Source organism: Paenibacillus taichungensis, assembly GCF_013359905.1.
Lineage (GTDB): Bacteria > Bacillota > Bacilli > Paenibacillales > Paenibacillaceae > Paenibacillus > Paenibacillus taichungensis.
The window spans coordinates 1-50303 of sequence record NZ_JABMCC010000110.1 but is presented as its reverse complement, the minus strand read 5'-3'; the positions used below and the strand labels follow the sequence as shown (position 1 = coordinate 50303).

The window sequence follows — 50303 nt, the reverse complement described above, 5'->3', positions numbered from 1 at the left end:
TCAAGTCCGCTCGACTTGCATGTATTAGGCATGCCGCCAGCGTTCGTCCTGAGCCAGGATCAAACTCTCCAATAAAGTATTGAAAAGAGCGATAAGCTCATTTTGAAACTGACGAGATTAAAAATCTCATTTTATGCTCCAGTCGATCCAAGCCAAGGCTTGTCTCAAACTTTCGCGTTCATTCTGCAAGCAGAATGTTTACTCACTCGTTGTTCAGTTTTCAAAGATCAAACTTGATAATTTTCTTGCTTTTTCGTCACCATTTTCTCTCAGCGGCGACTTTTATAATATACCATACTTCGTTTGTTTCAGTCAAGCTTTTTTTGAAATTCTTTTTTCGAGTTCTTATCGAACTCAATCATTTCGTCAAAAGCATTTAACCAAGCAAGCAAAGCAACGAGATATAATGTACCATATAAACATTGATGGAGTCAACTACCCAAACAAAGAAATTTTCAAACCCAATAATAAACCAACACCCGGCAAACCCAGAATGCTTACAGTACCTATTGTGGCAGGGTTCAGCGGAATGTAAGTTCCGGTGATCCAACCTGAATAATTAACAACATATATCCCCACTGCAGCCAGTACGAGATGAATCCCGAATGATGTAAAAAAAGATAGCCCAATTCTTTTTCTAAATAAGATGATTATCAGTCCTAGTAACGACACAACAAGCACACTGCCTAATATAAGACTCTTCATACTCTCAACACCTCCATAATTGAATGTCACACCCCCACCTACATACTCACTCCCCGATCACCTATAACTGCCTTATTAATCCCCACACGTTTAGCGCGCTTCAAATGAATCTGATATTTACGCTCCGCGGCCTCCAGTACATAGATCGCATAATCGATCTCATCCTGCCCCTGTGCCTCTTCAAACTGTCTAACAGCCCGTTCCCACTCTGCCTTGGCTTTCTGTATATCTGAATAAATCTGGTCCTCTTCCATCTCCTTGAGCATTCTTTCACGTCTCTCCACCGATCTTCCTACATTTCGCCATGTAAACATAAGCCATCCCCTTCCTGATCAGCACAGCATATTCTCATACATATCAGGGAAAGGACAAACTTAGAACTGAGCTAAATAATTTATTGAATCGTTATTTTAATCTCAACGACATTCTATGAATTTATTACCATACATCAGTAGAAACGAGAGACTTCACATTAAGCAACGTTAGAAAGGGAATTAAAACAAAAAAGAGAGCCTAGTAGGCTCTCTAAGTAATCCAAACTCATCTATTCTTTTCTTTTTAGGATAACAATCATTATAAACGCATGTTCTTATTAAGAAACACGCATTGCTATCTCATCTCCCTGCGCCCTTCCAGCGCCTTGGAAAGAGTCACTTCATCCGCATACTCTAGGTCGCCCCCAACAGGCAATCCATGGGCAATCCGAGTCACCGAGATCTCAAACGGACGGACCAGACGGGAAATATACATCGCCGTGGCCTCACCTTCGATATTCGGATTTGTAGCCAGAATCAGTTCTTTAACGCGCTCATCGCTCAAACGGGTCAAAAGTTCCTTCAGACGGATATCATCCGGACCTATCCCCTCCATAGGAGAGATTGCACCCTGCAGCACATGATAGTATCCATCAAATTCCTTGGTACGCTCCATAGCCACCAAATCTTTGGAATCCTGAACTACACAGATTACCGAGACATCCCTGGATTTATCCTGACAGATCCGACACGGGTCAGTATCCGTAATATTACAACACACCGAACAGTAATGAAGATTCCGCTTCACACTGACAAGTGCTTTGGCAAAATCAATAACGTCATCTTCCTTCATGTTAAGCACATGAAAAGCTAGTCGCGCTGCAGTCTTGGGGCCAACACCCGGCAAACGGGTGAAGGCGTCAATCAGCTTCGCTATCGGTTCGGGATAATACAATCGATTGCGTCTCCTTTGATAGGATCAATTTTAATTAAAATAATCCCGGAATTTTCATGCCGCCTGTGAATTTACCCATATCCTGGTTCGCAATTTCATCAGCTTTGGTCATTGCGTCATTGACTGCTGTCATAACCAGATCCTGCAGCATTTCTACATCTTCTGGATCAACCGCTTCTGGCTTGATAGTGATAGCCAGCAATTTCTTATGTCCGTTAACTTCAGCAGTTACAACACCGCCACCAGAAGTACCTTGGACTGTTTTGTCCGCCAGTTCCTCCTGTGCCTTCAGCATTTGCTCCTGCATTTTCTTCACTTGTTTCATCATTTGGTTCATGTTGTTCATGATTATTCATCTCCTTTGGTATAGTTATCGCGCCAAGCGCATGTATATCTATTCTTTGATCACTACAAGGTCCTCACCAAAGAGCTGGATGGCTTCATCAATCCAAGGCTGCTTGTTGCCTGAACCGCCGTCTTCATGCTCAGGTTCAAGCTTAAAGTCCTCCTTTGGCGTTTCAGTAGCTCCTTCCATCGCTCCAGTCCAATCTTTGAGCATCATCGTCACAAGACGTGCTGAACGTCCAAGCTGTTCAGACAGCACCCGTTCAATTACTTCGCGATTAGCCTGCTTCTCCGTAGTTTCACGGTGAATATTGTTCTTAAACGCCACCAGAACATTGTCTTCCAGCAGCGATACGGGTTCACCATCCATAAACCAGGCGTGAACAGTTACTTTCTCTTCTTTGACACGCTGCAGGATCTGCCCCCACTTCTTGCTAACCTCCGCAAACTCAGGAGATCCCTTACGTGCAACGTACTGATCAAGCTGTGGAGGTAGCTTCGCTGGCGAATTGCCTCTCGACACCGGAGCTCGTGTTGCCGGGCGTGAAGGAGCACTTGATGCAGCCTCCCCACCAGACAAACCACCCTTAAGCGCGCGATCCAGCTTTTTCTCCAGTTCAGCAAGCTGTTGCTTCAGTCGATTGATCTCCCCACCATCCGCTGGTGTGGTTACAGCTGGAGCCGCACCGACTGAACCCGCCATCTGACCCGATGACGCCCCTTGAGCAGGAATGCTGCACAGTTTAAGAAGAGCTACTTCAAAAAGCGTCTGAGGCTGAACTGCATATTTCATCTCACTCTGGTACCGGTTAAGGGTATCAATCATCTGGAACAGCTGTTCCTTGGTGAATGATTCTGCCATATCACGGAACGACTCTGGATTAAGCACCCGATCCGTCAGTTTATCTGCATCCGGCACCATCTTAATCATAAGCAAATCACGGAAATAATAAAGCAAATTTTCCATGCACTTGTCCGCACTCTTACCTTCATGCATGAACCCTTCGATCATTTGCAAAATATGACCTACATCCCCTTTGAGCAGAGAAGCAGCCAACTTTGCAAACTGTTCGGAAGGAATGCCTCCGGTCATATCCATAACCTGCTGATAGGTTACCCTTCCATCTGTAAAGGAAGAGATCTGATCCAAGACACTAAGTGCGTCCCTCATCCCTCCGTCAGACAGGCGGGCGATATACTGGAGCGCATCCTGATCAGCTTCCATGCCTTCCTGTTCACAAATCAGCGTAAGTCGTGCTGTCTGTTCTTCCAGGGACACCCGGCGAAAATCAAATCGCTGACAGCGAGAAATAATCGTTGCCGGAAGACGATGGGGTTCTGTTGTCGCCAAAATAAACATCACATGTGGCGGAGGCTCTTCCAATGTTTTGAGCAGCGCATTAAATGCCTCTGTCGTCAGCATGTGCACTTCGTCAATAATATACACTTTCTGCCGGACTTCAGTCGGGGCGTATTTCACCTTTTCCCGAAGATCGCGGATTTCTTCAACGCCACGGTTGGATGCGGCATCAATTTCCTGCACATCCATCACAGCACCAGTTGTAATCCTGCGGCAAGCTTCACATTCGTTACAAGGCTCAGGCGCAGGCCCGCGCTCGCAGTTTACAGCTTTGGCCAAAATCTTGGCGGCACTCGTCTTCCCTGTTCCTCTGGGCCCGCTAAACAAGTAGGCATGGGAAGTCCGCTGTTCACGAATCGCGTTCTGCAAGGTCTGAATAATATGCTGTTGTCCCACCATATCTTGAAACGACTGGGGACGCCAAGCCCGGTATAACGCGATATGCTCCATGATGCGTTACCTTCCTTCCACTTCGCATTCGAGTCCTTTGTCGTTCCCCCATTATACTATATTCCGGGGTGAATCCAAACTTTATCTGACTCATCATACGTGGTTTTTTTAGACATATCAAAAAGACCTCTGCATACATACAACTGCAAAGGTCTCTACATTTAAATGGTAAGCCGTGCACCTGCTATCGATATTTGCGATCCAAGCGGCACCCCTTAACAACAGCTCGGGCTAGGCGACCCTCCGGCACAAGAGTGATCTCACTTATGGCTGCTTCCTTCCGGACCTGACCAGGTTCATGAGTACTCATTGCGGAGGACCCAACCGTCAACACCACGTTAAGGGACCAAACCTCACATCGACAAAACCTCTAGCAGGAATTCAACCTCGCTGTAGCGGATTGCGAGTTACAGGGCACCGCTACCTCCCCATCTAGCACGGTAAGAAATAGTATAACTTAAGGTTGTCTAAATTGCAACCAGAGCGAAATGAGCAGCAATATAATCATATAAAAACATATAAAAACCCCTGCCGGAACGGCAGAGGTGATTTGGATGTAATAGTCAGACAATCCCCAAGGAATTGCTGAATTAGATTCCGTATTTTTTCTTGAAACGATCAACACGGCCGCCAGCATCGATAAACTTCTGTTTACCTGTGAAGAACGGGTGGCACGCGGAGCAAATCTCTACACGAAGTCCGTCTTTAACCGAACCAGTTTCAAAAGTATTCCCGCAAGCGCAAGATACTTGACCAATCGTGTATTTAGGATGAATTGCTGCTTTCATTACCTTTCACCTCTTTCCGCCCTGAGCCTCAAGCGGACCCAGAGTAAATGGCACAACATCGAAGATTATAACACGGCCTAATGCCGGTTGCAATCCATTATTGTCATGAGGTGATCAGACGTTTGGGACGTGCCATTCCAGCTGGGGGAACGTGCGTATAGGAGCCTATAACGACATCTGGCAGCTCTTCCTCAAAGATCTCAATCATTTGTTTCATACCCAAAATATCACCTTGAGCTGGAGGAATCAATTCCAGATAGCTCTCCGGGTCTATATTAAGGTTACGCATTTGAATAAGACGCAAATCGGTTCTGCGAGCAAACTCAATCATCGCTTCAATCTCTTCCTCACGATCCGTTACTCCCGGGAAGATCAAATAGTTAATTGATGTATACACACCCTGGGAAGCAGCGTATTTCATCGATTTTTCTACATTGGCCAGTGTATATCCGCGAGGTTTGTAGTATGCATTATAGTGGTCATCCAGTGCGCTGATTGTACTTACACGCATTAGATCAAGCCCTGCATCAACAATACCTCTCATGTGATCATTCAAACCGGCATTGGTATTAATATTGATATATCCCATGTCGGTAATAGAACGCACTTCACGGATAGCTTCAATAATCAATTTGGCCTGTGTGGAAGGCTCCCCTTCACAACCTTGGCCAAAGCTGATAATCGATTCCGGCGTTTTCAAGTGCTCCAGCATTACTTCAACGATTTCGTCCACACGTGGACGGAAATTCATCCGGGTCTGCGGGGAAACGAAGCCACTATCATCTGGTTGCTCGGAAATACATCCGAAACAGCCTGCGTTGCAGGAATAGGATACTGGAACTCCGCCTTCCCAACGATTCAGGAAGGTGTTGGATGAAGTCAGACATTCATATCCGAGCGCACAATTGGACAAATGGGTATAGAGACGATTTTCGGGATATTGCTTCGTTAAACGTTTAACACCCGCACGTACGTCATCCCGATCACAGTTCAGCGGATTCCATTGATCTGGATGATCCGACATCCGGGCAGTGACGTAAAACTGACCATCTTTCCACACAACAGCCGAGTAACCGAACAAAGGCAGTTTGTACTCTTTATCGGTTTTTACATACCCCGGCAGACACAACCGAGTGAATCCTTGCGGAAGCAAAGCCCCAACGGCCTGTGTATCACTAGGCATTGGCAGCATTTCGCCAGTATCCGGGTCCATACCAATCGGACGTGTACTCGGCAGTCCAACCAGCGTTGCACCTTCCGGTAAAGGAATCAGCTCATCCTCCATAATTTCAACGATCATATCTCCACTGCGGGCAAGCCCGTACAGGGATGGGTGATCAAATACATTACCTTTTTCATCTGCGTATACTAAATACATGATGTTCTCCTCACATCTAATGGGTTAAAGCCAAACGACGAGTATATTGTTAATCCAGCAGCAACGCTGCAAAATTCGAGTTAAATCAAAGACGTAAATCTAGGTGGTTGTACCGGACGCCGCAGTCTGTCTTGGCGAGCGCCGAGTCGTAGTCGATCCGGAGTTGCTGGTCGGACTGCTGCCAGCTGTATCAAACGCCGCTAGGAACTCAGCATTCGTTTTGCTATTACGCAGCTTCTTCAAGAAACCTTCGACAAAGTCGTGGGAATCATTCATGTTTTTACGAATCGCCCAGATTGTATCAAGTTCTTCCTTGCTCAGCAACACTTCTTCGCGACGTGTACCGGAACGACGAATGTCGATAGCTGGGAAAATACGACGCTCTGCCAGCTTACGATCCAGATGAAGCTCCATATTGCCCGTACCTTTAAACTCTTCATAAATGATATCATCCATACGTGATCCCGTATCAATCAATGCTGTAGCCAGGATCGTCAGGCTTCCACCCTCTTCTACATTCCGTGCAGAACCGAAGAAACGTTTCGGACGATGGAATGCTGCCGGGTCAATACCACCACTAAGTGTCCGTCCGGACGGTGGGATGACCAGGTTGTATGCACGAGCAAGACGTGTAATGCTATCCAGCAAAATAACAACATCTTTTTTCGCCTCAACCAGACGGAGCGCACGTTCCAGCACCAATTCCGCAACTTTGATATGGTTTTCTGGCAGCTCATCGAACGTAGAAGCCACAACTTCCCCTTTAACCGAACGCGACATATCCGTAACTTCTTCCGGACGTTCATCAATCAACAGGACAAATAGTTCAATTTCTGGGTTGTTGGTTGAGATGCTGTTGGCGATTTCTTTGAGGAGAAGTGTTTTACCCGCTTTGGGAGGTGCTACGATCAATCCGCGCTGTCCCAGTCCTACCGGGGCGAGCACATCCATAATGCGTGTGGACAAATGGTTGGGGGATGTTTCGAGAACCAGTTTCTTCTGCGGGTACAATGGGGTTAATGCCGGGAAGTGAAGTCTTTCCGCAGCTGCCGATGGATTCTCACCATTTACAGCGTTGACTTGCAGCAAACCGAAGTATCGCTCGTTTTCTTTAGGTGTTCTACACTTACCTGATACGAGGTCACCTGTTCTTAGGTCAAACTTGCGAATCTGTGAGGCTGAGATGTAGATGTCTTCCGTACTTGGCAGGTAATTGATCGGACGAAGGAATCCGTAACCTTCAGGTAGAATTTCGAGCACACCCTGCATGAACATCAATCCACTCTGTTCAGCTTGTGCACGTAATATAGCGAAGATCAATTCTTTCTTTTTTAAAGTGCCGTAGTAGGGAATTTGATATTTTTTGGCCAGTTTGTAAAGGTCCGTTAGTTTCATTTCTTCCAAATCGGAAATTTGTAGATCCATATAATAACCACCTATTCAATTAATAAGTCCGTGAAATGGATAGTTTCGCTTGATGTTCCGGCTATAAGAGCAGCATCGTTCTGCATTTCTCTTCTGTCCATTGTACGGAATGTAACCGTTATAATGCAAATACTTGTCTTTGAGTGTAAGTTTCCGGGCGGGATAGCCAACTTTCGGCAAGATCCGCTAGTGAGTGAACACGAATACGTGAGGCGTTCGATCCGGGCAGACCGGCTATGGAGCGCAGTTCAAACAAAACCGGGGTTTGGGGAAAAGGAAATGATGTTCTTAAAGCCATATGAAGTCTGACTCAAAAAAAGACCCTCCGGTAAAGGAAACAGGAACATTTCGTCTTATCCCGGAGAGACTGAGAACTCTATTAAAACAGGTTTACCCAATTACTGAAAGGATATGCAGTTCTGTAAAAATAATCACTTGAATACCGTAAAACTGGTCATACAATACAGAATTAATCGGTTTCTCGCCACACATCTGCACCTAGCAGACGCAGATTGGTTACTAGATGATCGTACCCACGATCAATAAACTCCACGCCTGTCACTTCGGTCACACCTTCACTGACGGTGAGACCCGCGATCACCAGCGCTGCACCAGCGCGAAGATCGGATGCTTTTACCTTGGCCGCATTCAATGCACTGCCTTCAATAATAGCTGAACGCCCTTCCACACGGATTTTTGCGCCCATGCGTACCAACTCAGGAACGTGCTTGAATCGATTGCTATATACAAAGTCGCTCAGGACACTCACACCCGTTGCCTGTGTCAACACACTGGTCATCGGAGACTGCAAATCCGTCGGAAAACCGGGATATACGAGTGCCTTAACGTCTACATGATTGTAGCTTGGTTTGCCAATTACACGAATACTTTCATCCAGTTCTTCAATGCCAACGCCCATCTCCAGTAACTTTGCCGTCAAAGCCTCCAGATGTTTGGGAATGACATTGTCGATCAGAACGTCGCCACGCGTCGCCGCCGCAGCGATCATATACGTACCTGCTTGTATACGGTCCGGAATGATAGAATGACGGCAACCCTTAAGCTCCGACACACCTTCAATACGGATCGTTTCGGTACCGGCACCTTTAATGCTGGCACCCATTGAGTTCAAAAGTGTTGCTACATCTATAATCTCAGGCTCTTTAGCCGCGTTTTCGATAATTGTAGAGCCTTTGGCACGAGTAGCCGCCAGCATGATGTTAATGGTTGCACCTACACTGCTTACATCAAGATAAATCTTTGCTCCGCGCAGCTCTTTGGCATGCAAATGAATGGAGCCATGTTCGTTCGTTACGGTTGCGCCAAGCGCTTCAAACCCTTTGATATGTTGATCAATCGGACGAGGCTCAAAGTTGCAGCCCCCGGGTAAACCAATGGTTGCTTCTTTAAAACGCCCAAGCAGTGCCCCCATCATATAATACGAAGCCCGAAGCTTCTTCACGGGACCATTCGGCATGGGAATGGATTTAATATCGGAAGGATCGATCTTCATCTGACTGCCTTCCCAGTGTACACGAGCTCCGAGTTCCTCCAAAATTTCTGCATAAACCGCCACGTCACTCAAAAGCGGCAGGTTGTCCAGCACGACTTCTGACTCGGCAAGCAATGCTGCAGGAATAAGCGCGATGGCGCTGTTCTTGGCGCCGCTTATAGTTACAGTTCCCTGTAACGGACGTCCGCCACTAATCATCAATTTTTCCATAAAGCTTAATGTCCCCCTACGTGTTTTGCAGCCGGTTAACGGCAATACGTGCTGTTGGCTTTCGATGTAGAAATAAGGCGTGAAAATGGAAAGACACCGGCTAGGCGGTGTTCTTTCCACTTACACTGTATGGAACTGGTAAAGAAAAATTACGCTTTGTTGTTGGAACCAAACTCGCGAATTTTACCTTTAACGGTTTCTTTGATTGCATCACGGCCTGGTACGATGAATGTACGTGGATCGTAAGCATCTGGTTTAGCTGCAAGCACTTCGCGAACCACTTTGGAGAACGAAATTTGGTTCTCAGTGTTCACGTTGATTTTGGAAGTTCCCAGAGAAATCGCTTTGTCGATATCATGTTTAGGGATACCTGTACCACCATGCAATACCAATGGAACGTTAACTGCATCGCGAACTTCTTCCATTTCTTTGAAGCCCAAGTTAGGCTCGCCATGGTAAGGACCATGTACGGAACCAAGAGCTGGAGCCAATGTGTCGATACCTGTTTCTTTAACGATACGTACACACTCGTTCAGGTCAGCGTACATGATACCACCGATAACGTCGTCTTCTTGTCCACCAACAGTACCTACTTCGGCTTCTACAGAAACGCCTTTAGCGTGTGCATATTCAACAACTTTTTTAGTCATTTCGATGTTTTCATCGATGGAGTGGTGGGAACCGTCGATCATTACGGATGTAAATCCAGCATCGATCGCTTCTTTACACTTATCAAAGCTGGAACCGTGATCCAGGTGAATAGCAACTGGAACAGTGATTTTCATGTCGTGAATGAGTCCTTCTACCATTTTAACTACTGTGTAGAAACCGCTCATGTGACGCGCTGCGCCTTCGGATACGCCCAAGATTACTGGGGATTTCTCTTCTTCAGCAGCAGCAAGAATCGCTTGAGTCCACTCAAGGTTATTGATGTTGTATTGACCAACTGCATATTTTCCTTCGAGTGCTTTGTTCAACATGTCTGTCATAGATACTAATGGCATGGTTTCAATCCTCCTAGGGGTGTTGGGTTGTGTCTATGGTTTTTAGCCGAAATCACATACGGGCTTATTATACCACATCCCATGTCAAATACTAAACAAGCATTTGCAAAAATGCTGTGCTTTGCAGCACAGTTTTCATAGACACAGCATGACGACGTCCCCATTTCCAATATTCCCCGGATGCTTGACCGAAATACCCTGCATACCCACCCGTTAACTCTTACAGCTTCACACGCAAAAAAATCCTGTATCTACAGGATTCAGCTGCACTTATTCGCAGTATCATTTCGAAGCTGCATATTGACTGCCACACGCATTTCATCGATATCAAACGGTTTCGTAAAGTGCATGAGCGCTCCAAGATCCGTAGCTTCTTTGATCATGTCCAGTTCACCATAGGCCGTCATCATGATGACTTTGATATCCGGATCAATTTCCTTAATATGTTTCAGAATTTCCAGGCCATCCATGCCAGGAATCTTCATATCAAGCAGCACAAGATCGGGTTTGTCATTATTTACTATCTCCAGGGCGATCTTCCCATTAGGCGCTTGGAACGTATTATATCCTTCGCTGCTGAACACTTCCATTAACAGGATTCGAATACCGTTTTGATCATCAACAATCAACACTTTTTTATTTTCCACTGAGTAACCTCCTAGAATTAGGAAAGCATGTACGTCTGAATCTGGATAACAATCCCATAGTCGTCATGATAAGTATTCTACCTTACCCATTGAAATCCTGCTTACATCCCAAAATGCCAAAAACCATTTTCGCTTAACTTTACCCACTAAAAAAGGATGCCCCCAGCACCCTTATCGGCTGCCAAGAACATCCATTTATTTATAACTTAATGATAATACTTATTTTCCAGCGCTCTCCAGAGAAGCTTTTACAAACTCACGGAACAACGGCTGCGGACGGTTCGGACGGGAAGTGAATTCCGGGTGGAATTGTACTGCCAAGAACCATGGGTGTCCTGGAAGCTCCACGATCTCAACCAGACGTCCATCCGGGGATGTACCCGAGATAACCAAACCGGCTTTTTCAATTGCTTCACGGTATTCATTGTTGAACTCGTACCGGTGACGGTGTCTCTCATAGACCAGTTCATCATCATAACAAGACATTGCCAGGGAACCTTCCTGAAGCTTACAAGGATACAGACCCAGACGCATTGTACCACCCAGGTTTTCAATATCTTTTTGTTCAGGCAACAGGTCGATTACCGGGAACTCTGTAGCTGGATTGATCTCGGAGCTGTTCGCCCCAGTCAAACCAACGATGGAACGTGCATATTCAATAACGGAAACCTGCATACCCAAGCAAATACCGAAGAACGGAATTTGTTTCTCACGGGCATAACGAATCGCCGATACTTTACCTTCAATACCCCGATCACCAAATCCGCCTGGTACGAGGATCCCGCCTACGCCGTTCAGCAGATCGCCCACATTCTCATCTGTGATATCTTCGGAATGAATCCAGCGGATCTTCACATCAGCATTGGATGCAAATCCTGCATGAGACAAGGATTCAACAACACTCAAATAAGCATCATGCAAAGCTACATATTTACCTACAATGGCAATCTCCACTGTATGCTTCAGCTTGTTGATACGGTCAACCAGCCCTTCCCACTCGCTCATATCCGGTGCAGGAGTAGTCAGCTTGAGGTGGTTTACCACGATCTCATCCAAACCTTCTTCACGCAGGTTCAAAGGCACTTGATACAATGTGTCTGCATCACGGCATTCCACCACGGCATTTTCATCAATGTCACAGAAGAGAGCGATTTTAGCTTTCATGTCTTTGGACAGCTCATACTCTGTACGGCATACAATGACGTTCGGTTGAATTCCGATACTGCGCAATTCCTTCACACTGTGCTGCGTTGGTTTAGTTTTCACTTCGCCGGCAGCCTTGATGTAAGGAATAAGTGTTACATGGATGTACATGACGTTGTCACGACCTACATCACTCTTGATTTGACGAATAGCTTCCAGGAACGGCAAGCTCTCGATGTCACCCACCGTACCGCCGATCTCCGTAATAACAACATCCGAACCCGCTTCACGTCCTGCGCGGAATACGCGCTCTTTGATCTCGTTCGTAATGTGTGGAATGACTTGTACCGTTCCGCCCAGATATTCCCCGCGCCGCTCTTTGCTGATGACGGAGGAGTATACTTTACCAGTCGTGACGTTGCTGTTTTTGGAGAGGTTGATGTCAATAAAACGTTCGTAGTGGCCAAGGTCAAGATCCGTTTCCGCGCCATCATCCGTTACAAAAACCTCACCATGCTGATAAGGACTCATTGTTCCCGGGTCGATATTGATGTATGGATCAAATTTTTGAATGGTTACCTTCAACCCTCTGTTTTTCAGCAATCTGCCCAGCGAGGCAGCCGTTATCCCTTTGCCCAGGGAGGACACAACTCCGCCCGTCACGAAAATATACTTTGTCACTATTATTACCCTCCTAATATAAGTACAGAAATTCAGGCGATATATGGTATTATCGTAACCCGTTTCCCAGGTAATCATCGTTAAAAAGAGCAATGGCAGAAATTCCCTGCATCTGCGAACTGCTCTTTCATGCGAAGACCGTGTGTAAACAACGTTGTTCTACAGCGTAGAATGGTGCAAACCTTCCGGAAGCCAACTACCGTGCCTGTCCCTAAATAGATATCATTGCATCGATCCATTTGGTGTTTTGGATATACAAAAATAGACCACGGATTGTTGGCCGGGAGCATGCGGAATTCAAATCATTTTGCAAAATTCTGCCTCTAAAAATACAAAAAAAGTACTCCCGCAGGACGGGGCACTTTTTATAAAAAACATAAATATTTTGTCGCTCATTCATAAGCCCATGCAATAGTTTACCCGTTACCCCGTCTGCTGTCAAGGCTGACTATGCGGGGAAAACGGGTAAACTATCGACATCAAAAATGACTGCTACTTATCGGAATCGTCGTCAAATTCACCCTCGTCTTCGGACTCTTCTTCATCGTCTTCATCGAGGTCTTCCTCTTCCAAATCGTCATCTTCAACTAGAACTTCTTCATCGCCATCTTCTTCGTCAAAGATGTCGTCTTCGTCATCATCATCGTCATCATCATCTTCGTCCTGATCATCGTCAGAATTATCGAAGTCTTCGTCGCTGTTATAGCTGTCTTCCTCTTCCCCGAAGTCCTCATCTTCCAGATCATCGTCTTCATCGTTGATGATGCGCGGACGCTTCGCACCCGTCATGGTATCTTCCGATCCAGCTACCGGATACCAGCGCTTCAAGCCCCACAGACTTGTACCGACGCAAGCAAAACGGCCATCGATATTAATCTCGGTATATAGCTGGGCGATAAACTCGTTGATTTCTTCATCAGTCATTCCGCGCTGTTTAGCTACCTCATTCATCAAATCACGGTAGTAATACGGCGTATTGGCCGCTTTCAGCACCATAAAGGCGAGGTCCACCAAAGGAATCTCTCTGACCTTTTCTTTATCAATTTTCAAATTGAGCGAGGTACTCACTGACAGACACTTCCTCTCACACAAAATTCACTTTATATCCCTACGAACTGGAACGTTACGTATAACATATCCATTAACAAACCTAAGTAAAACCTATTTAGCCTCAAAAAGCAAGTTTTTATGTATGGATGTCTCATAATTCCAAGAAGCAACTCCAAACGAGCAATGTACAGATCCGTAAGAGACATCTAACTCGCGGGCATATCGTCCTTTGTGCAAAAAAAGCATCATCATATAAAAAAGACGGAGTCCCCTCCGCCTTCTGACTGTATACCCTTGAAGGATCGCTCCTCACCAGGGTCCCCGCAAGAGCCCTCTAGCCCTCCATCCATCATATGTCCCTGCGCCCGTTTTGACACGAAGAGAATGTGTTTTTGTAAAAAAAGGGCAGGTTCCCCATGCGGCGGGATCAATGCATTCATAGAATACCTCAGCATGTTCATCCCGAAGGGGGCTGCCCATTATGGACTATACTGGTTTTCTACATCAATTGGTTGAAGGAATGCAACGTCCCGAACCAGAACAGGGGCGGCGGTACTTGATCCGGTTCGCCAAACCGAAGCAATATGAAGCCTGCCTCGTGGAACTGTCGCGGATGAGGAATGAATTTACGGATCTTGGTATGGTACGCTCCTCCCGGCTGGCGCGCTCCATTATCGCCCCGGTGCATGACCCAGAAGAATTATCTCGCTACAGCGATGAGATTACGGTAGAAGAAGATGTATCCATCTCACTGCATGCCACCGCGCTTCACAGTAAACCGAGCAGTGCTCAGGGCATACCTTGGGGCGTTAAACAGATTCATGCTCCCAAAGTATGGTCCGTATCCACAGGACATCGAATCAAAATCGGCGTGATCGACACAGGTGCCGATTATCAACACCCCGATCTTCGCTATTCGCTGGCACGCGGAATCAATCTGTTAAACCGCAGTCTGCTTCCTCATGATGATAACGGTCATGGCACTCATATTGCCGGAACCATTGCCGCTGCCAATAGTACGGCAGGTATGATTGGCGTAGCTCCTCGCTCCCTGATCTATCCGGTGAAGGCATTCGACCATAATGGTTCGGCTTTCGTGTCAGACATTGTGCTTGGCATCGATTGGTGTGTTCGCAATCGGGTCGATATTATCAATATGAGCTTTGGCATGAAAACGCGTAGCAAAGCATTGCTTGATGTCGTGAACCGTGCCTATCAGGCCGGGATTGTCATAGTTGCATCGTCAGGAAATGACGGCAAACGCCGCAGCATTGATTATCCGGCACGTTATCCGCAAACGATATCGGTTGGGGCAACTGACAAAAACCGGCGTATTGCCTCGTTCAGTAACCGAGGTGCATACGTCGATGTATATGCGCCAGGGGACAAAATTGTTTCATCCTGGGTGCACGGCAAGCACCATGAGATGAGCGGCACCTCCATGGCGACATCGCACGTCAGTGGCGCCATAGCGCTCTTGCTTGCAAAGCATCCCGGCCTGTCGCCAGCCGAGATCAAAACGCTCGTGAAGCGCGCAACCGTACCGCTGCGCGCACGCAAGACCACCACCGCGAAGAGCAAAATACGCGGTGGCGAGATTGACGCCCTCAAGCTAATGCAGGAGGGCGGAGGGTAAAGTGCGCCACCTGCCGGGGGAGCCGTTTCGTGAAGCATCGCTAAGCGCAGCACTGCTGCGCGGTGTGATGCTTCACGGTGGTTGCCCACGGCGGCAGGCGGCGCTGTCTCTAGGTGCCTCGGGGCCGTATGAACTCGGCCGCGGGCACAGCAAAAAGTCTCCATGTCCACGCTGCATTGCAAGCGTGGTGCATGGAGACTTTTTGTCAAAGCCACAGGGCGGTTGCACACCGCCAGGGCTTGAATTACATTTTGTCCGGTGCGGATACGCCCACCAGACGAAGCGCTGTTGCGATGACGGTGCGTACAGCACCGATCAGCGCCAGACGCGCCTGGGTTTGTCCCGCGTCTTCCGTAATGACGCGCTCTGCACGATAGTAACTGTGGAACAGGGATGCCAGTTCATATACATAACGAACAATACGATGCGGCGCATATCCCGTAGCGGCAGTCGCGATTTCTTCAGGCAGTTCACCCATTTTGCGAAGAAGGTCATATTCATGTTCCGTGGTCAGCTTCGAAAGGTCGATCTGTGACAATGGCAACAGTTCAATGCCTTGTTCTTCTGCCTGACGGTATACGCTGCATACCCGAGCGTGGGCGTATTGTACATAGAATACAGGGTTTTCATTGGACGTCGAAATCGCAAGGTCCATGTCGAAGTCCAGATGAGAATCCATGCTGCGCATGGTAAAGAAGTAACGAATGGCGTCAATGCCTACTTCGTCCATCAGATCCTCCATCGTTACCGCCTTGCCGGTACGCTTGGACATCTTCACTTTCTCGCCGTTCTGGAACAAGCTCACCATCTGTGCAATCAGCACGACCAATTTCTCAGGATCGTTGCCCAGTGCTTGCATGGCCGCTTTCATCCGTGGAATGTAACCATGGTGGTCTGCTCCCCAGATGTTAATCATCGTGTCGTATCCACGCGCATATTTATCACGGTGATAAGCAATATCCGGCGTCAGGTACGTGTACGTTCCATCGTTCTTAATCAATACACGCTCTTTATCGTCACCATACTGCATCGTTTTCAACCAAGTTGCTCCGTCTTGCTCATAGATTTCATTACGATCACGCAATTCGTCAAGTACACGCAACACTTCTCCGTTATCATACAGTGATGTTTCGCTGAACCAGATGTCGAAATTGACACGGAAGCGATTCAAGTCACGTTTGATCTTGTCCAGTTCTTTCTCCAAACCGAAGTCGCGGAAGTAAGCTGCACGGTCACCTGGATGCATGGACAGCAAAGAATCGCCTTTCTCAGCCACTAGCTCCTTGGCAAACCCTTTGATATCCTCACCGTGATAACCGTCTTCCGGCATCTCTGCGTCTTGGCCCAGTTCTTGCAAATAGCGAGCTTCAATGGAACGAGACAGATTAAATACCTGATTACCCGCGTCATTAATGTAGTATTCACGTGTTACATCATATCCGGCATAGTCGAGGATGTTGCAAAGAGCATCACCCACAGCCGCTCCACGCGCATGGCCCAGATGCAGACTGCCTGTCGGGTTGGCACTGACAAACTCCATCTCGACCTTGCGCCCTTCACCAACATTGATTCTTCCATAATTCTCACCCTGCTCATGCACAAGCCCCAGCACAGGATAGAGATAACTCTTGTCCAACTTAAAGTTAATGAATCCCGGTCCAGCAATTTCCGCTTTCTCGATTCCAGCTTCAGCCAGGTTGAGATTGGCAATAATCTCTTCTGCAATCTGGCGTGGATTGCGCTTGGCAATCTTGGTCAGTTGCATAGCGGCATTGGTCGCCAAATCGCCGTGTGTTTTCTCGCGTGGTACTTCAAGGGTGATGGTTGGTAGATCCTCCTGCGCAACAATGCCAGCAGTCACAATGGCATTGCCGATGGCTGTACTTACCCGTTCGTTAATCGTATCTAATGGATTACGTGTCATGAAATTGGTTCCTCCTGTATATGCAAACTAATCGCGAAATGTCCGGATTCTTCGTCAAAGCGGTAAAAGTCGTAGCTCCACGCTGCGCGTGCGCTCAATCCCTGAATGGAAAGTTCCAGCTCCTGTGTATGCGTGGACAAGGCAAACGACATATACGGCGAGCGGTAAAAACCAGGGAGCTTGCGGTTTAACTCAAATGTTTGCTCCGATTCCACCTCACCGTGACGTATAATCTTGATGGATTGTCCGCCCAGCTTCAATGTTGTTCGGGTAATTCCGCCCTCGGGGCCAGCCTGTGGCTCTTCATAACGAACATAGAGCACAGATCCCTTCAATACGGCTTCACCCTGCATTTCCTGCAGTACATCTTCACCTTCATAACGGCTGTGCAGCCGGATCTGAACCGGTCGCATGTTCGACATGAATGTTAACCTCCATTATATTCGAGGCGACGCAAAATCAGGCACGGCCGGTGAGAACAGCCCTTCCTGTATTGTTGTGCCGCTATACGCGCTCATATTCCCGGATAGCTCGCTATCCTACACTCTACTGTATAACTATATCCAGTTCACCCGCTCAATTCAAATCCAAATTCAGAGTTTTTGCCCATATGCACCAAAAAAAGCAGAGCTACACCTGTAAAGTGCAGCTCTGCCTTGCTTCATTAATAAAGAAATACATTCTGGATCAGGTCCATCGCGGCTCATATGGAAACGGACAGGTCGACTCTACCAGCTTGGCGCGCACCTGTACGAGACAACCACAATAACGGCAGGTTGTACCGTGTTGTAACCCTGGACAATCTGCGCAGATGGATAAACGCCTCTCATATTCAGCATCCTCGACGGCCGGACGTGAGCGTGAGGCCAGCTCCACGAGCAGGGCTATCTTGGCTTCACTAATCTTCACATCATATTGATCATTACATCCCTTGCATGGTTCCCGTTTCCCAGCACTTCTACTCTGCACAGATGAATCCATCTGATTATCCCTTTATAGCGACCACACCAACCGAGGCCGGAGGCAGTACAAAACGCAGTTTGTTATTTTCGAGTGTAATACCCTTCCATTCCGCAGGTTGAACCTGATCCGGCTGTTCAAATGTGTTGAATGCACTATAATCTGCGTGATGCAGAATTCGTCCCGATACAACAGAAACGTCCGTTGATTCAATCTGACAAACCACTTCAAGCTCATCCGTATGACTAAGGTTACACGCCGTCACATGAATAACGCCTTCATTGTTGCGAGAAGCCGACAAACTCAGTTGAGGAATGGTCTCTTCTCCGAAAGTGTATCCAGGGCTCTCGTAATTCAGTTCCAACCTCTGCGCGTCCATGTGCACCTGATACATATCAAACACATGATATGTAGGCGTAAGCAGCATCTTCTCTCCTTCTGTCAAAACCAACGCCTGGAGAACATTGACGATCTGCGCAAGATTGGCCATATGCACTCTTTTATTATGTTGGTTAAAAATATTCAGATTGATCCCGGCAAGTACAGCATCACGCATCGTATTTTGTTGATACAGGAACCCTGGATTCGTACCTGGCTCAACGTTATACCACGTCCCCCACTCATCCACGATAATACCAACTCTGCCCTCAGGATCATATTTGTCCATAATCTCGGAGTGCTTCACAAGTAACTCTTCCATATATAGCGTCTTTTTCAAGGTGGTGAACCATTCAGCTTCTCCGAAACCTGTAGCCTGGCCTTTATCTGCCCACTCACCTGTTGGAATGGTGTAATAATGCAGGCTGATTCCATCCATAAAACGACCGGCTTCCCGCATTAACACCTCCATCCAATGATAGTTGTTGTCATTGGGCCCGCAGGCGATTTTATAAATTTCATTTCCAGAATAATTGCGTACATATGTAGCATAACGACGATATTCATCTGCGTAGTATTCGGGACGCATATTACCGCCGCAACCCCAGTTCTCGTTCCCCACACCAAAGTATTTCAGCTTCCATGGCTCTTCTCGGCCGTTGCTCTTCCGCCAGTTCGCCATCGGTGATTCCCCATCAAACGTGATGTACTCCACCCATTCCTGCATCTCCTGCACTGTACCGCTCCCCAGATTGCCACTTATATATGGCTGCGTATCAAGTAGCTCACATAGTCTCAAGAATTCATGGGTACCAAAATGATTGTTCTCTTCTACCCCGCCCCAGTGCGTATTGATCATCCGGGCGCGCTCACTTTTTGGACCTACACCATCTTTCCAGTGATATTCGTCGGCAAAACAACCTCCAGGCCAACGAAGTACGGGAATATGGAGTTTTTGCAGTGCAGTAAGCACATCATTTCGGATACCTTCCGTATTGGGGATAGGAGAGTCCTCTCCCACCCAAATGCCTTCATAGATACAGCGTCCCAGATGCTCTGAGAAATGACCGTATATATTGCGATTTATTAATCCTTGTTCTGAATTCGCCTTTAGAATAACATCAACCATTATTTCAACCTCCTCAAAAGTATTGTTACCGCTTACAATAACGTGTTTCCGAACAGGATTCAACCGTTTTTATTTAAACAAAAACAAGCCTATTCCAGCTTCATTTGTCCGGAAAAGGCTTGTTTGTATGCTCTGGCCTCATCAGGCCAAATTAGTTAAGATTTATACTCTTTTAGATTGAAATCGCCTTAAAATTATTCCATGGCATGACGCCATTTACTCGTTTTCAGCGGGCAACAACATTTTTTGCTTCCATGTTGTTCCACCATCTGTCGTCTCATAAATCGCAGGTGAATTGTCGCTTGTTACGACGAGCCAACCTATTTTGGCAGAAGGAAACGAAATGCGAGAGCTATAACCTGGATCTTTCAGGTCAATATTTTTCCACGTGGAACCTGCATCATAAGAACGCCCAATCCCCACTTTGCCTGCTGCAGGTGATCCTGCAGAGAGATAGGCCGTCTGATTACCGATCAACGACATGTTCCCTGGGTGACCCCCTGGGTCTGCGGGGCCTTTTCCATTCCCTGTGCTGCTTGCACCTGGAGCCGGGCCACCACCTGCTGTCGATTGAGCAAAGACCTGTCTCCAATTCTTGCCCTCATTTCCGCTCGCGTAGAGGGAATACGACTGCTGGGACATCCCTGCGTCGCCATACAGAAGAGCCCATACCTGGTTACCACTTGCGTATAAATCTCCACCGCTCCAAGTTGTTGAGGCTACCTTCAGCGATTGCGTCCAGTTCTTACCGCCGTTACTTGTCTGCATGATACGGTAACCCGCACCAGGAGCCACTATAATGGCATAACCTTGCTTCTCTGTCGTGAACACAGCTCCGCGTGTATTGGCTGGTGTGGAGATTCGATTCCATGTTTCACCGCCATCCTTCGTCAAATAAGCTCCGTTATAGGTGTATCCAAAGCCTTCGTTTTTATTGCGAAAATCAATACGATTAAATTGTACCCCTTTAGTATCCATCCGTGTCCAGTGCGCGCCACCATCCGTTGAGCGGATGAGATATGTCGTTGGAGTATCCTTTACCTGTGCCAAAGCAAATCCATTCACATTATTCGGGAAATCAAGTTGTGTGAACTGCCATTGGCCTGTATAGATGGACTGCCAAGTGCAACCTGAATTCGATGTACCAATGAGGAATCCCTCACCAGCAGCCCGTCCGGTTGTACTGTTTAGAAAATCGATATCCGTAAATTGCAGTCGTTGGTCTTCCACACCACTGCCTTTTTTCAACGTAGCTGTTAATCCGTGATCTCCACTTCCACATGTTGGGGAGGATGCAGCGTTAGCGCCGGATAGAGTATGTACCGGTCCCAGTCCCCAAGCCAATGTTACCGATAGTGCGAGTGCGCCAATCCGTTTCCATGTCGTTCTGCTCTTTGTTGTCATTGTGACACCTCCTTCTATGTTTTTACCCCATTTCGCAGGATTTAACGTAACAATTTGTTTATCGCGCATGACATTATTGCAATAAAAAAACCACTCATGCCCACATTTTTTATCTCATGGGCATGAGTGGTTCATCATTAATCTCTGATAAGAGCTGAATTAAATGGGATATGTCTTAAAAGCAATGATCACAAAAGTGATACTTAAAATAAGACACAGGACAAAATGCAGTTTATTGTATTTAAGTGTCTTGATGCTAAAGGCAGCATATAACATGGCGAGATTAGCCAGTATGAACGTTAAATTGATGAACAAAGTCATTGTTATTATAAGATTGATGGTAAATATCATAAGTACCGCTATGAACCATTTGGGATACATGCTCAATTGAGCCCGGATTGCATGCATAACAAAAACCCCTTTCCTCTATTTCCATATTATACATAAATATTAAGATAGAGTCATCCCAAATACGTGTTTTCGCTTAACACCCGGACGGAATCATATAAACACAAATGGTAGAGAGACGGGAACGTACGTGCTATAATTAATATTATGGACTTTGAATTGCAAGCGAAAACCCACCTCATAGGGTCGGAAGCCTGACGTGGGTTTCGCTTGAATATCAATATTTAATTCTTGCACGCCGGGGCAATCCACAGTCTTTCGCGGTCCTAAGAGTCTTTACCGTCGGCGCGGTGAAGGCTCTTTTTTAGTATATGGTCGAACCCAATCACCCTATACTTCACGAATGAGATCAGGAGGCAATCACAAAAAAACGCCCTCTCCTACGCAGGCTTCAACCTGACGCAGACAGAGGACGCTGTTATTTTGCGATTACTTCACGAATCCAAGCAGCATTTCACGGATCATCTTCGCAGCCACAATTTGTGTCTGTTCTGTAGGATCGTAAATCGGCGCTACTTCAACCAGGTCACAACCAACCACATTTACATCTGATCCTGCGATCATGTGAATCGCTTCAAGCAGTTCCTTGGACGTAATACCGCCCGCTTCTGCCGTTCCTGTACCCGGAGCCGCAGATGGATCAAGTACATCGATATCGATTGTAACGTACACCGGACGGTTACCCATTTTCGGAAGAGCTTCCTTCATCGGAGCTGCCACTTCAAACGGATAGAAGTTGATGTTCTCCCGTCCGAATTGGAACTCTTCACGGGAGCCGGAACGAATCCCGAACTGATAAATATTTTTGCCACCCATCAGTTCAGCTGCTTTACGCACTGGCGTTGAGTGAGACAATGGCTCGCCTTCATAGTTTTCACGAAGGTCGGCATGTGCATCAATATGGATCAGGATAAGGTCGGGATATTTTTTGTACATTTGCTGAATGACAGGCCAAGTGACGAGGTGTTCCCCGCCGAGACCAATCGGGAATTTATCGTCAGCCAACAGGCCACCGATGTATTCTCCAATGACTTCGAGACTGCGTCCTGCGTTACCGAAAGGCAAAAGCAGATCCCCAGCGTCAAAGTAAGTCATATCCACAATGCTTTTATCCAGGTAAGGGCTGTACTCTTCAAGTCCAACCGACGCCTGACGGATATGAGAAGGACCAAAACGGGACCCTGGACGGAAGCTGACGGTGTAATCCATCGGCATACCATAAATGACCGCTTTGGAGTTCTCATAATCCTCTGAACTGCAAATAAACACGTTACCTGAATAAGCTTGATCCAATTTCATCTAATTATTCCTCCTTATTTCGTAAGGTCTTCCACGAATTTAGGAAGAACGAACGCCGCTTTGTGCAGACGTGGAGAGTAATATTTCGTATCCATCTCTGGAATCTGCGTCTCGTCCACCTCGAGCGGATTATGTTTTTTGCTACCCATTGTAAAAGTCCACAGACCACTTGGATACGTAGGGATATTACAGCCGTACACATGTACGATCGGGAAGATTTCTTTAACGTCTTTGTTTACCTTTTGGATCAGATCCGCTTTAAACCACGGGTTGTCCGTTTGAGCAACGAAGATCCCGTCTTCTCTCAGCGCTTCATAGATACCTTGGTAGAAACCGCGTTCAAACAGCGGAGCAGCCGGACCTACAGGCTCTGTGGAGTCAACGATGATTACATCGTATTCATTTTTATGCTCTATAATATGCATGTAGCCGTCGTTCACCAGCACTTCAACGTTAGGCTCGTCCAACTTACCGGCGATTTCAGGCAGATACTTTTTGGAATATTCAATCACTTTCCCATCGATTTCGACGAGAACTGCTTTTTCTACAGCAGCATGCTTAATGACTTCACGGATAACTCCGCCGTCACCGCCACCGACAACCAGCACCTTTTTCGGGTTCGGATGTGTATTCAGCGCAGGGTGAGCCGCCATTTCGTGATAAACGAACTCGTCTTTCACCGTCGTCATCACCATGCCGTCAAGCAGCAACATATTGCCGAATTCTTCGGTCTCTACCATAGCCAGATCTTGAAAATCCGTCTTTTCGCTTACATAGGTCTGTTTAATCTTCGCGGTGATTCCGAATGCGGGGGTCTGTTTCTCCGTAAACCACAATTCCATAATCTCTACCTTCTTTCCGTAAAGTTTATATAGATTAAATTGCCCAGAGCGTACATAGCGTCTGACTAATCAAAGAATCCAAGCGCTGACAATGGGTACTGTTCGACCTTCCTTGCCTATTGTATGTTGTGCCGAACTGTTACTTTTCATTACCCTTTTGCATTATACGCGATTGACGTTTATACTGCAAAACGGTTTTTTTCTGCAAAAAAGCTATATTTTAAACCGTTGAACGGGCGAATTGAATATCCGTGTCACTGAATTCCCATACTGGAAAGAAAAGAAAGGAGCCCGTTCCATGACCCAATCAAGCCAAAAGACCCGCAAACGCGGGTTCCGCACATGGAAAGTCATCAAAAGCCTAGCTTTGCTCGCTATTCTCGGCCTAATCGCCACGGCAGCAGCATTGGTCTATTTATACGCCACCAGCCTGCCACTGGCCGACTCCGACCGCAATTCCAGGCTGCTGGACAGCCAGGGGGAAGTCATTGCCACTTTCTCGGCAGGCGGCAAAGACTCGGTACCCGTACAGTTAGGAGATATTTCACCTGATTTGGTTAACGCTACACTTGCTGTAGAGGACCGCAAGTTCTATGATCATATCGGCTTCGACATCCGAGGGATGGGACGGGCTGTACTCGTCAACCTGGAACATATGCAGATGTCCCAAGGAGCAAGCACACTGACCCAACAGCTCGCACGCAACTTGTATTTATCGCATGAAAAGACATGGACCCGCAAAGCCAAGGAAGCCATGTACACGGCACAATTGGAGATGAAATACAGCAAGGATGAAATTCTGCAGATGTACCTGAACGAAATTTATTACGGTCACGGCGCCTACGGGATCGAAGCAGCCTCACGGATGTATTTTGGCAAATCCGCCAAACAGTTGACGCTTGCCGAAAGTGCCATGCTTGCAGGGATTCCAAAGGGGCCGACCTACTATTCTCCATATAATCATATGAAGAACGCCAAGGACCGACAGAAGGTTGTATTGAATGCCATGGCTGACGTCGGCAAAATTACGCAAGCGGAAGCAGACAAGGCTTATGAGGAAATGCTTTCGTTTAAACCGGAAAGTGAACGCAAAACTGTGGAAAGTGCACCTTATTTCCGCGATTATATCCGTAATCTGGCCATCAAGGAGTTGGGAATCAGCGAAGCGATGCTGGACCATGGAGGATTGAATATATACACCACGCTGGATTTGCGTGTGCAAAAAGCGGCGGAAGACGCCGTAGCCAAAGGTATGGACGCCAAAAGCGAGCTCGAAACCGCGCTGGTATCAATCGATCCCCGAACCGGATATATCAAAGCGATGGTGGGCGGCAAAAACTACCGCACCAATCAGATTAACCATGTACTGGCGACTACACGCCAGCCGGGATCTGCTTTTAAACCAATTATGTATCTGGCTGCACTGGAATCGAAACAGCTCACCAGTGCGTCCATGTTTAAAAGCGAGCCGACCCTGTTTCATTATGACAATGATCGCAAGACCTATAAGCCCGGTAACTTCGGAGACAAGTATTTAGGTGAAATTGATCTGAGACAGGCTATCGCCGCTTCGGACAACATCTACGCGGTAAATACGATTATGCAGATCGGACCTGAACAAGTGGTGAAAATGGCCAAAAACCTAGGGATTACGAGCAACATGAGCCCGGTACCTTCCCTTGCACTTGGCACCTCACCCGTTAGTCCACTGGAGATGGCTTCAGCATTCTCCGCTATCGCCGCAGGTGGGCAAAGAACACCTCCTGTAGCCATTCTGCAAGTGACGGATGCCGCAGGACGAGTCATCTATGAAGCACCTCAGACCAAGGCCGAGAGGGTTGTTGAACCGGCTGCCGCTTATGTATTAACACGGTTGATGGAAAGTGTGTTCGAAAATGGTGGAACGGGGAATCGAGTATCAGCAACCATTAAGCGACCTGTCGCCGGCAAAACGGGGACAACCAATACGGATGCTTGGCTAGTCGGTTTTACTCCAGAGCTCTCAACGGCTGTCTGGGTCGGTTACGATCAAGGCAAAGCCATTTCCACATCTGACGGGCGTCGGGCGGCACCCATGTTCGCCCAGTTTACGGAACAGGCCCTCGCCAGTGTTCCACCGAAGATTTTCACCGTACCGGATAATGTCGTCAGTGTATATATCGATCCCGAATCCGGCAAACTGGCTGGCAATGGCTGCGCCGAGAAACGGCTGGAAGTTTTTATTGATGGCACGGAACCGACCGAGGTCTGTCGCAGCGCTTCAGACGACTCGGGTTCAGAGAATGATAAAGATAGTCGCGAAGTGCAAAACCAGCAGGGAATACAGGAAGAGAAACATTCTTGGTGGAAGGATTTCAAACGCTGGTGGGTGGAGTAACCAAAGTGACGTAAATGCGTAATGACGTAATTGCGTCAGCTTCTATAAAATTTAATTTTAGCATAGAAGCAAAAACCCCGAACCGATCATCTCGGTCCCGGGGCTTTTGCTTCTTTTTTTTGAACAACTTTGAACATTCATTAATTAGGCGAGCGCTTTTTTCAATTCATCCGGAGAAGCGTTCCACCATTCTTCGTTATGCGTAGTCAATAACGTCTTGAGTGCCGCGCGATCCTCAGGACCAAGGTCATCCAGCATGAACCGGCGCTTCATGGCATAATCCATGCGGTTCACATGTTCGGCCAGCAGTTTCCATCCACGACGCGCTTCTGTATCAATCCACATCTCACACGCTGTTGCTCCACCATAGAACTGCCCCTGCTCGTTACGGTCCACAGCTACCCATACTAGCCATACCTGGCGTCCATTGGGTACGTCCTCACGGTTGGTTGAGAACTTGATGTTGCGCTCCACTTTGCTCTTTGCATGCATCGCACCAATATCGATCTTGGCTTCTCCGTTATCAATAATAACTGGAGAAAGGTTGTTCAGATCTATGGAACCTGCACCGAAGCCTTTGTGTTTGCTCTTTGCACTAACGATATTCAAGGCAATCTGTTTTTTGCCGTTTTGCTCGTTTTGGTCCATGTTTATAGCCTCCAAGGGTTGATACAAATATTTTAACTAATAATCGCTCCAATGCAAACATATACATGCTGTAGATGCTTGTCAACGGGAGGTATTTAACGATGATTCCACGACGCGCCAAGAGCTGGCTCACCGCAATTATAGCCCTGTGTGTAGTTGCCGGGGGGATATGGCTTGGTCTGGGCTCCACACGTTCCATTCATTCTGACTTGCCTGCGCTCGCCCCGGAATCGGGCAAGCCTACGGCACCCGTCAAAACCCAAACATCTCCGGAAAGTATACAGACACCTACAGCTGAAGTGTTCAGCAACCGCGTAGTGGAATATCACATGGATGTGAAGCTGGTAGACGGGAATGTATTGCAAGGGACTCAGACGATAACCTGGACACATCCAGGTAAGAAAACCGTCAGCGAGCTTTATTTTCACATGTATCCCAATGCCTTCTCTTCTGCTGACACCACTTTTATGAAAGAATCCGGGGGGAAACTTCGCGGTGATGTCATGCCCACGAACGGTTATGGTTCTATGCATATTACAGAAATGAAAACAGAGGACGGGCTTTCTCTCTTGCATCGGATGCAATATGTGCAACCGGATGACGGAAACATGAAAGATACTACCCTCATTAAGGTGCGGCTGCCCAAACCCGTTAAAGGCGGTGAAAGCATAACGCTTCACACCCGATTTGAGGTCAAGCTACCGAAGATTTTTGCCCGCATGGGAACGGCAGATCATTTTGTTATGGCAGGTCAATGGTTCCCTAAACTTAGCGTATATGAGCCAGTAGGCACACGAGGTCGGACGACCGAAGGCTGGAATCTGCATCAGTATCACGGCAATTCAGAGTTTTATGCCGATTTCGGTATCTATAGTGTGCGTATTCGGGTACCGGAAACATACAAAGTAGCTGCTACTGGATTCCCAACCCAACAAGCTGTTGTGAAGAACGGCGAAAAAGTATATCAGTTCTATGCCGATGATGTGCATGATTTTGCCTGGTCAGCCTCTCCTGATTTTGTTTATGCGGAAGAACCCTTCTCTGCTCCCAATGTGCCAGGCGTTCGAATCAAGCTGTATCTCGACCCTGCTCATGAGGACCTGAAGGAACGTTATTTCTACGCCGCCAAAGCAGCGTTATCCAATTATAGCAAGTGGTTTGGCCCTTATCCGTATTCCACACTGTCCATCGTTGTCCCGCCCAAATCGGGGAATGGCGCAGGGGGAATGGAATACCCTACCTTGGTCACCGCTTTCGGTGCGGATGATTCTACACCTGGTTACGATCTGGAACGCACGGTTGTGCACGAGATTGGGCATCAGTATTTTTACGGCATGGTCGCCAGTAATGAATTTGAGGAGGCTTGGCTGGACGAAGGATTCACCTCCTATGCAGAAGACAAAGTGATGGAACAGGAATACGGACTTATCCCGAATCTGCCTGTACAATCAGGTCTCATTACTTCTCCAGCCTCTCTGACACAGGACTCCTGGAAGTTCGATTCCCAGAATCAATATGCCGCCAACGTATACACACGAGGCAAGCTTGTATTACTCGGGATAGAACAACAAGTTGGTGCCAAAACGATGGAGCGTATTCTCTCGACCTATGTAAAGAAATACCGTTTCAAACACCCTACTTCGTCTGATTTTCAAAAGGTCGTGGAGCAAGTAACCCGTACCTCCTGGACCGATTATTTTAATCAATATGTATACGGTGACGGCATGGCTGACTTTGCAGTGGAGAAGATCACAATCAATCCTACCCTGAAAGACGGTCAAACGTTGTACGAGTCATCCATTACAGTCCAGAAAAAAGGCAGTGAATATAAGAAGGTGCCTGTTCGAATTATGTTCGAAGATGGGAAAACCATGACGAAAGAATGGGATGGCAGCGAGGAGCGCATTACCTACAAACTGACCTATACTTCCCCTGTTTCCTGGGCCATGACTGATCCGCTGTACACGATTGTGCTGGAGAACCATCATATGAACAATTTTCTGAAAGCCGGACTGGATGAGCCAACCAAATCCCGCTGGAGCATGAGTGCAACCAAACTTATAGAAGCCATATTCGGAAGTCTGTCATGGTGAGGTGGATACAGTGAAAGCGAAAATACGTGAAGGCTGGTTTCTCGTCCGTCAGCATATGTTCATTGCAGCACTCTTATTTCTCTATCAATTAGTATGGGGATACTTTCTTTATCGAATGGTTCAATCAGCTGTGGTTCCGCTACTCCTGCGTTATCCCGACCCTGATGCAGGGGAACTCAGTACAATTTTATTCAAAATGGAGAGCCAACTCGGCCTGACAATGAATCCAGAGGTCCATCGCTATTTATGGATTTTAGGGGCTATGCTGCTGCTACGGATGCTAATTAGCCCTCTCATTCAGGCAGGGCTGCTCTACTCGCTCCAGCATTATAATCATTCGGAAGAGCGCATTCCATTCATTCGCGGCATCAAAAATTTGTGGAAACCAATGCTTCTGCTCCACACTATTCGCACCCTATTGCTGCTGCTACCGGCTTATTGGATGGCACCAAAACTTTATTCCATCCTTATGGAAGGTTTTCATTCCCTCCATCTGCTCCTGCCTGGTATTCCCTATGTTGCTGGTTGGATTGTATACGGGTGGGTTATCCATCATGTCCTGCTGTACATGCAGTTTGGTATCTCGGCTCCTGATGGGGAAGGCGGAGCACGTGGTACGTTTCAAGCTCTATGGATTGCACTACGCCAGGTCATCACTCTAATTGGCATTGCCGCATTGCTGGGTGGCCTTCATCTCCTGGTCTTTGGCGCCTTCACTTCAGCTTCATGGTTACTAACGGGCTTAACTGGTCTTATACTACAACAGACGTATCCACTTGCCCGGTGCTTGCTGAGCTTATGGAAGATATGCGCCCATTTCCGGTTATGGCAGTCCAACTCGGTCAAGGATTAACGTGCACAGTTAAAAATGGTTACCATCTATATGTAAAGTTGTTTTCATCAAACACCTTTAAACAAAGCAAACCTCGACCTTTCCCCGTCAAAGGTCGAGGTTTTTTTTGCTAATTTTGCTGTTAAACGTTGCCAAAGTGATATACCTCTGTTACAATAATCGCAGTGAGTTTTTAGTAACAACTTTGTAATCTTTACCTTCATATTTGTAACTACTTAAAATTTAATCGTCATTTCTTGATTTCGCAGGTGCATAACTAGCATAGCCAAATTCCTAGCACCTGGGAAGCGGGGGAACCAGTTATGGGTGAATTGATCTTGCAACAGAGGGATCATAGGGGACCTTCAACCGAATCCTTAAGCTAACCTCGCAGGCATTGGAAGGGGTATATCTCTTGTTTAAGAAGAAATTAACCGCAGCTGTACTCAGCATCACATTCGCATTATCGCTTGGAGCAGGCAGCGCATTCGCAGATTCAAAAATGGACCAAGTCATTGATTCAGCAATGGGAACTACATACAAAAGCGGAGGAACAACGCTTAACGGCTTTGACTGCTCTGGGTTCACAAGTTATGTATTCGACAAGCTGGGTATTGATCTGGCTCGCCAATCGAGCTCGCAATTCGACATGGGTGATTCAGTATCCCGTATGGAAATGAGACCAGGTGATCTGGTATTCTTCAATACAACGGGCAAAGGGGTCTCACACGTAGGGATCTTTGTAGGGGATGGAAAGTTTGCACACTCCTCTTCTTCCAAAGGAGTTACAATCAGTGCATTAAGCGAAAGCTACTGGGCTAACCGCTATGTTGGCGCTAAACGCATTATGAGCACGGACGCATATGAGACATTGGCCATCGACTAGGGACAAGCTGAGCAACGTCATGCTGTAACCATAACATTACTGTAACGAAGCATAATAGAACCGTCTGGTACATTCTCCGCAGGAATGTATCCGGCGGTTTTTTTGTGCTTCATTTCCTTTAACGTATTCGGGTCAGCTATCAAACCTAACTTTAACTTTTTTTAAAAAGCTAATTTTCGTTGCTTTGTCCGTGCTCTTATAATGTTTTTACCCATCCCACTATAATATAAACGAAATTACCGGAACTTTTGTTTCACTTTTTTTTCAAAAACGAGGACTTGCCAAATGAACGCCTCTTTTGTAGAGTGGAAACAAGCTTAGATATGGAATGACATATGTATATGGACAAATCAGAATCATTATAGCTTGTTCACAATGAGAGGAGCGTGCAGTTGTATGGATGAAGCCCCTGTGACGTTTCACGTTGTGCCCATGCAAGAAGAACATGCGGAGCTCATCTGCGATTGGCAGTATGACCCGCCTTATAATATTTATAGCTGGCTACCCTGGGAGCAGATGAAAGCACTCGAAGTAGAATTCGGCGATCCCCAGCTGCGGAAGGAACAATATGTGGTGGTGCTGGGAGAGAATCAACAAATTTGCGGCTTCGCTCAATACTTCCCACTTGAAGGTGTCACCCGCATTGGGCTTGGCATGCACCCCGATCTGTGTGGTCATGGTCAAGGAACGGCTTTTGTCTCCGCCATTGTGCAGGAAGCCATTCGCCGGAACCCTGCAAACGAAATCGATCTGGAAGTTCTGACCTGGAATGACCGGGCCATTCGCGTCTATCTCAAAGCCGGATTTGTTACGCAGGATACATACGAACGACAGACACCAAGCGGTTTGAAGCCCTTCTACTGTATGGTCTATGAAGGTCCACGCGGATAAAAAGAGCTTAAAATCACCCTAGAAAGTCCCCGGTTATGTGATTAGTTCAAAAAATTACCACAAAATGCTATGATGTCACTACAGGTTCCGTTATAATGATATGGATAGTTTCAAGTTAGATGATCTTTCATTCTGGAGGGGACATAAGGGATGCACAAATGGATCATGAGCGGGGTATTTTTTGCAGCGTGCGCTTTAGCTATTGTACTAATGTTTACGCTTCCAGGGAAAGAGGAAGTTGCAGAAGAAGCAAAACCGACGATGCCGCAAGTTACAATGGATGCAGGACAGGCTGAGGCACTGGTCAAAGCAAACTGTATTACCTGCCACGGTGATCAGCTTCAAGGGGGTATGGGCCCTAGTCTGCAGAAGATTGGTAGCCAGGACGATGTGGAGAAGATTTATACCACGATTGTCAAAGGTAAAAGTGGCGGTATGCCTTCGTTCAAAGACAAGCTGAAGGATGAAGAAATCGCGAATATTGCAATGTGGCTGGCGGAGAAGAAGTAATCGAAGAAGTCTTTCAAGGCGATTAGTTTGTGGCGGTTCATGTATATTGAGTGTGGGTGGCCTTAGTCACCTCTTGCTCTTTATGCATGCTCTAAACCATGCTGACGCTAGACGCACAACGTAGGCAACCCGTATTCGTATTGCAGGGTTGCTGGATTTATCAATGGTTATACAGAGAAGAGGCTCTTACTCTCCCGTACAGGGAAGTAAGAGCCTCTTGCTCATTTCAGGGATGCTCCGATGAAAATATCCACCATGCTGTGGCTATCTAGATGCATTAGCGTATCCTGCCTGCCCTCCGGCATCTGATTCAGCTAAAGCAAGCATCGATTACTGGCTCTTTGCCTTCTGCTCGGCAAGGAAAGCCTGCACTTCACGTGCGGACGGCATCCCGGACTGGGCGCCGAGCTTCGTCACGGACAACGCGGCTGCGCCCATGGCGAAGCTTACCGCCGCGTCCAGCGTCTCTCCGCGCGCGAGGGCTACTGCCAGCGCGCCGTTGAAGCAATCGCCAGCGCCGGTCGTGTCGACGGCGCTTACGGCGTAGCCGGGCGCACGGCACGCGCCGGCACGCCCTGCCTGTACGCGGCCGCCAGGCGCTGCCGCGTACACAGCCCCCTCGGGGCCGAGCGTCGTGACGACAGCGGCCCCGAGGGATGCGGCGAGCTCCGCGACCGCCGCATCCACGTCTTCCGGCCGGAGATCATCCCGGCCGGTGAGCACGGCGAGCTCGCTGCGGTTCGGCGTGACAACGTCGACGCACCGCAGCAGCTCCTGGGGCAGACCCGGCACCGCAGGCGCCGGGTTGAGCACCACCAATGCGCTGCCTTCAGCCGCCAGTTGGGCGGCGCGGGTGACCGCAGGCAGCGGGATCTCTAGCTGCAGCAGCACCGCTGCGGCTGCAGTCAGGCTTTTTAACGTATCCGCCTCTTCCAGCATCGCAGGCACAACCTGCCCATTTGCTCCAGGAATGACAATAATCCGGTTATCTCCTTTGGAGAGCCAGATGGAGGCCGTACCTGTAACGGTATCATCCAGAATGCGAACTTGCGAGGCATCCGCCCCGCTTTCCATTAGACTGTGCAGCAGGCGTTCACCAAAACCATCCGAACCTACCGCACCAATCATCGTTGTCTGTCCGCCCAGTCGTGCAGCAGCAACCGCCTGATTGGCGCCTTTGCCCCCGGCCAAATAGTGCAGTTCCTCCCCGCTCACCGTCTCGCCTTCCTCAGGAATGATGTCCGTCTTCACCACCAGATCCATATTAAGGCTGCCTACGACAGCAATAAGAGGTTTGTTCTGATTATCGTCTGACATGTATGTTTCACTCATTTCCGGTAGTGCGATAATAACCGATCCAGGTTATTCCGACCTCATTTTCTCAAAAGCCTCATTATATTGTTGCGCTTCTTTAATATCTACAGATGTGATGCCACCTTCATCCCATGACGTGAGACGCAGTGTGACCGTTGTATAGTCAATTGTAATGAAAGGATGATGATTGAATGCTTCCGAAATCGCTGCGACCTCATCCACAAATGCAATCCCTTTCATGTAGTTGGAAAATATGAACTTGCGGACAATCCATCGTCCCTCTTCCAGTTCCCAGCCTTCCAGCCTTCCCAGATGAGCTTCGACTTCCTCTTGCGTAAAAACCATACGTTATCTTCCTCCCCATATGATGGCTCATCATAGACAACTGTCCATACTGCCACCGAAACCTTTGGTGCTACCCATAGCAACCCAAACGCATAGGTCCACCGCCCTGCGGTTCGCCCGTTTCATGACTATCATCTTACCACGGACAAGCCTCAAATTCCAATAGTACAAATGGCGCTAGATCCACTAACCATAAGGCTTTAGGGAGATTCTCCAACTCAGGTTTCCATGCCAAATATCTTATGGGTACATACTAAATGAGCGGTACAAAAGTCAGCTCTTCTTCCCCAATTAAGATATGAATTCGGTGCTGATCCTTGTCATGAATGACCACTCCACTTCCTACCGGAATGACCGACTCCTCACCCAGTGCATAGAACAGATCTTCAGCGAGCGCCTCATCTACTTCAAGTTGCTCTGTTACACCAAGGCGTGACCATTCTTCCTCATCCATCTCAAAGAAAACATAGCGGTCCGGTATTCGTCCTATAGCCTCTGTCAAATCTGTCAATATTCCTTCATAATCTCGTCCATGCTTTACGCCCATTGGCTTTTCACTCCTATTTAGCCCCTAAGGAGCAGATTTGATCTTATTATACCTGAAAATAACCCTTAAAAAAAAAGGCCATCTGGTCGATAAATACTATACATGACCGTTTTAACTGTTTCTGCAACCCTAAAGGATGCCTAACATTAAACGGATTGCGGTGTAACGTTCGTCCGGAAGCCCGAATAAAGCCGCTTGAAAGGATTCAATTTTATCTCATGGATGAGGTGTATGATGGAAATTTCAACGATTATCGGACTAGTTTTAGGGCTGGTTTCACTTGTAGTGGGTATGTTCCTGAAGGGTGCGCCCCTTATCAACCTGGTTAACAACCCGGCAGCCTACGTTATTATTTTTGTTGGTACGGCAGCAACTATTTTCATGGCATTTCCCATGTCTGAAGTTAAAAAAATCCCCAAGCTATTTGGGGTACTGTTCAAAAAGCAACAACTGATTGACCGTGTTTCTCTAATCGGCACATTTATGGACTGGGCTTCCACCACCCGTCGTGAAGGTTTGCTTGCACTTGAATCGAAAGTCGAAGATATTGATGATCAGTTCCTGCGCGGCGGTATGCGTATGATTATTGACGGAAATGATCAGGAATTTGTAAGTGATGTACTCATGGAAGATATTCATGCTACAGAAGAGCGCCATCGTGGCGGTGCCTTGATCTTCGCCCAAGCGGGGATGTATGCACCAACGCTCGGGGTACTCGGGGCCGTTGTAGGTCTCATTGCAGCGCTTGCCGATCTCAGTGATATGGAAAAGCTCTCGCATGCGATTGCAGCGGCGTTTATCGCGACACTTCTCGGTATCTTTAGTGGTTACGTGTTGTGGCATCCAATGTCCAATAAACTGAAGCGGATGTCCAAAAAAGAGATGGAAATCAAGCTGATGATGGTTGAAGGCTTGTTATCCATACAATCTGGTGTATCCACCATTGCCATTAATCAAAAATTATCTGTATTCCTGACACCTTCCGAACGTAGACAGTTGGAAGAGAAGGAGGGCTCATCAGGTGAAAAAGGCTAAAAAACACGAACCGCATGAAGAACATATAGACGAGAGTTGGTTGCTTCCCTACTCTGACTTGATGACGTTGCTGCTCGCTCTGTTTATCACATTATTCTCTATGAGCTCTATAGATGCAACGAAGTTTGAACAGATGGCTTCCGCACTGAGCAGCGCATTGAATGGTGGTTCGGGTGTACTGGATCATACCTCCATGAACCCTACAGAATCTACTATAGATTTGGGTAAGAACAAACAGCAGCCTGAAGATATCAAGAAGACAGCCGCTCAGATTACAGATGCGCAGATGGCTCAGAAAGAACAGGAAGATCTGGAGAAACTCAAGAAACGGCTTGATCAATATATTCAGAAAAACGGTCTCTCCGATCAGCTGAATACGAAGCTGAATCAGTCTGAACTCAAAATCACGATCAGTGATAACGCCCTGTTCTCCTCAGGCCGGGCTGATGTTAAACCAGAGTCACGCTCGCTGGCCAAAGCCATCTCAAGCATGCTGCAGGAGTTTCCGGAATATGAAGTCGTAGTGTCTGGCCATACTGATAATGTTCCCATTTCGAACAGCCAATATAAGGATAACTGGGATTTGAGTGCCGATCGAGCACTGAATTTCCTCAAAATTCTGTTATTGAATGAGGCGCTGGACCCTTCGAAGTTCACACCTAGCGGTTATGGAGAGTATCACCCAGTCGCTAGCAACCAAACAGATGCTGGACGAGCTCAAAACCGTCGGGTAGAAGTTTCGATTATCCGGAAATATCAGAGTAACAACACGGCCGTGAAAGCAGTCGGAAAAGATAACTAAAGAGTTGTTCGTTGTAGCAAAGTAATGCTTAAGTCACTCTCCTTCATTACAGGGGAGTGACTTTTTTCTATCCACTGATATGAAAAAGCGCTGCTTCCCTTGAGGGAAAGCAGCGCTTTGGATATCATCATTTATTCCATATTATAATCTAGCAAACTGCTTAGTTCCGACTTTTCAGCGGGCGTTAGTTCTCTCCAGGTCCCTGTGGCCTGTTCACCGAGATGAATGTTCATAATACGAATCCGCTTCAACTTCCGAACCTCATAGCCAAATGCACTGCACATCCGGCGAATTTGACGGTTTTTTCCCTCTGTCAGAATAATGCGGAACACCCGCTCTGATATACGAGTCACCGTACAAGGCAGCGTCATTTCGCCAAGGATCTTGACTCCTGTGCTCATGCCTCTTAAGAAACTCGGCGTTACCGCACGATCCACGGTGACAATATATTCTTTCTCATGACGTCCTTCTGCCCTCAAAATTCGATTGACGATATCACCGTCATTGGTCATCAGAATCAAACCTTCCGAATCCTTATCCAGGCGTCCAATGGGGAAAATACGCTCTTTGTGCCCTACAAAATCAACGATATTCCCTTGAATGTGCTGTTCGGTTGTACTCGTTATTCCGACAGGTTTATTGAGTGCAATATATACGTGTTTCCGTTTTTCCTTAATAGGTTGACCATTAATTCTTACATCATCGCCATCTTCTGCTTGACTGCCCAGCTCTGCCTTGACTCCATTAATCGTTACTTTCCCGCTTTCCACCAATCTGTCGGCTTCTCGACGGGAACAAAAACCCGTTTCACTGATAAATTTATTAATACGCAAAAGGTAATCTCACCTCATCTAGTTCTCTTCGTCTGTAGGTTCATTGTCCGTCTTATGCTCTTCCTCCATACTCTCCGGTTGCTGTTGGGAAGCAGGTAGCTCGATAATGACGGTCGTTCCCTTGTTCATGACGCTTTTGATATCCATCATGCCCTTATGTGATTGAATAATGCGCTGGCTGACCATCAGGCCAAGCCCAGTTCCCGATTCCTTGCTTGTAAAGAATGGTTCCCCCAGCTTAGGCATCAATTCTTCTGGAATTCCAGTGCCTTCATCCTTAATTTCAATCCGAACCCGACTATTCTCTTCGTCATGATTGAGTTTAATTCGAATATTACCTCCGTCTGGCATGGCCTCCATGCCGTTCTTCAGCAAGTTAATGAAGACCTGCTTCAACTGGTTCTCTTCACAGTGTACCATAGCTGAATCGGATGAAGCATTCAATACAAATTCAACACCATGCAGATGCGCCTGACTGTCCAGTAATGATATAACATCTCCCAGAATGAAGCGAATATCCCGTTCTTGAAAATGAACCGCCTGTGGTTTGGCCAGTATCAGAAACTCACCCACAATAAGATTAATTCTATCCAACTCGGACAGCATCAAGTCCAAGTGCCGGTGGTTAAGCTTGTTCGTCTCTTGTTGGAGCTGAAGAAACCCACGTAGGGTCGTAAGCGGATTACGTATCTCATGCGCAACCCCTGCTGCCAGCTGACCAACCGTCGTCAGTTTCTCGGAACGTCTGAGCAGTTCCTCCATACGGTTACGGCTGGTAATATCTCTTGATACGCTGATTAGTGCTGTGATCTCGCCAGCTTCATCCCGGACTGGTGCTGTACTCACGCTGACTTCGACACGGCTACCATCCTTCTTCATCCATGTCGTTTCATTGGACGTAATTGACATACCCTCAATCAACTGGGCATGCTGCTCTTCCATCTCCTCTTCAGTACCAGGAGGGATAATTTTCAACTTACGGCCTTCTACTTCACGACTGCGCCAGCCGTACAACTGCTCAAAGGCACGGTTTACCCGCAGAACATTTCCATCCAGATCCGTAATATGAATCGCATCTGCGGTTTGGTTAATGATCGATTCCAAATGCTCTTTTACCGCACGATTTTCTTCATACATCTGTTTCAGACGATTCGTATAATGGCCCAAATTACGAATCATGGCATTAATGCGATTCGCTAATTGGCCCAGTTCGTCTTTCCTTCTCACTTTTAGACGGAAATCAAAATGGCCATCTGCCACATCATTCACTTTGCCCAAAATAGATTGAATTGGACGTGTAATGTAACCTGCGAGCAAATAGCTGCCAAAGATCACAATCTCCAGCAACACAAGTGAAATGGAGGCATGGCTAACCAGTTGTTCCGATACCATGGAGGATATTTGCTTATAGTCCATGACAATACTAATCACATAAGATGATTCATTGGGGGTGAATATCGGAATGAAACTTTTGAGCACCTTCTGTTCATGAGTTTCACTGACAAAGGATACATTCTGCCCAGTACGAATGGCCCGTACGACTGCCTTGTGATCCTCTTCTGCGGCACCATATTGATAGGTACCGAAACGAATTGGCCTGTTATTCAACTTGTTGTGGTTCGTATCCCTTCCGTCATTGCTCATGCTCGAGCTACCGAAGGTCAATGGATTGATGCCTGTAATCTCCAGAATTGAAGGATTCACTTCACGAATCTTATTCAAAATCTCGTCTGGACCAGAGATCTTCACATAGTCGTCAACAGCGGCATTATTATAGAAGGGATTGATTATGTAATTCCTCTTCCCATCATGATAGTAACCCCAGATATCAACATCTGACGGATTGGATGTAGAATATTCGAATCCATCCGACCAAAAATGGTCTAATTTCTGTCCCTGTGAAATCGTAACCTGATGGTTTTCGAATAGCTGTTTAAATGCCTGATACCAGTACGTCATGGATTTGGTAGATAATCCAATCTCCTTGGGATCGGAAGATCGGGTAACCACAATATCATCAGCCGTCTGCTCCATCAATGAAATGTGGGAAACACCGACTTTTTCGCTCATGCGAACCAGGTCTTCATTTGTGATATTATTAATATTCGGGTCTAGTTCTTCCGCTGCCATTACTGAGGCCAGCCATAGATTGTTCCCAATTTGTCGTTTTACATATTCTGAACTGGACTGACTCTGTTCGACAGCGATTGCAATCTGTTTGGCAGTAAGCACCATCTTGGTTTCGCTGTCCTGCCTTAGATTCTCTTCTGTAGTATAATAACTCAGTGCTATATTTAAAACTAAAATGACGAGCACTGAGCACGACATAATCATGGATAATTTCGTTTTAATAGACAACTTTTTCGTTCACCTCTCGGCTTGTACCCTCTGGCGATATATGGCAAAACCTATATCCATCATAACTGTTGTATGTCTATTTGAAAAGGATAATTGACCCTTGTCCAAAAGTTACCGCTTGGCTGAAAAACGCGAAATCAATTGTATTTTGTCATTTCCATGCCTACAATGGAATAACCTCTAAAAATTATACACAAATCCACAGGCATGTGGATAGTATGTTCATAACTATGTGAGCAACTCGTTGGTTATCCACAGACTTATACACAACATGTTAACAAACGAATGTTTGTTCGCCGCACAAAATGCTCTTTGGAAGGAGTTTTACATTTTAATGAAGGATGACGTTCTCCAATCTGATCTTACACATCTCTCGGAGGAGGCTCAGCATGAGCACTGGATGCGTGAAGCCATCGCTGAAGCGTACAAAGCAGAAGCACTCGGGGAAGTACCGATCGGGGCTGTAATTGTTCAACATAATCGCATTATCGGTCGTGGATATAACTTGCGTGAGACGACACTTGATTCCACAGCACATGCGGAGATGGTAGCCATCCGGCAGGCCAGTGAAGCCATCGGTGCATGGCGACTGCTGGATTGCAGTCTGTACGTCACACTGGAGCCATGCCCCATGTGTGCAGGTGCCATTGTGCAATCCAGGGTGCCTCGAGTGATATATGGTACCGCAGACCCCAAGGCCGGATGCGCAGGAACGCTGATGAATCTGCTGCAGGAACCTCGTTTTAATCATCGAACCGAAGTAGTAGCTGACATCTTGCAACCAGAGTGTTCCACCATGCTGACTCAATTTTTCCGGCGTTTACGCAAAAAATAGAATCTTACATCCATCTGGAAAGGAAGTGCATTCCATGCCGCTTACACTATACGACACACCAAAGGGAATAAGTCTCCGTTTACTTACTCCACAAGATACAGAGGCGTATCTTGCTCTTATTCAAATCACACGTCTACCCTACCAAGCTGTAGAGCCTATCCGGGATGATGAGTTCTATACGCTGCATGCACAAACCAGACGCATTCAGGACAGAATGCAGGCGGCTGAGGAAGGAACAGGTTATCAATTCGGAATTTTTACAATCGACGACGGTATTCTGATCGGTCAGGTTAGCTTGAACAATGTCGTTCAGGGCGTTGCCAATTATGCAGACATGGGATACTTCATCCATCCAGATTACCAAGGCGGAGGACGAATGACCGCAGCCGTGAAACTCGCTGTATCCTATGCTTTCCGTGCTCTGAAGTTAAATCGTGTTCAAGCGGCCATTCTATTATCCAATACGGGTTCAAAACGTGTTTTGGAGAAGAATGGCTTTCAAGCTGAGGGCATTGCTCGTAAATATCTCAAAATTAACGGAGAGTATCAGGATCATCAGATCTATGCTGTGCTGGCCGAGGACTTGGGTGAATCTTTACAGTAATTGAACAAACATGGAACAACATACAAAGAGCCGCTCGACCCTAAGGTCGAGCGGCTCTTTGCTTTAACTAATGGATCTAAGAACTTAGTATCCGTAAGATGCGTTCATTAGTTCTTCAAACTGATCCATTGTAATGACGTCTTCGCCAGTAGGAATATTAATTTTGAATGCTGGCTTCTCGTTAATTTTGGTGTACGTGTTCGAACCCGTGAAAGCAAGTTTAACTTCATCCTTGGTATCAGGTTGTTTAATCAACAGATCAGCAACCAATTTTTGATATACCGGGAAATCTTTTTTGTCCAAAGCAAAATCAATGTGGAACTGGTTAATGGTCAGTGTATCTTTCAACTGATCCAGATCTTTAGCCATTTCAGCTTGATCTGCTTCAGTAATTTTCAGATCCTCTTTAGCTTTGTTGATATCTTCCTGACTCATTTGGAACATGTCACGATACTCTTCTTTAGAAATGATATCCAATACTTTTGGCAATGCTTTGGTGACCAGAACAGTAACAGCTTCCTTCACATTGTCATTGTTGACTGAAAATTGAACGACTTGCTTGGCATCCAAACCTTCTGGAAGCTGCGCATCCTTCACGTCCAGGTTTTTAAAGAATTTATCCTGATCGTACTCGCTCAGGACCGCATCCATAACTTCATTGCTCAGCTTTTGTGTTTTCGCTGCATCCATAGCATTTGGATTCCATTCCGTTCCTTCTTGCTCAGCCAGTTCTTTCAGATCCAGCTCCAGGAATTTACCAACAACCGTTTCCGGAATCGGGAAGAACGGAATACTTGGTACCTTAACATATAACTTCTCAGCGGTCATAACCATTGGAATGGTAAATGTCATACCCATATCGCCTTTAAGCTCAATACCTACCGTCATTTCGGTCTGCATTGGCTCGCTTTGGTATACGCCAGTTACATTCAACTGAGCATCCTTCAGCATACTCATAAACTGAGACATCGTTGGATCCTGTTGTGACTCGTCTGCAGCTTTATAGCTCAATTCATTAATAGTGAAGTTAGAACTCATCTCATACGAAGTCAATTTGGAAGCATTGGCTGCCGCCGTCTTCAATGCCTCTTTTGGCTCTTGCTTGCTACTACATGCTGTCAGTGCCATGGATACGGTTAACAGCAACGTAAGAAGAAGCGCCCCCATACGTTTAGTCATTTGTTTCTCTCCTCTCGTGATAACCCCAAAAAAAATAATTCAATATCAATGATATACCATTTATTCTGAAACGGAAACACGATTTGGGAAATTTGTGAGCTTTACTCTCTAAATTGGCTACAAAGACCTATGTAAGCTTTAGATATCAATGATGTCCTCCTCTAAATCATGTATGAACGCGCAAAAACCCCGGTTTGTTAACCGGAGTTATAGGTTATAGTTATGCATTGATATGTGCTATAGAAAGGAATGAATGTTCCTTTACCTTAGCCTTGGGGATTGTGATGATCTACATGATTCTGGTTTTTCACTTTTTTGGAGCCTGACAACGGTTCCTGCATGGAAGAATGCTTTTCAGGTTTTCGGTGCTGCACATTAGCCTGAGCTTCGGGCACAGGTGTTGTTTTGGGTTTACTCATGTTGTTCCCCCCTCTTCATTGGATTAGGAATGGGATGGGTCCATATCTTCCGTTTTGTCATGATTCATGGAATCCTGATGCCGACGGTCATTCGAGTCCTGTTGAATTTGTTGGGCATGGTGACTATTCACAGGTGTCTGATCCAGATCTGCGACTACATTTTGCAGGTTTTTATCTGTTCCAGCTTTGGCTTTGCTCACGTATTACCACTCCTTTGACGTCTGCCTAATGTCTGGTTTTGGGTTGCAACGACTGGGCACATTCATGAATATGACGCGTGTAATCCTGAGCCAATTCCTGAATGGGTTCTGTACGCTCATCCGTCGTCCTTCCATCGCGCTCCACATCAATTAGCTGCACACTGACTTCACGAGAATCCACATAGGCACACTTGAAATCAAAAGAGTACATCTGGTGTCCCGCTGTTGCAATGTGAATTCGAATAGCCTGTTGATCAGCCTCGTCAGCCATAACCTGAGCCCGATCTCCGACATTTAGGACCTCAGGCAATCTTTCCTGCCAAGCACCTACAAGCTCCGTCTGATCTATGTTTAATTCGCGGTTCATCTAACCACCTCCACTCTTATATAAAGTGCGGCGATTCGGATGTTTTTATGCATCACACAGATATTGAAACAAACTGATTTCTTGTCGTAAAAATTCTTTATAAAAACAGCATGTATGCGGCTGCGCTAAATGTATAAATAAATGCAAAAAAGGACCTGAGCTTATCGCTCAAATCCTTATCATAATTGTAGTATGGCGGAGAGGGTGGGATTCGAACCCACGTGGAGTTGCCCCCTAACGGTTTTCAAGACCGCCCCGTTATGACCGCTTCGGTACCTCTCCAGGACATTAACTTTTATAAACTTGCCACGAAATAGATCATACCATAATTGTATAGCAGAAAGCAACCTTTTTATAAGATTTATTATTGGATGCATCAAAAAGGGAAATTCCACCTACTAAGTAACCGTAACCAGCGCTACCTAACGATTGATATGATTGTTCAGAATCGGTTCAGCCCTGCTCTGTATAATCGAATTTAGACTTTTTCATTATGGGGTGGTTGATTGTTTATAGGTGTGTATCGTAAAAATGACCCTTTGAACACGTTGCCTGAGGAAAAATCGTATGCGGCAACAGCTGCACACCTTGGACTTGTTAAAGGCTATGCTGATGGAACATTTCGTGCCGATCGCCAGGTCACCCGGGAAGAGTTGGCAAACATGGTTTATCGGGCAATTCAGTATGCAGGAGGAGATTCTGTCGCTAATAGATCAGCTGTGAAATCCTATCCGGACCAAGACTCTATCTCTCCTTGGGCCACAGCCCAAGTCCAGGCCCTGACATCACTCAATTTGCTTCAAGATACATTCGGGACATCCTTCGAGCCGAAAAAAGCAGCAACCACAGACGAATCACTTATGATCTTGGTGCGCACCCTGCGCTCCATTGAGTATGTGAACTAATATTACGCTTTCGCTTAGGTGATAATCATAGCTAACGTATCGTCTTCTTAAACAATAAACTACAAAAAACCGTCGCCCTGTGAAAATGGAACATTCTAAACTTCCATTTGCCAGGAGACGGTTTTTTATTTCATTCATTTAGTTGAACATCCTAGGAACGACGAGCAATTACGCTGACTCCGCCCATATAAGAACGCAGTGCTTCAGGAATAACCACTGTTCCATCTTCTTGTTGGTAGTTCTCCAGAATAGCAGCTACAGTACGCCCCACTGCCAGTCCTGAACCATTTAAAGTATGGACAAATTCCGGTTTCGCTTTTGGCTCTCTGCGGAAACGGATATTGGCTCGACGTGCTTGGAAGTCTTCACAGTTGGAGCAAGACGAGATTTCACGATACGTATTGCTTTCCGGTAACCAAACCTCAATGTCATATGTTTTGGCGGACGTAAAGCCCATATCTGCTGTACACAGCGTCAGAACACGGTAAGGCAGCCCCAATAATTGAAGCACACGTTCCGCATTTAGAGTCATATTCTCCAATTCCTCATAAGAGGTCTCAGGAGAAGACAGTTTCAACAACTCAACTTTATTGAACTGATGCTGACGAATCAAGCCACGTGTATCCCGTCCAGCAGAACCTGCTTCAGATCGGAAACACGAACTGTATGCTACAAAGTGTTTAGGCAACTGGTCAGCATTCAAAATCTCTTCGCGGTGATAGTTCGTTACCGGAACTTCAGCAGTAGGGATCAAATAATACTCGGTATCTTTCAGCTTAAACAGGTCTTCCTCGAATTTCGGCAGTTGGCCAGTTCCAAACAAGCTGTCACGGTTAACGATGTATGGAGGCAGAATCTCTTCATACCCATGCTGATCGCTGTGCAGATCCATCATGAAGTTGATCAAAGCACGTTCCAAACGTGCACCCAATCCTTTATAAAAGGTAAAACGGGAGCCTGTTACTTTGGCAGCAGCTTCAAAATCAAGAATGTCGAGATCCTGAGCAATTTCCCAGTGTGCTTTTGGTGTAAATGAAAAGGACTTAGGCTCTTCCCAACGACGAATCTCCACATTATCATCTTCGGACGCACCAACAGGTACACTCTCGTTAGGGATGTTTGGAATCGCCATAGTCAGATCGTTGATTTTCACTTCCAACTCACGCACTTCTTCATCCATTGCTTTGATTCGATCGGAGACTTCGCGCATCTCAAGGATCAACTCATCCGCATTTTCGCCACTCTTTTTAAGCTTGGCAACTTCTCCGGATACCGTATTCCGGCGACTTTTCAGGTTTTCACTCTCTTGCAGCAACTCACGACGCTTGGCATCCATGTCCGTAAACCCGGCGATTAGATCCAGTGATTTGCCACGTTTCGTCAATGCTTCTTCAACACGTGCATACTCATTCCGCAATATTCTCACATCAAGCACTAAATACCCCTCCTAAATAACACCACAAAGTAGAAACCTTCCTCATTAACTCCTGCCAAAACTTTGCAGCCTTATAACTTCATCATTTCTTAATGGTAAAAAACAACCTATGGCCTCCGGTGCTGCCCTACGCTGCGATTCCCGCTTTGAAAGCAGATACGGGCAACATCAGGCATCTGACCAGACAGCACCTTGCCAGCAAGCCTTGTGAGCCTCTGGAGGACTGATCCGGTTCACCGGCAGTCATAGGTTGTATATCAATCACTATTGGTTCTGTACAGGCTGTTTATACGACCTAGCCATGTCCACAAAGTAAGCATGCAGTCGATAATCATCTGTCAGCTCAGGGTGATAGGAGCAAGCCAGCAGATGCCCCTGGCGGGCAGTAACAATCTCCTCCTTGTAAGTGGAGAGAACTTCTACCTCTTCCCCCACACTCTCAATTAGAGGTGCCCGTATAAACACAGCTCTTACCGTCTCCTCAATGCCTTTTACCGGGAGATCCGTTTCGAAGCTTTCCCTCTGCCGTCCAAATGCATTTCTCGAAACGGTCATATCCATTAGCTCCAGATGAGCTTCCTCTTGTCCTTCAATATGTTTGGCCATAACAATCAAACCAGCACAGGTGCCGAACACCGGTTTACCCTCAGCAGCGAATGCCCGAATGGCCTCCATGAAACCATATTTGCGCATCAGTTTGCCAATCGTGGTACTCTCACCGCCAGGAAGAATCAACCCATCCAGCTCCTCGAGTTGCTGAACCTGTTTAATTGCCAATCCTTCTGCTCCGGCCCGTTCAACACTACGAATATGCTCGGTGACTGCCCCTTGAAGTGCTAAAACGCCGATCTTCATTTAAAACCCACCTTTCTCTTACCAGCCGCTATCCTGCATGGGCTCGGAAGGTGCAAGTTTGGAATTGGTACCGATCATAGAAGCACCTTCGCCAATCCGGCGCAACGCTTCACCCAAGTCCTTGGCGTCACAATGTCCGATCCGCACTTTGGCCCCTCTTTTAACGCGTGCTATTCCCGTTTCCATACCCCAACCCTACCATTATGGATATCGTTCTTGTCCATGAAAAGGATGTGGAATATGCAGTGTCAGTTAGAAGAACAATAGACTTTTCAACTGAATTATACGTAGAATTCTAACTTGATATTTTACCGGAAAAATTGTAAATATACAATCCATCCAGTCGGAATTAATTGTATTTTGTCAATGGTCTAACGACACTATATTGAAAATGTCATATTATCCCGTCTTCCTTCACCATGTCTATTAGAACAGGTTTTTGATGCCATCGAACAGATCAACGAAGAAATCTTTCACTGCACGGAAGAAGAGACGGAACCAACCGCCTTTTTCCGCTTCTTCTGCGGTGATGAGGTTAACTGTCTTCTCTTGAGGTTCAATTCCCTCTGCTTTGTACGTATAAGTAACCGTACCAACCTTGGTTCCGGCCTTAATTGGAGCAACCAGCTTATCAGCTTCAGTTACATTCGCTTTAAATGTCACGTCCAGGTTTTGAGTACCTTTAGGTACAACGAAACTTACTGCATTATCTGTCACAACAGGTACAGTTGTTTCCTTCCCTTTTTTCAAAGGTACAGCTTCCCAGCCTGTGACTTTAGTTTTGGCAGCAACCGCCTGTTTCACTTCAAAATTGTTGAATCCGAAGTCCAATACTTTCTTCGTTTCTCTGAAACGCGCTGGCTCCGAATCGGTACCCATAACCACACTGATCAGACGCATGCCATTACGCTCAGCCGTACCGGTAAAATTATTCCCGGCGTTCGTGGTATGGCCCGTTTTCATCCCGTCCAGACCCTCATAGGCATAGCTTTTGAAGTTGGTTATATTTTTATTCGCTTCCAGCATCCAGTTATAGTTAATAATTGGATCTTTGTCGTTGGGGCGGAATTTATAGGATTGAATTGTTGTAAAATCTTTGTAGTCCGGGTGATCCATGATGATATATCTGCACAAAATGGCTGCATCCCGTGCCGACATGACGATTTCCTTATCTTCAGTTGGGCGGAAATCCGCAGGCATATCTGCACGATCCAGTCCTGTGGAGTTGATGAAGTAGCTATCTTTCATTCCCATACGCTTCGCTTCATCATTCATCATTTTCACAAAAGCTTGCTCGGAGCCTGCAACATATTCAGCCAGAGCAACCGTGGCATCATTGGCTGAACCTACAGCCATAGCAATGTACAGCTCCTTAACTGTATGTTGGTCACCTTTTGCAAGGAAAATGCGGGAACCTGTACTCTTGGCTGCATTTTCACCTACAGTTACAATATCATCCCAACTAAACTTTCCTTGCTTAACCTGTTCAGCCACAATGTACTCGGTCATCATTTTAGTCATACTAGCAGGCGGCATAGCTTTATCCGCATTAACATTGAGTAGAATTTGACCCGTTGAAGCCTCCATCAGTACGGCTGATTTAACATCGAGTCCCAGGGAGTCTGCCGAAGGAATGTCCACGGCTTTTTCTGTCTTCGTTGTTGTAGCTGCCGCGGTCAAGACCTGCCCTGAATCGTTTGCAGCAGCCATAACAGGCATTACCGCAGACATGCAGAGCATATTAATCAGCATAACCGAGGCTACGCTTTTTTTGAGCATTTGACGTTTTTTCTTATTCGTTTGTTTGGCTTTCAATGATGAATACTCCCTTCGGTCCGAAGCTTTCTATTGTGTGCTTCAGTACAGCTTGAGCTGCAATATTTTCTTAGTCCCTAACAGGTGAAGATGATGTGTGAGATGTGTGTTGTATATGCGCTGTATCGAAAGAGCAATGTCATTGCTCCTAAAGTTCGAATCGATTGTCACTTAGTTAGCATTAAATGAAATGCTTATGTAAAAGGACGTCCGCGCTTCTTTTTCGCTGGGCAACCTTCAACCTTTTTTATCACTTAAAATTCATTGTCGGAAACAGTTTCATAGACTCACGTCAAAAAACCGCCGCAACGCCCTAATCCATTAAAGGATCATCACCGCTTGTTCTATTCTATCACAGGGGTATCCGCAAAAAAAGACAGGCCCGGCGAAAATCGCCAAGCCTGTCCTGGAAATAATTAACACAATTCAGATTACAACGAGTAGTTAGGAGCTTCTTTCGTAATCTGTACATCATGCGGATGGCTTTCACGAAGCCCCGCGCCTGTAATACGAATAAACTGAGTGTTGTTACGAAGCTGCTCCAAACTGCTTGTACCACAGTATCCCATACCTGAGCGTAGACCACCAATCAACTGATGAATCGTATCAGACAAAGGACCTTTGTAAGCAACACGTCCCTCAATTCCTTCCGGAACCAGTTTCTTGTCATCATCCTGGAAGTAACGATCTTTACTTCCTTGTTTCATCGCAGCCATTGAACCCATACCGCGGTAAACTTTGTAGCTACGTCCTTGGAAGATTTCCGTTTCTCCCGGGCTTTCTGCCGTACCTGCAAACAAGCTTCCCAGCATGACTGCATGAGCACCTGCAGCAAGAGCCTTAGTAATCTCACCAGAGTACTTGATACCACCGTCAGCAATGATTGGTACGCCATATTCACGTGCTACATTTGCACAATCGTATACTGCTGTAACTTGAGGAACACCAATACCAGCAATTACACGAGTTGTACAGATGGAACCTGGACCAATTCCCACTTTGACAACGGACGCCCCAGCTTCGATCAATTCACGGGTCGCATCGCCAGTAGCAACGTTACCTGCAACAATGGTCAGGTTCGGGAAACGTTCGCGCAGCTGACGAACCGCATCAATGATGTTAATGTGATGTCCGTGTGCCGAGTCTACCGTAATCAGATCCACACCAGCTTGAACCAATGCATCAGCACGTTCAAAGGTGTCTTTGGAAATCCCGATCGCTGCTCCAACCAGCAAACGTCCTTGTGCATCTTTAGCTGCGTTAGGGAATTGGATTGCTTTTTCGATATCTTTAATAGTAATGAGACCTTTCAGTGTGTTGGACTCATCTACTAATGGAAGTTTCTCAATTTTATGCTTCTGGAGAATGCCTTCTGCTTCTTGCAGTGTAGTACCTACAGGCGCAGTAACCAAATTCTCACGAGTCATAACTTCGCTAATTTTAATGGAGAAGTCGTGGATGAAACGCAAGTCACGGTTTGTCAGAATACCAACAAGCTTTTGATCTCCTTCAACAATCGGTACACCGGAAATGCGATATTTCGCCATAACCGACTCTGCATCAGAAACCAGATGTTCCGCTGTAAGTGAGAACGGATTGGTAATAACACCACTCTCCGAGCGCTTAACCCGATCCACTTCCTCCGCTTGCTGCTCAACAGACATATTTTTATGGATGATACCAATACCGCCTTCACGGGCAATGGCAATAGCCAATGTCGCTTCAGTAACAGTATCCATACCAGCACTAATCAAAGGAATATTCAGTTTTACGCTGTCACTCAAACGAACAGATACGTCCACTTCTTTAGGCAGTGTCTCGGATTTCCGTGGCACCAGCAGTACATCGTCGAAGGTGAAACCTTCCTTACCAAATTTATCTTCCCACACGCGGGCGTTCCTCCTTATGTTTGCTCAGCTTTACGGTCCAAAACCCGAAGATCTCAGGCTGTATTTAATGCCGAAAATACGTTTTCTGAAAAATTTATTATTGCCATCTTAGCAAAGCGTTATTTAGACTGTCAAGGGAAACTCCCTGGTTATATTAGGTGTATTGCCTGATGCATACAACTGTATTTGTCATACGGACAGGTTCATTTTATTTATATAAAACGCCACTCATATCAAGTGGCGCTTATCTATGTTAAATCATTTAGTGCAATGTCTCTAAACTAATAGCTAATCCTGCATTTTTGCTTATAAACAAATAAAAACCACCACCGAATAACATCGGCAGTGGTTCTTTGCTTGGCGGCGTCCTACTCTCCCAGGACCCTGCGGTCCAAGTACCATCGGCGCTAGAGGGCTTAACGGTCGTGTTCGGGATGGGTA

48 protein-coding genes, 1 tRNA gene, 2 rRNA genes, 1 other RNA gene and 1 riboswitch are annotated in these 50303 nt (G+C 46.5%); of the genes, 12 read left to right on the top strand and 40 right to left on the bottom strand.

From position 1 onward, the window contains the following. From HP548_RS14210 to rpoE, 15 genes are all read right to left on the bottom strand, one after another. Positions 1-75: ribosomal RNA gene (locus tag HP548_RS14210) — 16S ribosomal RNA — on the bottom strand; the annotation flags it as partial. Between the two features lie 360 nt (positions 76-435). Further along, entirely contained in the window at positions 436-705 is a 270-nt protein-coding gene (locus HP548_RS14205) for a pro-sigmaK processing inhibitor BofA family protein (protein ID WP_063567659.1), read from the bottom strand. A 38-nt stretch (positions 706-743) separates the two neighbouring features. Then, on the bottom strand, positions 744-1019 hold the full coding sequence (locus tag HP548_RS14200) for a DUF2508 family protein (protein WP_076292182.1): 276 nt from the start codon (positions 1017-1019) through the stop codon (positions 744-746). Positions 1020-1314: 295 nt separating this feature from the next. Beyond that, on the bottom strand, positions 1315-1914 hold the full coding sequence (gene recR / locus HP548_RS14195; protein WP_062329683.1) for a recombination mediator RecR: 600 nt from the start codon (positions 1912-1914) through the stop codon (positions 1315-1317). Between the two features lie 34 nt (positions 1915-1948). After that, entirely contained in the window at positions 1949-2260 is a 312-nt protein-coding gene (locus HP548_RS14190; protein WP_024628773.1) for a YbaB/EbfC family nucleoid-associated protein, read from the bottom strand. Between the two features lie 48 nt (positions 2261-2308). Next, positions 2309-4069, bottom strand: coding sequence for a DNA polymerase III subunit gamma/tau (gene dnaX / locus HP548_RS14185; protein ID WP_175382043.1), 1761 nt, complete (start codon positions 4067-4069; stop codon positions 2309-2311). Between the two features lie 173 nt (positions 4070-4242). Then, positions 4243-4510: signal recognition particle sRNA large type (gene ffs, locus HP548_RS14180), an RNA gene on the bottom strand. A 149-nt stretch (positions 4511-4659) separates the two neighbouring features. Then, positions 4660-4857, bottom strand: coding sequence for a 50S ribosomal protein L31 (rpmE, locus tag HP548_RS14175; RefSeq protein ID WP_024628775.1), 198 nt, complete (start codon positions 4855-4857; stop codon positions 4660-4662). A gap of 103 nt (positions 4858-4960) precedes the next feature. Further along, the gene (locus HP548_RS14170) at positions 4961-6235 is read right to left on the bottom strand and encodes a radical SAM protein (RefSeq protein ID WP_076292184.1); all 1275 of its coding nucleotides are present in this window, start codon (positions 6233-6235) and stop codon (positions 4961-4963) included. Between the two features lie 99 nt (positions 6236-6334). Continuing rightward, on the bottom strand, positions 6335-7660 hold the full coding sequence (gene rho, locus HP548_RS14165) for a transcription termination factor Rho (RefSeq protein WP_076292185.1): 1326 nt from the start codon (positions 7658-7660) through the stop codon (positions 6335-6337). Positions 7661-8129: 469 nt separating this feature from the next. Then, positions 8130-9383, bottom strand: coding sequence for a UDP-N-acetylglucosamine 1-carboxyvinyltransferase (locus HP548_RS14160; protein WP_063567653.1), 1254 nt, complete (start codon positions 9381-9383; stop codon positions 8130-8132). Positions 9384-9532: 149 nt separating this feature from the next. After that, a complete protein-coding gene (gene fba, locus HP548_RS14155; RefSeq protein WP_024628780.1) occupies positions 9533-10387 on the bottom strand; it encodes a class II fructose-1,6-bisphosphate aldolase in 855 nt (284 codons plus the stop codon). Between the two features lie 260 nt (positions 10388-10647). After that, entirely contained in the window at positions 10648-11034 is a 387-nt protein-coding gene (locus HP548_RS14150) for a response regulator (RefSeq protein WP_024628781.1), read from the bottom strand. Between the two features lie 219 nt (positions 11035-11253). Next, positions 11254-12858 carry a CTP synthase gene (locus HP548_RS14145; RefSeq protein WP_076292186.1) on the bottom strand — a complete coding sequence of 535 codons (1605 nt, stop codon included), beginning with the start codon at positions 12856-12858 and terminating at the stop codon, positions 11254-11256. Positions 12859-13350: 492 nt separating this feature from the next. Beyond that, positions 13351-13926, bottom strand: a complete 576-nt coding sequence (gene rpoE / locus HP548_RS14140; RefSeq protein ID WP_076292187.1) for a DNA-directed RNA polymerase subunit delta — start codon at positions 13924-13926, stop codon at positions 13351-13353. 463 nt (positions 13927-14389) lie between these two features. Between rpoE and HP548_RS14135 the strand changes: the two genes are divergently transcribed. Then, a complete protein-coding gene (locus HP548_RS14135; RefSeq protein ID WP_076292189.1) occupies positions 14390-15544 on the top strand; it encodes a S8 family peptidase in 1155 nt (384 codons plus the stop codon). Positions 15545-15788: 244 nt separating this feature from the next. On the opposite strand, the gene argS is transcribed toward HP548_RS14135, so the two are convergent. From argS to speE, 7 genes are all read right to left on the bottom strand, one after another. Beyond that, positions 15789-17468, bottom strand: coding sequence for an arginine--tRNA ligase (gene argS / locus HP548_RS14130; protein WP_175382042.1), 1680 nt, complete (start codon positions 17466-17468; stop codon positions 15789-15791). Then, positions 17465-17890 (bottom strand): YwiB family protein, encoded by a 426-nt coding sequence (locus HP548_RS14125; protein ID WP_063567645.1) that lies wholly within the window; start codon positions 17888-17890, stop codon positions 17465-17467. Before HP548_RS14125 ends, argS begins: the two co-directional genes overlap by 4 nt. 265 nt (positions 17891-18155) lie before the next feature. Continuing rightward, a complete protein-coding gene (locus HP548_RS14120) occupies positions 18156-18437 on the bottom strand; it encodes a DUF6171 family protein (RefSeq protein WP_343054845.1) in 282 nt (93 codons plus the stop codon). A 16-nt stretch (positions 18438-18453) separates the two neighbouring features. Further along, on the bottom strand, positions 18454-19935 hold the full coding sequence (locus HP548_RS14115; protein ID WP_175382040.1) for an alpha-N-arabinofuranosidase: 1482 nt from the start codon (positions 19933-19935) through the stop codon (positions 18454-18456). 216 nt (positions 19936-20151) lie between these two features. Then, positions 20152-21339 carry a WD40/YVTN/BNR-like repeat-containing protein gene (locus tag HP548_RS14110; RefSeq protein WP_175382039.1) on the bottom strand — a complete coding sequence of 396 codons (1188 nt, stop codon included), beginning with the start codon at positions 21337-21339 and terminating at the stop codon, positions 20152-20154. 837 nt (positions 21340-22176) lie between these two features. Beyond that, on the bottom strand, positions 22177-23046 hold the full coding sequence (gene speB, locus HP548_RS14105) for an agmatinase (protein ID WP_024628791.1): 870 nt from the start codon (positions 23044-23046) through the stop codon (positions 22177-22179). A gap of 14 nt (positions 23047-23060) precedes the next feature. Next, on the bottom strand, positions 23061-23888 hold the full coding sequence (gene speE, locus HP548_RS14100; RefSeq protein WP_064641349.1) for a polyamine aminopropyltransferase: 828 nt from the start codon (positions 23886-23888) through the stop codon (positions 23061-23063). Positions 23889-24186: 298 nt separating this feature from the next. On the opposite strand from speE, the gene HP548_RS14095 reads away from it, so the two are divergent. After that, the gene (locus tag HP548_RS14095) at positions 24187-26265 is read left to right on the top strand and encodes a transglycosylase domain-containing protein (RefSeq protein ID WP_076292195.1); all 2079 of its coding nucleotides are present in this window, start codon (positions 24187-24189) and stop codon (positions 26263-26265) included. A 144-nt stretch (positions 26266-26409) separates the two neighbouring features. Here the strand turns inward: HP548_RS14095 and HP548_RS14090 are convergent, their stop codons facing one another. Further along, on the bottom strand, positions 26410-26913 hold the full coding sequence (locus HP548_RS14090) for a YwhD family protein (RefSeq protein ID WP_175382038.1): 504 nt from the start codon (positions 26911-26913) through the stop codon (positions 26410-26412). Between the two features lie 101 nt (positions 26914-27014). Between HP548_RS14090 and HP548_RS14085 the strand changes: the two genes are divergently transcribed. The 5 genes from HP548_RS14085 to HP548_RS14065 all read left to right on the top strand — a co-directional run bounded on the left by HP548_RS14085 (position 27015) and on the right by HP548_RS14065 (position 32125). After that, entirely contained in the window at positions 27015-29006 is a 1992-nt protein-coding gene (locus tag HP548_RS14085) for a M1 family metallopeptidase (protein ID WP_175382037.1), read from the top strand. A gap of 10 nt (positions 29007-29016) precedes the next feature. Further along, complete coding sequence (locus HP548_RS14080) at positions 29017-29859, top strand: hypothetical protein (protein ID WP_175382036.1); 843 nt, start codon at positions 29017-29019, stop codon at positions 29857-29859. 253 nt (positions 29860-30112) lie between these two features. Further along, positions 30113-30250: riboswitch (cyclic di-AMP (ydaO/yuaA leader) on the top strand. A 3-nt stretch (positions 30251-30253) separates the two neighbouring features. Continuing rightward, the gene (locus HP548_RS14075) at positions 30254-30724 is read left to right on the top strand and encodes a C40 family peptidase (RefSeq protein WP_076292199.1); all 471 of its coding nucleotides are present in this window, start codon (positions 30254-30256) and stop codon (positions 30722-30724) included. A 396-nt stretch (positions 30725-31120) separates the two neighbouring features. After that, positions 31121-31615 (top strand): GNAT family N-acetyltransferase, encoded by a 495-nt coding sequence (locus HP548_RS14070; protein WP_175382035.1) that lies wholly within the window; start codon positions 31121-31123, stop codon positions 31613-31615. Positions 31616-31765: 150 nt separating this feature from the next. After that, positions 31766-32125 carry a c-type cytochrome gene (locus tag HP548_RS14065; RefSeq protein ID WP_063567633.1) on the top strand — a complete coding sequence of 120 codons (360 nt, stop codon included), beginning with the start codon at positions 31766-31768 and terminating at the stop codon, positions 32123-32125. Positions 32126-32455: 330 nt separating this feature from the next. Here the strand turns inward: HP548_RS14065 and rbsK are convergent, their stop codons facing one another. The 3 genes from rbsK to HP548_RS14050 form a co-directional block, all read right to left on the bottom strand. Further along, positions 32456-33442, bottom strand: coding sequence for a ribokinase (gene rbsK / locus HP548_RS14060; protein ID WP_099859276.1), 987 nt, complete (start codon positions 33440-33442; stop codon positions 32456-32458). 45 nt (positions 33443-33487) lie between these two features. Then, positions 33488-33784, bottom strand: coding sequence for a 4a-hydroxytetrahydrobiopterin dehydratase (locus HP548_RS14055; protein WP_175382034.1), 297 nt, complete (start codon positions 33782-33784; stop codon positions 33488-33490). A 253-nt stretch (positions 33785-34037) separates the two neighbouring features. Continuing rightward, positions 34038-34331, bottom strand: coding sequence for a hypothetical protein (locus HP548_RS14050; protein WP_063567630.1), 294 nt, complete (start codon positions 34329-34331; stop codon positions 34038-34040). Positions 34332-34565: 234 nt separating this feature from the next. On the opposite strand from HP548_RS14050, the gene motA reads away from it, so the two are divergent. Then, positions 34566-35366, top strand: coding sequence for a flagellar motor stator protein MotA (gene motA / locus HP548_RS14045; protein ID WP_024628803.1), 801 nt, complete (start codon positions 34566-34568; stop codon positions 35364-35366). Next, positions 35353-36168, top strand: a complete 816-nt coding sequence (motB, locus tag HP548_RS14040; protein WP_076292202.1) for a flagellar motor protein MotB — start codon at positions 35353-35355, stop codon at positions 36166-36168. The genes motA and motB overlap by 14 nt, the downstream gene beginning before the upstream one ends. A 131-nt stretch (positions 36169-36299) precedes the next feature. On the opposite strand, the gene rluF is transcribed toward motB, so the two are convergent. After that, positions 36300-37001: a 23S rRNA pseudouridine(2604) synthase RluF gene (gene rluF, locus HP548_RS14035; RefSeq protein ID WP_099859274.1), complete on the bottom strand. Its 702-nt coding sequence runs from the start codon at positions 36999-37001 to the stop codon at positions 36300-36302. 18 nt (positions 37002-37019) lie between these two features. Continuing rightward, the gene (locus HP548_RS14030) at positions 37020-39359 is read right to left on the bottom strand and encodes a PAS domain S-box protein (protein ID WP_076292204.1); all 2340 of its coding nucleotides are present in this window, start codon (positions 39357-39359) and stop codon (positions 37020-37022) included. Positions 39360-39693: 334 nt separating this feature from the next. Here HP548_RS14030 and tadA point away from each other — a divergent pair, with 334 nt between their 5' ends. Beyond that, positions 39694-40194 (top strand): tRNA adenosine(34) deaminase TadA, encoded by a 501-nt coding sequence (gene tadA, locus HP548_RS14025; protein WP_076292205.1) that lies wholly within the window; start codon positions 39694-39696, stop codon positions 40192-40194. 34 nt (positions 40195-40228) lie between these two features. Further along, entirely contained in the window at positions 40229-40798 is a 570-nt protein-coding gene (locus HP548_RS14020) for a GNAT family N-acetyltransferase (protein WP_076292206.1), read from the top strand. Between the two features lie 84 nt (positions 40799-40882). On the opposite strand, the gene HP548_RS14015 is transcribed toward HP548_RS14020, so the two are convergent. From HP548_RS14015 to HP548_RS13995, 5 genes are all read right to left on the bottom strand, one after another. After that, complete coding sequence (locus HP548_RS14015) at positions 40883-41977, bottom strand: hypothetical protein (RefSeq protein ID WP_175382033.1); 1095 nt, start codon at positions 41975-41977, stop codon at positions 40883-40885. Between the two features lie 266 nt (positions 41978-42243). Continuing rightward, the gene (locus HP548_RS14010) at positions 42244-42396 is read right to left on the bottom strand and encodes a small acid-soluble spore protein P (protein WP_063567623.1); all 153 of its coding nucleotides are present in this window, start codon (positions 42394-42396) and stop codon (positions 42244-42246) included. A 23-nt stretch (positions 42397-42419) separates the two neighbouring features. After that, positions 42420-42596, bottom strand: coding sequence for a hypothetical protein (locus HP548_RS14005; RefSeq protein WP_175382032.1), 177 nt, complete (start codon positions 42594-42596; stop codon positions 42420-42422). Positions 42597-42621: 25 nt separating this feature from the next. Beyond that, entirely contained in the window at positions 42622-42963 is a 342-nt protein-coding gene (locus tag HP548_RS14000; RefSeq protein ID WP_064641367.1) for a hypothetical protein, read from the bottom strand. A 193-nt stretch (positions 42964-43156) separates the two neighbouring features. Continuing rightward, positions 43157-43245, bottom strand: a tRNA-Ser gene (locus HP548_RS13995). Positions 43246-43469: 224 nt separating this feature from the next. Between HP548_RS13995 and HP548_RS13990 the strand changes: the two genes are divergently transcribed. After that, positions 43470-43868 carry an S-layer homology domain-containing protein gene (locus HP548_RS13990; RefSeq protein ID WP_175382031.1) on the top strand — a complete coding sequence of 133 codons (399 nt, stop codon included), beginning with the start codon at positions 43470-43472 and terminating at the stop codon, positions 43866-43868. Between the two features lie 151 nt (positions 43869-44019). On the opposite strand, the gene serS is transcribed toward HP548_RS13990, so the two are convergent. From serS to rrf, 7 genes are all read right to left on the bottom strand, one after another. After that, on the bottom strand, positions 44020-45303 hold the full coding sequence (serS, locus tag HP548_RS13985; protein ID WP_175382030.1) for a serine--tRNA ligase: 1284 nt from the start codon (positions 45301-45303) through the stop codon (positions 44020-44022). Between the two features lie 127 nt (positions 45304-45430). After that, complete coding sequence (locus HP548_RS13980; protein WP_175382029.1) at positions 45431-45568, bottom strand: hypothetical protein; 138 nt, start codon at positions 45566-45568, stop codon at positions 45431-45433. Continuing rightward, positions 45568-46158, bottom strand: a complete 591-nt coding sequence (pdxT, locus tag HP548_RS13975) for a pyridoxal 5'-phosphate synthase glutaminase subunit PdxT (protein WP_175382028.1) — start codon at positions 46156-46158, stop codon at positions 45568-45570. The genes HP548_RS13980 and pdxT overlap by 1 nt, the downstream gene beginning before the upstream one ends. A gap of 18 nt (positions 46159-46176) precedes the next feature. Then, the gene (locus HP548_RS34120) at positions 46177-46344 is read right to left on the bottom strand and encodes a hypothetical protein (protein WP_375165373.1); all 168 of its coding nucleotides are present in this window, start codon (positions 46342-46344) and stop codon (positions 46177-46179) included. 240 nt (positions 46345-46584) lie between these two features. Then, positions 46585-47973, bottom strand: a complete 1389-nt coding sequence (locus tag HP548_RS13965; protein WP_375165371.1) for a D-alanyl-D-alanine carboxypeptidase family protein — start codon at positions 47971-47973, stop codon at positions 46585-46587. 431 nt (positions 47974-48404) lie between these two features. After that, positions 48405-49862 carry an IMP dehydrogenase gene (gene guaB, locus HP548_RS13960; RefSeq protein WP_024628817.1) on the bottom strand — a complete coding sequence of 486 codons (1458 nt, stop codon included), beginning with the start codon at positions 49860-49862 and terminating at the stop codon, positions 48405-48407. A 355-nt stretch (positions 49863-50217) separates the two neighbouring features. After that, positions 50218-50303, bottom strand: a 5S ribosomal RNA gene (rrf, locus tag HP548_RS13955); the annotation flags it as partial.

Excerpts from the sequence above, each read along its gene's own strand:
- HP548_RS14205 (WP_063567659.1), bottom strand. The coding sequence starts at position 705 with ATGAAGAGTCTTATATTAGGCAGTGTGCTTGTTGTGTCGTTACTAGGA.
- HP548_RS14200 (WP_076292182.1), bottom strand. The coding sequence starts at position 1,019 with ATGTTTACATGGCGAAATGTAGGAAGATCGGTGGAGAGACGTGAAAGA.
- HP548_RS14190 (WP_024628773.1), bottom strand. The coding sequence starts at position 2,260 with ATGAACAACATGAACCAAATGATGAAACAAGTGAAGAAAATGCAGGAG.
- dnaX (WP_175382043.1), bottom strand. The coding sequence starts at position 4,069 with ATGGAGCATATCGCGTTATACCGGGCTTGGCGTCCCCAGTCGTTTCAA.
- rpmE (WP_024628775.1), bottom strand. The coding sequence starts at position 4,857 with ATGAAAGCAGCAATTCATCCTAAATACACGATTGGTCAAGTATCTTGC.
- HP548_RS14170 (WP_076292184.1), bottom strand. The coding sequence starts at position 6,235 with ATGTATTTAGTATACGCAGATGAAAAAGGTAATGTATTTGATCACCCA.
- rho (WP_076292185.1), bottom strand. The coding sequence starts at position 7,660 with ATGGATCTACAAATTTCCGATTTGGAAGAAATGAAACTAACGGACCTT.
- HP548_RS14160 (WP_063567653.1), bottom strand. The coding sequence starts at position 9,383 with ATGGAAAAATTGATGATTAGTGGCGGACGTCCGTTACAGGGAACTGTA.
- fba (WP_024628780.1), bottom strand. The coding sequence starts at position 10,387 with ATGCCATTAGTATCTATGACAGACATGTTGAACAAAGCACTCGAAGGA.
- HP548_RS14135 (WP_076292189.1), top strand. The coding sequence starts at position 14,390 with ATGGACTATACTGGTTTTCTACATCAATTGGTTGAAGGAATGCAACGT.
- argS (WP_175382042.1), bottom strand. The coding sequence starts at position 17,468 with ATGACACGTAATCCATTAGATACGATTAACGAACGGGTAAGTACAGCC.
- HP548_RS14125 (WP_063567645.1), bottom strand. The coding sequence starts at position 17,890 with ATGTCGAACATGCGACCGGTTCAGATCCGGCTGCACAGCCGTTATGAA.
- HP548_RS14115 (WP_175382040.1), bottom strand. The coding sequence starts at position 19,935 with ATGGTTGATGTTATTCTAAAGGCGAATTCAGAACAAGGATTAATAAAT.
- HP548_RS14110 (WP_175382039.1), bottom strand. The coding sequence starts at position 21,339 with ATGACAACAAAGAGCAGAACGACATGGAAACGGATTGGCGCACTCGCA.
- speB (WP_024628791.1), bottom strand. The coding sequence starts at position 23,046 with ATGAAATTGGATCAAGCTTATTCAGGTAACGTGTTTATTTGCAGTTCA.
- speE (WP_064641349.1), bottom strand. The coding sequence starts at position 23,888 with ATGGAATTGTGGTTTACGGAGAAACAGACCCCCGCATTCGGAATCACC.
- HP548_RS14095 (WP_076292195.1), top strand. The coding sequence starts at position 24,187 with ATGACCCAATCAAGCCAAAAGACCCGCAAACGCGGGTTCCGCACATGG.
- HP548_RS14090 (WP_175382038.1), bottom strand. The coding sequence starts at position 26,913 with ATGGACCAAAACGAGCAAAACGGCAAAAAACAGATTGCCTTGAATATC.
- HP548_RS14085 (WP_175382037.1), top strand. The coding sequence starts at position 27,015 with ATGATTCCACGACGCGCCAAGAGCTGGCTCACCGCAATTATAGCCCTG.
- HP548_RS14070 (WP_175382035.1), top strand. The coding sequence starts at position 31,121 with ATGGATGAAGCCCCTGTGACGTTTCACGTTGTGCCCATGCAAGAAGAA.
- HP548_RS14065 (WP_063567633.1), top strand. The coding sequence starts at position 31,766 with ATGCACAAATGGATCATGAGCGGGGTATTTTTTGCAGCGTGCGCTTTA.
- rbsK (WP_099859276.1), bottom strand. The coding sequence starts at position 33,442 with ATGTCAGACGATAATCAGAACAAACCTCTTATTGCTGTCGTAGGCAGC.
- HP548_RS14055 (WP_175382034.1), bottom strand. The coding sequence starts at position 33,784 with ATGGTTTTTACGCAAGAGGAAGTCGAAGCTCATCTGGGAAGGCTGGAA.
- HP548_RS14050 (WP_063567630.1), bottom strand. The coding sequence starts at position 34,331 with ATGGGCGTAAAGCATGGACGAGATTATGAAGGAATATTGACAGATTTG.
- motA (WP_024628803.1), top strand. The coding sequence starts at position 34,566 with ATGGAAATTTCAACGATTATCGGACTAGTTTTAGGGCTGGTTTCACTT.
- tadA (WP_076292205.1), top strand. The coding sequence starts at position 39,694 with ATGAAGGATGACGTTCTCCAATCTGATCTTACACATCTCTCGGAGGAG.
- HP548_RS14020 (WP_076292206.1), top strand. The coding sequence starts at position 40,229 with ATGCCGCTTACACTATACGACACACCAAAGGGAATAAGTCTCCGTTTA.
- HP548_RS14015 (WP_175382033.1), bottom strand. The coding sequence starts at position 41,977 with ATGACTAAACGTATGGGGGCGCTTCTTCTTACGTTGCTGTTAACCGTA.
- HP548_RS14010 (WP_063567623.1), bottom strand. The coding sequence starts at position 42,396 with ATGAGTAAACCCAAAACAACACCTGTGCCCGAAGCTCAGGCTAATGTG.
- HP548_RS14000 (WP_064641367.1), bottom strand. The coding sequence starts at position 42,963 with ATGAACCGCGAATTAAACATAGATCAGACGGAGCTTGTAGGTGCTTGG.
- pdxT (WP_175382028.1), bottom strand. The coding sequence starts at position 46,158 with ATGAAGATCGGCGTTTTAGCACTTCAAGGGGCAGTCACCGAGCATATT.
- HP548_RS34120 (WP_375165373.1), bottom strand. The coding sequence starts at position 46,344 with ATGGAAACGGGAATAGCACGCGTTAAAAGAGGGGCCAAAGTGCGGATC.